The following is a 57,671-nucleotide window of genomic DNA, read 5'->3' as shown; positions in this document are numbered from 1 at the left end:
AATCTGCTTTAGTGGAACCGTACGATTACGTTCTAAAAGGGCCCTTATGACGATTGCTCCTAAATCATCCGGTCGAATATGCTTTAGTGCTCCTTTGTATCGCCCAATCGGAGTACGAACTGCATCAACAATCACAACCTCATTCATACATTCACCTCCGCCGAGTAATCATAAACACCTTTCCCGGTCTTTCTCCCAAGTCTCCCCGCCTTAACATACTGTTCTAGCAAAGGAGCAGGACGATATTTCTCACCTAGCTTTTCATGCAGGTAACGTAAATTATTTAAGCGCGTATCTAAACCAACAAGATCTCCCAGTTCAAATGGTCCCATTGGATAATTCAAGCCAAGCTTAATTGCTTTATCAATTTCTTCTGGTGAACCAAGCCCTTCTTGAAGCATATAGAAAGCCTCATTACCGACAAGTGCACTAATACGACTTGTAACGAAGCCAGGAAATTCATTCACAACGACGGTTTCTTTTCCCATTTGCTGAGCAACCTCTTTCGTCACTTCCGTCGTTTCATTACTTGTCTCTAACCCTTTAATAATTTCGACAAGCGGCATTTTATGAACAGGATTAAAAAAGTGCATCGCAATCACTTTACTTGGTCGATTTGTAAACGAAGCAATTTCAGTTGGACTCATAGTAGACGTGTTCGTAGCAAAAAAACAAGATTCCTTTGCAAACTTATCTATCGTTTCAAAGACCCTTTGCTTAATTGAGACTTTTTCTGGGACAGCTTCTATAATAAAATCGGCATCTTGCACAGCTTCTTCTATATGCGTTGAAAAAGATAACCGATCCCAGCTTTGAACTTTTTCCTCAATGGATAGTTTTCCTCGCTGCACTCCTTTTTGAAAAAGAGCGGTAAGATTAGCTTCTGCAGCTGTTAACACCTCTTCATTGACGTCCACTACCGTCGTTTGAAACCCTTTGACCGCTGCAACGTAAGCAATCCCTCTTCCCATGACTCCTGAACCAATGACAACAATCGATTCAATCACTTATCCCACTCCTCATGAATTAATAAATAGTTTACTATATGTAGAAAAACCCCACTGGTATAACAGTGGGGTAATAGAATAATAACCGACTGTTAGAGTCCAAATGGGTTTAATGGACGACTGCCAAAATAGGAAATGATACTCTTCGTCTCCGTATACAAATCTAGCGTTTCAATACACAACTCTCGCCCAAATCCAGACTGTTTATAACCACCGAACGGTGTACCTGGGAAGGCTGAAAATGGACAATTCACCATTACAATTCCTGCCTCAATTTGTTTAGATACTCTGGTTGCTCTTGCATAGTCCTTTGTCCAAAGAGCCGATCCTAACCCGTATTCACTATCATTTGCTAGCTTAACAGCTTCCTTTTCATCCTTAAACGGCATAACTACCACAACAGGTCCAAATATCTCTTCTTTTACGACCTTCATGTCATGATGAACATTTGTAATGACGGTCGGTTCATACCAATATCCAGCTTCGAACCCTTCAATTTCAGCCACTTTTCCACCAGTAACAATGGTTGCGCCTTCTTCTTTGGCTGACTGTACATATCCATCAATGACCTTTAATTGTTCTTCACTAATAACAGCACCTATATGTGTGGTTTTATTGAATGGATCACCTAATTGAAGTTTTTTTGTTTTTTCTACAAACTTCTCCATAAAGGTTTCGTAAATACTTTCATGAATATATAATCGTGAACGAGCTTCACAGGATTGCCCCGTATTATAAAAAATACCAAATAAGGACCCATCAACAGCAGCATCAATATCCGCATCCTCAAACACAATATTTGGTGACTTCCCACCAAGTTCTAACGTCACTCGTTTAAGTGTCTGAGATGCTTTTTCCATAATATTTTTTCCAATTGGTGTTGAGCCTGTAAACGCTACTTTATCTACCTTTTCATGCTCTACTAAGTAGTTCCCAACCGAAGACCCTGCCCCTGGAAGAATGTTCACTACCCCTTCCGGTACACCGGCTTCAATGCATATCTCTCCTAGTACGATCGCTGTTAATGGAGTTAATGTAGCCGGTTTTACAACGATAGAGCAGCCAGTAGCAATGGCAGGAGCAATTTTCCACGCTGCCATCATAAGTGGATAATTCCAAGGAATGATTTGGGCACATACACCAACTGGCTCCTTTTCAGCAACATTTTGAAATTGCCCAGGTACATTGTTTACATTGCCACGATGTCCAACAATCGCCCCTGCATAAAATTCAAAATCTTCAATCGCTTGCATAACTTGACCTTGTGCAGCAGACAGACTTTTTCCGCTATCAAGGATTTCTAATTCTACCAACTCATTGAATCGAGCTCTCATGATGCCAGCAATTTTATTTAATACGCGAGAGCGTTTATTGATAGGAGATTTTTTCCACTTACCATAATCAAACGATTGGCGCGCTGCAAGAATTGCCTTCTCTGCATCCTCAATCGTTGCCTTTGCAACAGTTGCAATCTTTTCACCTGTAGCAGGGTTATACGTCGTAAACGTCTCTGCCCCATCTACTCTTTCACCATTAATAATCATGCTGTAATGCTGTCTTTTCATTTCCAATGTTTCAAACCTGGCTTCTTTGACTTGTGTCATTATATCGTCTCCCTATCTATTTATTTCCCTTGAAAGCTTGGCTTTCTTTTATCTATAAATGCATGAACACCTTCATGATGATCATGAGTTTTACCAGCAATTCGTTGACCTTCCGCTTCTTTTGCCATATACTCATCGAAATCATAAACCCAACTTGCTCGTAAAGAGCGCTTTATTAGACCAATTGCCTTTGTCGGCTTAGCAGCAAGCATTTCCGCAAAGGCTGTCAAATCCTCCTGCCATTTTTCTGAATCAATTACTTTCGTCACAAGTCCTAAGCTTTTCGCTTCTTCTGCAGAGATTTTATCTCCCATTACAGCGAGCTCGAGAGCTTTTGCATGTCCAATCAGGCGAGGAAGATAATATAAATTACCTGAATCAGGGATTAAGCCAACATGAATAAATGCTTGTACTAGACTTGCCTTCTCGTGAATTAAACGAAAGTCACATGCTAACGCTAAGCTTAAGCCTGCACCCGCTGCCACACCATTAATTCCAGCAATAATGGGTTTTTCACAACGAGAAATCTCCTGCATCATAGGTCCGTATCGTTTCCTCAATACCTCCCCATGATCCATTTCTTCACTAACACCACTAAGGTCTTCCCCTGAACAAAAGGCTCTTCCTTGTCCAGTAAGGACAATGCAACGAACATCTCCTGCTTTTGACGATTCTTTAATGGCTTTTTGAATTTCTCTATTAAGTTGTTCTGTAAAAGCATTTAATTTTTCTGGGCGGTGTAACGTTACCCAAGCGACACCGTTCTTTACCTCATATCGAATCGTTTCAAACATTATGTACCTCCTTACCGACCGCGATAGTTTGGTTTTCTTTTTTCCATAAACGCTTGCATTCCCTCTTTTTGATCCTCAGAAGAAAAAAGCAACGAGAAATTTTTACGTTCAAACTTCATTCCTTCAGCTACTGACATATCTACTGCCTTTAATGTAGCTTCCTTGATCATCCGAACCGAAAGCGATGGCTGCTCGGCAATTTTTTGTGTAAATCGAACCGTTTCTTCTAATAGAAGCTCTGGCATGAATGTTTGATTAATAATGCCTAACCTCTCAGCTTCCGTCGCTGACATGCGGTCTCCTGTAAGCAACCATTCCATCGCTCGCGTTTTACCAATCAACTTCGTTAGTCGTTGAGTCCCACCTGCTCCAGGCATAATCCCAAGCTGAACTTCAGGGAATCCGAATTCTGCATTATTTGCTGCAAATAATAGATCACAACAAAGTGCAAGCTCAAACCCTCCTCCTAGAGCGAAGCCTTGGACAGCACCAATGATAGGTTTTTTAATTTCGGCAATATGGTCCCATGAACGGAACTGGTTCTTCAATTCAATATCAACGGCTCCGACTGTCGCCATTTCTTCAATATCTGCTCCAGCAGCAAACGCGCGACCATTTCCAGTTAGGACAATGACCTTCACACTTTCTTCCTCATCATATCGCTCTAAACAATCAAGTATTTCTATGACCATTTTTTGATTAATAGCATTTAAGACGTGAGGCCGATTTAATTCAATAAAGCCAAGTTCACCCTCAACCTTCGTCTGAATGTATTCGAAATCAGTCATTGACTTCCTCACCAATCATTAAGGTAACTAAATCACCTGCAAACGACATCAAATCTTTTCCTGAAGCCTTTGCTTCATCCGTCTTCATCGCTTCCTTTAATGCTTGGTGGCTATCATAATACATCTCACACATTAAATAATATTTTCCTTCGCCACCCATTGGAGAACCAACGATTTTCGTTACCTCCATTTTTCTCAAGCCTGGAATTTTAGCTGTAATAGGTCCATGTGTTCCAAAATAATGTTCATCAAATTTCTCTTGATTCTCCGGATGCTTATATAGCGCGATTAATTTAATCATGTCAATCTCTCCCTATTTATAGTTTTATTTTTTACATATCAATTGATATTGGTTTCATTGCTTCAAAAGGATTTTTGCACTGTTTACAATACAAAATACTCCGACAAGCAGTAGGTCCAAATAAATTTTCTAATGTTGTGTATGTCGAGCCACAGAAGGGGCAATCCACATCCCAGCTTCCTTCGTCTTTACTAAATTTCGGCGGCGGGGCAATTCCAAAATCCTTTAACTTTTCACGTCCAACTTCACTTATTCGATCAGATGTCCATGGGGGTGAGTGCAGAAATTGTACTTTTACAGACTCCACACCCTCTAGCTGCCTCAATACTTTTTCAACATTTTCCTTTATAATGTCTAAAGCTGGGCAGCCCATAAAGGTTGGAAGAAGTTGAATTTGCACTGAGTCTTTGCTTAATTCGATATGCTCGACCATTCCAAGTTCTACAATACTAATTGAATCAATTTCAGGGTCCTTCACCCGATGTAATTCCTTTATGATGAGTTCTTTCATTTTTTCCACCCTTTACCAACTTGCTGTTCGATCAAATCGAAACACTTCACTTAACGTATTCAGAGCTTCATTCAGCTCCGTAGTATGGTGACCACTTCGCCCATTCCCACTCTTTGCGGTAAAATCAGTCGGAACTGGTAGATTGATTGTTTGAAATACTGGCTTAACAAATGATGTCCACTTCTTCAAAAGCTCCTCTTTTGACTCAATCAATTCTAAATCCACCATTCCTGGTCCATACTCACCAAGAGAAATGACATCGGCAAACTCTTCGCATACTCGCCTTAACGCTTCCATCATTCGGTTTCTACTCTCGTCTGTCGCGTTAAATAATTGAATTATCCACGTTTTCCAGTGCATAACATGATAATAGAGTTCCATATTAACTTTTACCGCTACGTCAGCTAGAGGTTGATAGCTTGATTGTTTGAGAGACTCCATTTTGACTTTTTTCCATGTAACATAGAAATAATTTCGAACGACTGTAAAAGCCCAATCATACCTTGGCTCTTCCATATAATGGCCAGGTCCATTCACTAATTCTAGTAATACTGCGTTACGACGAGTCGCTGATTCACGTTCGTGGGCTAGTTCATCAACATTTCCTTCGCCTAATTCTTCCAATAATCCGTACAGCATGGTTGCATGGCCCATAGTATCCTGATTAATGGATGAAAAAGCCACATCTTCTTCTATATGGGGGGCGAGTCCCAGCCATTCAGACCCACGATAGGCGTGAATAAAATCATCATCTGCAAGTTGATATAAAAGCTCTGTTAATACTTTATTTTTTTTATGCTCCGTTATCATGATTTTTTCACTTCCCCTCCCCATGATAAGATCTCTTTCTCATCAAGCATTTCCTGCTCATAATGTCTCCACTTCTTCTTTAAATAGCCGTACCCCTTCGTCGTTCGATAGTCTTTATTATCCAAGCGTTTAAGCGTTTCTCTTTCATCCTGATTCATTTTACGCACATCTTCACGCTTTACGACCCAGATGTCTGCAACAAGTTCACGACGCATAAAGTTCTCCTGAGCCATTATGAGTGCCATATCATGGTTAGGAGCTAACAGACTAAACTGATACTGCATCGGTGCCACATCATTTTTTTTACTAAACACCTCAAACTCTTGATAAAACCCTTTCGTCATCTTCACACCTCGTTTTTTTAACTTAACGCTTCTCTCACCCACTCGTTATTCTCATAGGAAAGCTGCCTTAAGCGAAGACGTTCCTTCGACTTCGGACCATTATTTCGAATGATTTCTTTAAATTTATTCCAATTAGGTTGTTTGTAAATCCATCGTTCTTGTTCTTCGTCATAATGCATCGTCTCATCCGGCAACCGTAGACCGAGAGACAAAATCCTTGGTACATATTTTGAGAAGAAGTCTTGACGTAATTCTTCATTTGATTTCGTCCTAATGTTGTATTTCATCGTTATATCTTGTTTCGAAGAACCTGTCGTTGATGAATCACCTGGACCAAAGAACATTAGCAAGGCTTCCCACCAACGGTCCAATGACTCCTGTACAAGTATTTTCTGTTTTTGTGTTCCTTCCGCTAGAGCCATAATAATCGCTTCTCCATGTTGTGCATGAAAGACCTCTTCTGCACAAATTCGTTTTAGCGCACGTGCATAAGGACCATAAGATGCACTTAACATATTCGTTTGGGTAATAATGGCTGCACCATCAACTAACCATCCTATCAGCCCTGCATCTCCCCACGTTGGCGCTTCCATATGAAACACATTATGAAACTTTAAATCTCCGGAAAACAAATCTTGCATAATCTCTTCTCTCGTTTTGCCATAAGGCTTCATTAAATCCTCTGCCACACGTAACAATAGCTGACCATGTCCCATTTCATCCTGCACCTTTGCCATAATTCCAAGCTTCCTACGTAATGATGGTGCTTTTGGTACCCACTCCTTCTCCGGAAGCGCACCCATAATTTCACTAATACCATGCATCGAAATCAACTTAATCAACGTTTTTCGATATTCTTCAGGCATCCAATCATCTGCCTCAATCTTCTCTCCAGCTTGAATTCTTTGAAGAAATTGATGCTGCTTTTCTTCTTCCGTTAACTCTTCGAATGAAAGGATATTCGTCACGCAAGAGCCCCCTTTGTAAGCGTTCCCATTTCTTAATACAAAAAGAACAAGAAAAAATACATAGAAAACTACATTTCTTTATATAACGTATTTTTCTCGTAAACTAAAAATAATGTAATATCACTCAATAAAAAGATAACTTGAACAGAAAAAAAAGTCAACTAAAATTCAGAAAATTAAAAGAAATGCGGATGAGGCCGTTCAGCGTCGTATAAACTTGAACCGCTCCGTATGAGATAAAGGAAACACGGATTTCGTAGGAATCCGATGTTGACTTATCGTAAGGAGGAGAGGGCAAGTTTACTAGACGCTGGCCGACGGAGCTGGACAACAAGAAATGCGGAACTGCCCGTTCAGCGACGTATGAACTTGCTCCTCTCCGTATGAAATAAAGGAAACACGGATTTCGTAGGAATCCGATGTTGACTTATCGTAAGGAGGAGAGGGCAAGTTTACTAGACGCTGGGCAGTGGAGCTGGACAACAAGAAATGCGGAAGCGCCTGATCAACGTCGTATAAACTTGAACCGCTCCGCACGAGATAAAGGAAACACGAGGAGCGCAGCGAGTCAATGTTGACTTATCGTAAGGAGGAGTGACCAAGTTTACTAGACGTTAGGCGCTGGAGCTAGACAACAAGAAATGCGAAGTCGGGTCGTTCAGCAGCGACAGGCATTTGGCGAAGCACGTAGGAAATCCTGATTTCCGGAGTGATTTGACAAATGACCCCGAGCTGCTACCCGACAAAGCTGGACAACATGAAAAGCGGAGTCGGCTCGTTCTGGGGCGACAGGCAACTGACGCAGCACGCAGGAAATCCTGATTTCCGGAGTGGTGTAGCAGTTGACCCCGAGCCACAAGCCGACGAAACTGGACAACAAGAAATGCGGAGTCGGGTCGTTCAGCAGCGACAGGCATTTGGCGAAGCACGTAGGAAATCCTGATTTCCGGAGTGATTTGACAAATGACCCCGAGCTGCTACCCGACGAAGCTGGACAAAAAGAAATGCGGAGTCGGGTCGTTCTGGGGCGACAGGCAACTGACGCAGCACGCAGAAGGTCCTGACCTTCGGAGTGGGGTGGCAGTTGACCCCGAGCCACAAGCCGACGAAGCTGGACAACATGAAATGCGAAGTCGGCTCGTTCTGGGGCGACAGGCAACTGACGCAACACGTACAAGGTCCTGACCTTCGGAGTGGGGTGGCAGTTGACCCCGAGCCACAAGCCGACGAAGCTGGACAACATGAAATGCGGAGTCGGGTCGTTCAGCAGCGACAGGCATTTGGCGAAGCTCGTAGGAAATCCTGATTTCCGGAGTGATTTGACAAATGACCCCGAGCTGCTACCCGACGAAGCTGGACAACATCAAGGAACGAAGGCTAAATTCACGACGTCCTGTCGTAACGCCTTCATGCCCTACATCCTGTAGGCCTTGCGGAGTCGGCCGTTCAGTAACGTATAAACTTAAGATAAGTAAGAAACGAAGGAGTTAAGGTTTATTTAAGGTACTTATAATCCGTACCCCAACTTTCATCAGTTTAATCACCCATTGGATATTTTGATGGTTTATATAGCTAAAAAAATAATAATAAACAAAAAAATTCCCTCTCAGTTAAGAGAAGGGAAAAGTGAAGTTTCGTTAATTTTTATTATCCAACCGCTACAGTGAGTGATTGTATTTCTTCTTATACAAACCGGTGCTTTGCTGGGCTGAATAAAATCGAATCTGTTTTCCATTTTGATACTAGATTAGTAGCTGTATGCCATGCAATAAGCAACCTTATTTTTTTTCAATCGGTATATAAATATCAAAATGCGAGTCATTCTGATCACGATTAACTGGGTAGTATTCATGTTTAATTGGCATAGGATCATAGTAATCTACACCAGCTTCTTTAAATGTGGTATAGTCACTATCAAATAGCCATTGATGTAAATCTGTATATGTCTTTTCAATATCTTCTCCTTTGTTATGTGTAGTCTTCACATACGTCCATTCAGGAACCTTTATTTCAATCATCCCCTCAGGAATCTCCTGCTCCTCACTCACTTCATACACAGCGTAATGTGCGAACCCATTTTCAACTGTATGATAAGATAAGCCTAATTGAATGCTCGGATTCACCTTATATTCTAATTCATTTGCTCGGTCTTCACTTTGTTGAATAACTTTTTTTAAATTCGGTACGATTTCAGAAAATGTGCCCTCCCATTTTAATCCTACTGCTCGATAGCCTGGTAACGTTATAATTTCATAGCTCACTTTATTTCCTCCTTCTATTCTGTGTTATAAATTCCTTATACAGTTTTCGCTATCTAAGAGGGAAACACCTTCTTCCATTTAACTTCCATTCTTAAAAAACCAATTATTTTATGTTCGTTTAAAATTTTTCAGACCTAAATTGTAAAAATTCTTAATCATAGAAGAACACATTGTAATCATGTTTAAAATTTGCTTCCTTTTATTTAATAAAGCCATGCTTTTTGGTTAACTAGGTATTAACCCTTAAGGTAGTCGAAATAGCTATACTAAATAACTTCTTGTGAAAATTAAGGTTGTTTGAAATAATTGTAATTAATCATAGATACTTACATAGGATACGAAGTAAAACTATTAGACAAGGAGTGAGATCATGTTTCCAAAAATAGAAACAGAAAGGCTAATATTGAGAGAACTAATAGAAAATGATGCACAAGACATTTTAAATTGTTTTTCAAATGAAGATGTTTTACGACACTATGGTCAAAAACCATTAGCAAATCTAGAACAGGTGAAAAATATAATTAAAAATTTTACTATTAATTACAAGGAAAAACGAGGAATTAAATGGGGCATTGAAATAAACGGAACAAAAGGGGTTATTGGAACGATTGGTTTTCATGATTGGTCTTCCGAACATAAGAGAGCTGATATTGCTTATGCACTTTTGCCAGAACATTGGGGAAATGGATATGCAACTGAAGCAATAATGAACGTTATATCCTATGGATTTAACGAGCTTAAGCTTACTCGAATTGGAGCAGTTGTTTTTACAGAAAACAAACAGTCTAATAAATTATTAGCCAAGTTAGGATTTGAAAAAGAAGGGGTTCTCAGAAACTATATGTATCAAAATAATATTCCATATGATACGAATGTCTATTCCTTGCTTTCAGCTAATTAAGCCTTATTAAACTATATCCCCAATAGTAATTTTAAATATATTTCAAATAATCGCCACCCCTCACGAACATGAAAGATAATTCAACATATACTGTAGAAGAGTAGATTTTATTACATTATTCACTATTATATTTCACCATTTTAATCCTACTCTATCAATCTAGGTCATTTTACTAGCTTTTCGAGATTATCATTAAGCCTCTCGTTTTTACCTATTCTTAATTCTTCCTTACTAGGTGAAATATCTCCATGAATATTTGTACAATTTAATTAGAAGTGAGGTGAGATTATGTCAGATGCTCTACAAGTCTATACTTTTGGAAAAGATAATAAGGGAAACCTCATGCCTATTCAAGATATTCAAGTAGTGACTGTGACAGATAATCCATCGGTTTCGATAAATCCGTTTACAACAAACTCTAATGGATTTGGACGAGCTACTGCCAATGGACTTGGTCAAAGTGTGAATACAGTAACTACTTTACCCACATTTCATCCTCCTAGTGGAAGTAGCTTTGCCACAAATGATATGGAAGGTGTTACGGTTACATTGAACTTTACAACACCTATCATTTCAGTACCGCCAAATCTTGATGAAATTCTTAATCAAACTAACACGTCCGAAATAACAGTGTATTCATTAAGTGCGCCCAACAAAATTACAACTGTAGATGAATTGTTGGCACAAAGAAAGCCATTAGAAGGTGCAGATGTACGTCTTGTAAGAAACCAAATACAAAAGGATCAACAATTTACCAATAGTGATGGTATTGCACAACTAGACATGCAGTCTTCAACGACCATGGTTGGTTACAATATTGAAATAGGCGCTAGTGGCTATTTCAAAATCAACCTAACTCCATTTACAGTCGGTGAAAATCTTGGGGTTACGTTTGATGCTTATTTAACAAAAGACATCGTCCCTCAACCTTAGTAAAGATTTACGTGAAATCGTACACAAAAAAAGAGAAGCGCCATTTTGATAAAAGTACATCAAAATGGCTTTTTCTCCTAAAGGTTCAGTATTGATTTATATAAAAAAATCAATCATTTCTATCTGTTTCATTTGCAATTCGCCCAATCACAGGACAAAACAATTTTTTAGCACAAAGACTATTGATTACAACCACACTCATATTCTTTTAATTTTAATTCTTTAGAATCACTTGTACCTGATTCATATAACTTTAGTAAAGGAGCAACCATTCATCTTTGCAAATTCACTTATTTGCTGATCTATATTAATAGACATATCTATTGGGTATTCGTTCATATTTTCGTATAGGTTATTATGTACACAAACGTCATAGGTCACGACTATATAGTATTTCGTCATCATAACCTCCAATATCTAGATAAACTCCAAAAATTACTTCAACTTTTCCTCATTCCACAAAAACTCTATCACCTTTACTTGTAGGTTGGGAAATCACTAAAAACTCAACTTCCTTATTTGACTTGTTAAACATTTGATGTGGTACCAAAGGAGGAACTTCAACTCCCTCTTGTGGATATAAGGTTATCTCATTCCCATCTACCTCAATGGTTGCTATACCTGATAAGATAAAGAAAAATTGGCGCGCTTGTTGATGATAATGTTTTAATTCAGATGTATTCGCTGGCATACATTCATGAATGATACTTAAATCTTGATTCTTCACTAAATGCCACCCATCACTATTATCTCCCCATATGTAATGTTCAGCATTGTTTTTGCTTATTTTCATTTCAATCTCCCCTATCATTAATTCCTTCTCCTATTCATGAAAAAGACATATGTACACATATTTGCTGAAGACTTGAATTGGAAAAGTATGAATAATGGTCATAATAGATTTTAGTAAAACTATTATTGTAATTAGGAGGAATGATTACAACTTCTCTTTTAAATAACTAATTATGTAGACAAGTAAAGAGATGAGAAGGGACAACAATATTATTATTATTGTACTAAATGTATAGATTAGTGTCTCGTATTGAAGATCACTCATAAAAAAACTTGCTAAGCCAATAAAAAATAGTATGTTAAAAAACATGAGCAATATAAATGTCCCCAAAACTTTCCCCATACTTTTCATCCTTTTTTTATTGTCTTCGTATATGTGTTTTCGTAAGACCGTCTTATTTAAATCATTCATACCTGCCACCTCATTCTAACTTTGTTAAAACTTACTCCCAATTATTTCAAAGCTATAGGGCTCTTACAACCATTTTTTAAACAATATAAAAACGCGATTATTCCATCGCGCCTTGTGGATAAGATATGAATGCTTAAGATCCCCATTTATGGTCTTAAGTTAAACCCCTTTATTTGAAGGGAAGATCATTAAAGAGGGCAATGGAAAACATTAAGCAATATTTTTGAGTTCTACCTCTTCTTCAAAGTAGCTTGATTTGCTCGGCATAAGCACCCACCTGATTTGCAGAATACTTAGCAATACCATTAATGTGGAAGCAGCAATAATGCTGTATCTAACCGGAATAATATCACCTGTAAAGCCGATCAATAAAATAAAGATTACCTGAAGAAAGCTTTGAAAAATGCCGTAAATGCTAGAAATTCTCCCCATCATGTTAATAGGAACATTATTTTGGTAAAAAGTCATAAACCCTGTACCGGAAAATGCGTTAAAAAACCCTAATAGCATAAACCCAATAGCTACTGCCCAAAATGAAAAAGAGAACGCATATACTAGATAGCCAACCGATACCATAAAATAGCCTACGGATATTAAAGCTCTTATTGACAAATATTTAGCCACCAGCGAAACAGTAGTTGCTCCTAAAATTGAGCCTACTCCTGTTAAGCTTATGAGCATTCCGTAGTCTGTCTCTGATAAGTTTAGCACCTTTTGAGTAAACACAACCTCTTGAGCATCCATTCCAAGTGCGACAATCATAAAGAATTGAGCTAAAAAGTACACTTTGACAATAAATAGGTTGCTACGACTGAATTTAAATACTTCCTTCCAATCATTTTTCAATATTTCCAAACTAATCTTTCTTACTTTATTAGTAGAATCAGTATTCACGTTTGGTAATAAATACACTAAAATAGCAGAAATAACAAAGGAAAATGCATTAATCCATATTGATATATTAACAGAAGTAATAAGTAGTAATGCTCCAGAAATAGCAGGACCAATTAAAAAGGCACCTGAAGAAATCAAGCTTCTAAATGAATTGAATTGTTTTCTACCTTTCTCAGGAACAATATTCGTTATATAGGTTATAGCTGCAGGTTCAAAGAAAGCTTTTGAAATGGAAAGAAAAAATAGACATGCATATATCAGCCAAATAGAATTGAAGAAAGGAATAAGTGCCACTAAAATTGCACGAATGATGTCTGTTCCAATCATTATTCTTCGAATATTTAAACGGTCTATTATACTCCCAGACCAAAATTTAGTTAACATCGAAGCTATAGGCCCAATAATCCATAGACCAGCAACCGCAGCTGCTGAGCCGGTAAGTTGTAATACTAAAATATTAATGGCAACAAGATAAATAAAGTCTCCTAGATTTGATATACCTAATCCAAACAGTAATAAATATGAATTCTTCTTTTGTGAAAAACTTCGTTGCTTAATACTAACACCTCACTAAATGCATTCCTACTTCATACTTTTCTATAAAAAGTTGGAAATCACCTGTACATACTCTTCATTGTCACAAATTATTCTGAACTTAAAAAAACCTCAATTTTCGTGAAGAGTTATCCATGCTTCAACTGTCATTGTAATGAAAAATCATTATCCTTGTTAAACCAGAAAGATTTGTTTTAGTTCCCAGCACCTTAATATATGGCTACATTAATGTAAGTACAGGCCCGTAATATAACCTTCCTCTTTTTACCATAATATCTTTTTTGTTATTAAACAGGCCGGCTCCGTGCACGAATAGACACGCTATTTAATAAGCACGCCCGGTCGAAAAATAAGGATTAACTAGGACTTTCCTCTAGTAACCACGGTAAAAATGCATTAATATAAGAACTCATTCTTATCGAATCGGTCTCTATAGTTTGAACATTTTCAAATCCAATACTAAAGTAATCTTCATCATTTTCGCGATAGATATCTATTATATTTTCACTTGCTTCATTTAACACCTTCCCAAACACCGTGTAATCTGCAACATACATATTCTTACTGTTTTTTCCCTCGTAAAAGTGGTTCACTTCTGCACCTTTTTTAGGGTTTACTCCCATATCACTTAGTAGTTTTTTTTATAATATTAGGAAAAATAGATGGTGTTAGTCCATAATTCTTACAATATAAGCACTCACAATGGTCTTCTTCACCAATAAGAGGCAAGTTCTGATAGTAGGATAAAGTCTTATCATAGTCGATTTCAAGTTCATATTCTGCAATCCTTACTAGCTTCACTTTGCTTACCTCCATTTCATTTAGTTGTTATCTCAGTTCGTCTATTCAATTTAATCCTAATTTTAGCATTAAAAAGTTAAAACACCTTAAATTAAGTAATTCACTTATTCGGAACAGATAGTAATTCTAAATCACCATTAAAGTTGCCCGAACATTGAACAAGTATATATTTTTTCATCTCATTTCCCTTCTCAATTTCTATTTTTTTACAACTGAATTTTTCTATAAAATTTCCATCTACACTATAAGAAACATTAACCTGCTCACCATCAAAGGTTAGTGTCATCAATCCACGTTGTCCTTCAATTCCATACCGCACATAGTCTATGACATCATTACTTTGATTTTCTACACTCTGAATAAATGAATTTAACCTTTTTAAATTTTCTATTTCACCGTGTGTATTTACTACTTCCTCATTATTTGTTTGACACCCTGTTATAAAAAGCATTATAAAAATTATTCCGATAGTAACTGATCTCATATAGACCTCCTCACTTCTAAATCTAGTAAACATATATCTAAAGTTCTTACTCTGATAACTACCCAATTGCTTTATACCAATTATTTCAAAACAAAACCTTCCATTCAATCATTTTTCCACTAAAAAACGCTTATCTTATTTCAGATAAGCTCCCATATGCTGAAGGCAAACAGAACCATAGAAACGAGATCGCAATACAAGGAAAGAAGATGACAAACTGCGTTATTAACAATATAACCGCACGAATAGACACGCTATTAAATAAGCGCGCCCAATCGATGAGTAAGCATCTAACGTATTCCCATAAATAAAGTGTTTCTTTCGTATCTATCTTATAGGTAGATAGATTTCCACTTCTTCTCCGTTTTCTACAGGATGATAAGTTTCTATAATATATGAATCTTGTTTATTATGATATCCTTGCTCTTTCGCCCATTCTCCTAATTTAGAATGAAGTTTACCAACTTCCATAATACTCCCTCTCGTTACGACAAATTCATCCTTTACTTCAATATATTCCATTTCTGAAGGGGTTTCTGTAATAGAATCAGGCACAATAATTCCTACATAATACTCTCCTTCAAGATGAGCATCTCCCTTTTTAGGCTCAAATAGGGCAATTTCCGTTCCAGTGTGGGTTGATATTTCGTCCACCCTACTCATAAATTTCTGAGCATTCATTGGTACTTCGTTTCCATAGTTTTTGAATTCCCCTTTATGTTTCATTCCGACAAGTTTAAATGTTCTTTCAAGTTTTTTAAATTTCATACTTTCTCCTCCTTGATTAATTGGAATTCATTACAGGTATTAGGTATTGAAATGTTTCGCTTTGTGGTGTTTCATACTTTTCGATTTTTGAGCCTGTTGGTATAAATCCGTATTGCCTAATCAGTTGAATGAAACTGAAACATAGGAACTCATTACCTGTAAAGCAATCCATACTAGCAAATAAAGTGGGTTCCATGGTTTCCATAACAGCATCATCGCTCACTTTTGGAGGTTCCCCAACGACTATAAAACCTACTTCCCCTTTCATTTTTTTCCCTTTTGTCTCAATAATTCTGACAAATGAATCAGCGCCTAACTTGTATCCTGATTCGGTTAATAATTCACGATCTGTTACCATAAATTCATGAAAGGGTTTTAGTTTGCGCTCTACTGTATGTGAAATCCATACAAAGTTTACCTGCTCACCCCAGCGAACTAAATGGAGATGGTTCTCTTTAGGCGTTAATCCTCCCAGGTACTTTTCTGCAATTTTTAAGGCTGATATCTTAGATTTCACATCATCTTTCCACTTCCAAATGAGTTTGTTCTTTAACTCCTCAGTGGCTGATAAAAATGTTTTAATATCTTCTATTTGAATATCTGCGTTGCGCAATGAATTGATCATGAAAGCTTCAAATAGCTGGTCCTCTGAATAAACTCGATAACCATTTTCAAATCTACTTTCAGGTACGAGGAGCATTTTTTTATCATAAAAACGCAATGTACTCGGAGGAATCCCAGTCTTATGAGAGAATTGTTGAATCGTCATAAACACAATCGTCACTCTCCATTTTTACAGTATAGGGTACGACCATACATTTATTCGATTTCCATCAGGATCGAAAAAATGAAATCCACCCCACCCCTCCTTCGGATTTCCAGCAATTTTAGATGGTACAATTTTTTTGTCTAGTAACCTTTGATATGTTTCATCGAAATCTTCCGGTCGGATATCAAAATATGTACGGACAGACGGATTTCCTTTTACTTGTCTATCTATTTTCTCAAGAAAGATATTATTCATAAACGAATTATGAAGGACATGTTTTTCATATGCATCTTCTGTCTGAAGATGAGCATGCTCTTGACCTACAGAGACTTCCAAAAATCCTAAATGAGTGGTATACCAATCGACTGACCTACCGATGTCAGTAACCCCAATGCTAGAATGCACTTCACCAAACCCTAATACTCTTGCATCTGGAAACGAATCTTTTTCTTTAATATTTTCATATAAAGTTAACCTAGCATTCTCAAAACCAAATACATCAAGACTCTTCATGCCATTGATTAGTGGCACTACTTCAGTATATTCAATATTGTGCCGGTTAAAATAATCTACCGTTCTCTTTAAATCACCAACCTCAAAGCACAATTTAAAATTCCCTTCTTCTGCTTCTTCATCATTTTGAAGATGTTCACAATCGGAGTCCAACGCTTTTAAAGTAATAACTCCTTCTTTCGGCATTTTCAAAAATGCTTTTTTACCGACAGGTGTTTGAACTTGATCAAGACATTCCCATCCGAAATGGGTTGTGTACCATTCAATCCCTTCATCAAATTTCTCCCAAGAAACCATTATAAATCCGCCATCCCAACGAAATATTTGTCTGCCATTTCCTTTTCAAGAACTTATTACCATATGTATATCCTAAACCTTGAAGTTAGTTTAATGTCAATTATTTTTTGATATTTTATTTTCCTTAAAAAACAATAAGGTAACTTCTGTTAACGAATTCTGCACATAATCTAACTCAACAGTATGGTCTGTTAATAAAAAGAACACAAATCTTTAGTTTAGATTTGCGCACTTTAATAGAAGCAACTTCATTTGGTCAATGCAAAGTAAAAAAATTAAGTTTCTAACAGTACTTTAGGGATTTGTGGAGTTAAACGTTGATAGGAGTCTCGATACATGGTGTTAAAAGAAGTTTTTAGGGTAACGAAAAAGTTCGATTTCATATTGTGAAATCGAACTTTTTAATATTGCAACTACCATAAAATTGTAAGTACTTATTTATTAACACTACCTGATAAAATATAAGGTTTTTAAATTGTTAAGTAAGATAGCTTAGAAAATGAGGAACAAAAGTAATTACACCTAAATAATAGTCTATAAAAATACAACCAGCCAGTTGCTGACTATATAAGAAAACATCACAGTACTAGAGATATTCCTTGAATACTAGTGTTTTATCAAGAAGAATATCTTTGTACAGAGATTTGTATGTAGCTTTCTGAAACTTCCATCCTTATAAGCCTAAACAAATACTTTTGATAGGAGAAAGCAAAGCGTCTCATTTGATACAATAAGAATCAATTCTTTGCAGTTCATTTTTATCATTAAAAATGTAGACATCACAGGCTGAAACAAAAGATAATTGTTCACCATTGCGAATAAATTCAGCTGTTCCATTTACTGCCACGCAATTTTTTTCGGAAATTACATTCAATGTAGTGAATTTAGTAGTTATAGTTTTGAAATAATTTGAGGTTTGCTTGCATTCTTCTATTACCGCTTCCCTACCTACTAGGGTTTTGTCACCTACGATATTCCATTCAATTATTTTTGCTAGGAATGGAAAAGTAGGCTCAAAATTACCATTAGAAAATAACTCTGCTATTTGACTTTGCGTAAGAACATGGCTTTCTGAAGTCATCGTTCAATTCCTCCTTAGATCAACTTTATTTTATAATATTGATGTCTTACCACAATTTGTTGTTTTTTATTATTCATTGGAAGAAATTATACCTGTAGGACTAATCTCCCTCTATACTAGTTACAATAATTGAATTTTCGGTTACCGTTCTTTATATAAATGGCTAATCCTTGTTTCGGAATTGCGCTCTTTGGCCGTAAAATTAAAAATAACATGTATTTTTCTTTTCCTCTAACCCTTTGTGAACAGAATAAGATATTACTCTTTCATCATTTGGTCAATGTTATAAAGTTCAATTTTACCTTTTTCACTTCGATAATCTCTATAAGTATATTCCTCAACTATCTTTATGAGTCCTTCTTGAAAGTAAGACAATATAAAGAATCAGCAGTTGTTTTTATTTCACTCTCCCGTATAAGCTTTAATAAATTCTCAGGTGAAATAAAACACTAAATCCTTTCTATTCTTTAAACATTATTTTGTGAAATGATATTTGCGATCTAGCCATTTTGAAGTGATAAGTATTGCTACACCAACTATTAGGTATACGAAACCTCCCATTTCAATTGCATATCCGAAGGGAGGAATTATTTTTGTTAGAAACATCATAATTAGAAGTGAGATAGTCACAATCAAAAAAATTAAGAAAAAATCTTTAACTTTATTTGAAACTTTGTAAACAGAAAGTTGCAGCCATTTGAAAATCAATAAAATGTCGAGAAAAATAATAGCAGCAAGAACTAAAAAAGTAACAAATATTGTTCCTATATAAACTGTCTGATCGCTACCTTTAAGATAGTGGATAATAATATCTCCTATTCCATTTACTACAGCTAACAACCCTGCTAGCCTAAGCAACAAAAAGCCTATAAAAAATGATGTACTATTCCATGGTTCTTTAGGTAACTGTTTGATCATTTCATCACAATAAGCTGAGGGATTCTTTCCAAACACATCTTCTGCACGTTTTCCTTCATTCTGTGCATCGATTATATGATCTAAAAGTTCCATTAATAATTCTTCTGATTGTTGTTCCGAAATGACTATACTTGTTCGAATATAGACTAACATTTTGTCATAATACTCTTCATTTTCTTTTGTAAGTACTTTACGTTTTTTGTTATTTAATTGAATTAGCTCTTTAGCGTTCATCACCAACACCCCTATTCAATAATTTATCAACAGGTTTCTGAATATTTTTCCATTCTTCTTGAATCTCAAATAATGCTTTTTCCCCCATATTGGTAAGTTGGTAGTATTTTCGTTTAGGTCCTGACGGGGAAGCTCGCATTTCACCTTTAATTAATCCCTCCTTTTGAAGACGAAGCAAAATTGGATAAATAGATCCTTCACTAACGCCATTTAGGCCAAATTGTTGAAGTTTTTGTGATAATTCATAACCATAAATCGTTTCTATATCAATGATTGATAAAATGCATCCCTCTAAAATTCCTTTTAATAATTGACTTCTCAAAGACATTATTTTTCATCCTTATCGCTATATTGTAATACAAGATACCTTTTCTAAATAAAGCTACCTTGCAAAACAAGATAGCTTAATATTTATTATCATACCCTATTTATGGTAATAAATCAAACCCATTTTAATTGCTCATTTAAATGGCCTTCAAAATGTCCATCTCTGTTTTCTGAGATTAAACTGTTTATATACCCCTATCCTACCCGTTAACTGAATACTAATCTTTCAAAATCCAATAGCTTACTAAGTAAAGACTTTTAACAAAAAAGCTCATCCTGTACTGGATAAGCCCCCGATTTCTGAACAAAACTTTAAGATTCTTCTATTAATATATCTCTATGGCTTGTAATATAAATCCTCCAAAATTCAACATTTATTAAGAAGGAGAATCAACCTAGTTACTTGAATATACTGATAGAGAAAATGACCGTTAGAGGGTGTTTTAAATTACTCGCTTTGATTTATTTCAGCCAACAATTATGCCAAGTCCATATACTAAATATAAGGAATACAAACCTACACCATCACTTCATCCCTATATTTATTGTTATTGGAGTGCCACTCCTTATGAGGAACAAATTACAGAATATACATATGAAATCATTCCTGATGGCTGCACAGATATTTTATATGAATACGATAAAATAAACCAAACCAGTTCAATAAAATATTTTGGCATTTTTGAAAGTCCATTCAAAATAACTGAACAATACAATCCTGGAAAAATTACATTTGGAATACGCTTTTACACTGGAAGCTCTGCTTATTTTATTAGTGAAAGGGCAAAAGACACTGCTGAAAATGCTGTGGATTTAAACCAATTAATCTCACCTGCAATTAAAAATCTTCATCATGAACTTTACCAAGCAAAAAATATAAATAATATGATTGTTGCTTGTGACGAAGTGTTTACACAGGCTATCAAGAAAGGGAAGCTTCTGCATCAAAATTCCCTTCTTAATAATATACTTTATCAAATTGTTACAGGGCGCGGTAATTATTCAATTGAAGAATTAAGCAAAAAAGAAGTCATTGGACAAAGAAGGATGAATCGTCTTTTTGAAGAGCGTATAGGGTTAAGTCCTAAAAAATTTAGCCAAGTTATACGGTTTCAAACTGTTTTGGCAGATTGGTTATATAAGCTCCCTGCTGAATTTTTGGCAGATGAATATTATGATCAATCACACATGATAAAAGATTTTAAGAGGCGAATAGGAAGAAAACCTTCTTCAATTAATGTGTCCGATTTTTACAATACAACCTTTCAACTCCCCGATAAAATGTAATCAGAAAGAAATAAGGAGGAGTTAAAATGAAAAAACATACAGGCGTAACATTCCAGGTTCTCGTTCAGAATTATGAACAAGGGATAAAATGGTATGAGATATTATTTAATCGGGAACCAGACTTCATTCCACATGAAAATTTTGCTGAATGGGAAATTGTAAAAGGAGCTTGGCTGCAAGTAGCAAAAGGGTTGCCCACAAAGGATAACGGTCCGTTAAGACTAGGTGTTGAAGACATCAATTTGGAGCGTAAACGTTTGATAAATGCATTGAATTTAAAGATTGAAGAAGTCAATACTCGCGAGGGCGTACCTGTAGCTTGGTGTTCATTTAAAGACCCAGATGGAAATAGGGTTGGGTTATTTCAGGAATTAGAATAAAGGCTTTTTCTTTTGAATATTACTTATAGATCATAGTAGTGAATAAGGAAATGGGAACTTCCTCATTAAGGAAGTTCCCATCAGCATTTCATTGTTGTGCCCATTAACAGAGGACTTACTCTCAAGATAATATAAGTAATAGTCATTTGCTTTTGCTCCTGTTTAAACGAAGTACCCCGTGAACACAAGAAATGTATTACTTTATCCAGCCACTTCTTCCTTTTAACATTCTTCTTCGGGGTTCAATTTTACCTGTTTCCACTTTTCATTACCTACTTTGCGATATTGAGCAATTTCTATGTCAGTCCCATTTGTTAATGTAAAAAAAATAAAATAATAATCAGCGCCATCGTTACCGTGAAAATAAATATGTTTAACATAACCATTTTTTGTCGTTGGGTACCTTTTCTGAATTAACTTGCACCAATTCCCATATTTCACATCGACAACTGCTTCCGCGTTATGTTGCCAGAGGTGGTAAGGTGCGCATAAAAAATCCTCAGGAAACTGCTGCACATCTGAAATACGATAACCTTTTTGCTCTTGATCAAGCTGAATAAATCCGTAAGAATAACCAAAATACTCCGCTCTCTTGTCCTTAAATCCTTCAATTGTTTCAATTTCATAAAAAAAACGTAATCCTCTTATTCCATCTGGCACCCGACAAAGCTTGATCAAACTCGTATGCCCAACCCCAGCAAACGAATTTAAATAGTCTTCATAGCTTAATTCTTTTTGATACTCCTCAGATAAAAAATTGTAGGCAAGTGGAAAAGGAATTCGAGCAAAACCAACCGTTCCGCAATGACGTCCTCCCATGTTTTCGGCTTCACGCAAAATGCTAAAATAATTGACAAGAGTATCTTCAGGGTTTTTTGTCAGCTCTGTAGGCACCTGGATTTGGTCTTGAGTTTTTTCATAATAAGGATTGAAGAACTCTGAAGTTTCAAATCTCAAATTCAAAGCTGGTAAACTAGATGGACGAAAATATTTTTGGTGATACACAGCTTCGTCCATTTGATTCTGTATTAACACATTCATCACCCCACTTTTAGTTTATGGGCTAATGAAGGATAGGTGAAAAACATTACCACCGTATTATATTCAAGAAATGTGCCAAAAAATTACGATTCTTTTAATATGAAAAATATCTCTTAAATAACCAATTATTAATATGTTAACCTAAATCCACACTATTTTCTCTTCATGATTTTTGCATTATTTAGGAACAAAAATAAAGCTGTTGTAAAGCCAATTAATATATATTTGATTACTCCCTGTGGAAAAAAGTAATCTATCGCTGCTATACATAAGATTAGACCGATTATACTTAATGTTATTCTCAAACCTAAATTCATTTTTTCACCTAACTTGAATTCGAGACATTCTTAATAGAGATTACTAACAGTCTTCAAGATAAAACTGCTTTAATAGAAAAAAGTAAATCATTTAAATTTTTTGTAGACCTTCAGGTGCTTGGCGTTTATTTATTTTTTTCAATTCTTCCCTAAGCTTCTCAACTCTTTTAAATTTTTTCAATGTAAGCATTGAGTAAAGTGCAACAGCTGGTGTTCAAATATTTATTTAAAATCCTGGCCATTGCTTTAATAAGGGGAGATCTAGTCTTCGTTTTGAACGTCAACTCTTGTGCCCGATTTTTGTATTCATAATCCAATTTGATTGTAACTTATATTCCTATACCTTTATTTCATTAATTCTCTTTCAAACACAAAAAAGAACGCTGATTCTTATTCTAAATTAGCGCCCGGCTGCCAAAGGTCTGAATTTGAGATAATCTTAAAAGGGTAAAGTCTTCAAGCCCCTAATGTTTAAGACTCGATTTCACTTAAGTATTATGGTTTCCCATCAGTTATGTAACCTACATAATAGCCAATAAACATCAGAATAAAAAAACTAAACAACATAAGAGTATTAGATATAATTAACCAATAGTTTTTTATCAAGGATGCGAATACTATTCCAACTGGAGCAATAATAAAAGTTATCATCCAAAGAGGACTAGCCACATGAAATATTATATTTGGAACCCAAACACCCACGCAAATAATGAAACTACATTTAGCAAGTACCCTGAAAAGCTTTTCTTTGTTCATAAAAACCCCACTCCATCTATAATGAGCATTAGTTTATTATTTTTTACTAAGTCTTCCAACAGCTGCCCTTTCATTCAGTAACAATCATTTTAAAAAAACTCAAACCTTACAAAAACTTTTTCAAACATAATAAAAGCGCGATGTTAGATTAGCGCACCCAATTGCTTAAAAAGGACTTTCATTAGTCAATCTGTATCCACTCCATTAAGTTTAGGTCATCATTAAGTTCTTTAATTCTTTTAAAGCCGCACTTCTCGTAGCACGAGATGGCTCTAGTATTATTATTTTTCACCTCCAATACAACCCTTGAGGCACTTTTATTTTTACTAAGGTAATTTAGAATCAATAAAATCATTGATGTACCAATTCCTTTACCCCATAATTGAGTTTCGCCAATAAATTGGTCTATTCCAAAGATATTTTTGTTTTCTGAATAACCATATTTCTTCAATTCGGCTTCTTGAATCTCATAGTATTGTATATATCCGATTGGATTATTATTATGTTCTACAATACAAGGTTTAACATAATGCTTCCCTTCAACTCTTGGACCGTATTTTTTTATTACTTTATCTAAGTTTAAAGGAGACTCCTCGTAAAATTCCAAAACCTTTAAATCATTCAACCACCTTACCATCAAGCCAAAGTCATTACTGTTCATATTCCTAATTAATAATTGGTCTTTCAGTATCATATATTTTCCATCCTTATGTATATAAATTCTATCATTTAATCCATGTTCCTTCTTCACCTTTTCATGAGAAGGGGGCTTCTCTATTCCAAAAAAGCGCCCAATCGCTGAATACTCGATTTCAAAGATTTATTATTTTGCTTAACAATCTAAAGCTATTTTTTTAATCTACATTAATATTGGTATTACTTATTCTTACTTTTAAATACCTAGAGTCCGAATGAATATCCAAATAAGAAATATACAGCTACAGTAATAACCAAAATACTGAATAAAGGCACAGTAATAGGAAGGGTTTTACCTACACCTTTTTTTAGTTCTAATATTGTGAATAAAATTCCTAATAACGCTGATATTGGTGTCAGATAGAGAAATACAACAATTGCTATTAGCCCATGAAATGGAGCTATTGTAATAAAAAGAAGGCATTGAAGTAAAAAAAATATATTACTAGTTTCCCTAACTTCGATTCCAAAATAACACCCCTAAATTATATAAAAGTTTATCTAATTCCTAATTTTAACATAAACACGTAAATAAGTTATTCAACCATTTTAACTGTTTGCTCAATAAAAAATGTATGCGCATATTAAATGTTATTACAACTACTCAGTTTCTTTGTAAATCGAAAAAAACCACAGCTAATATCATACCTGCGGTTTTTCGTTCTAATTTATACAGATTAGAGTTGCGCTTTTCTTGAAAAGTTAATACGGTTTAATTAATTTCGACACTTTGCCCATTGTTAGGAATACTCGAATTTACTAAATTGACCCCAAAAACCACCTTCCATTGTCCATTTTCTTTATAAACTATTTGAGTCGAAGTTGTTTGAAAATGGCTATATTTCGCTTGCAATTGAACGATGGCAACGGAATCATTGATCATATTAATTTCAAGTGGTGTCACCTCTGGTGCTTGCTCCTTATTAAGTGCTTGAAGATGGTTCGTAAGGTGTTCCATTCCAATTTGTGGTGGGATCAGTAAATGTTCTTTCACTTTATTTTTATTCCCATCCTTTAATGCCTTAGCATATTCCATTAAGTCATTTTCAACTTCTGCTTCTGTATGATCTCTTTGGCCAGAAGATTCAATGTATTCTGGTCCGGAAATCCCATTTATTATTTTCCATTCCCCATTTTTTTGTATAACAGGCTTTGTATTAATCGATATCCTATCCTTATACGTCGACTCAATCGACACAGCGGCCACTTCGTTATTAATTACCTTTAAATCTGTAATTTTAGCTTGTTGCAAAGGGAATTCTTCACAAATTTTTGTATAGAATTCCTTTACATTCATGACATTATGATAATAATGAGAGAATTTCATCATTTCATCAATATTGCATGACTTCGTAGCTTCTAAAAAGTGAGTAACATCCGCCAGCACTTCTTCCTTCGTATCTGCCTTAACACTAGTAACATAAATTGTGCTAAAAAAAAGCAAAGAAACACCAAGAATCAAATATCTAATGAAAATATCTATTTTATAACTATTTGGTTTATTCAAGACCCTATACCCCTTTCAATTGGAGAAATTTTTATTTCTATTACTATTTGTTAAAAAGATAATCGTTATTCTATGAACACGAGGTCGAAAACCGTAAATAAATTCATTTAAATAACAGACATTATAGGGGCTTAAATTAAAACACATTAGTATAAAAGCTACATCATTCACTTAAATTTGGTGTCCAAGTCGAAAATTCCTTCATATCATATTTTTGAATCCACTTAAAAAACTCATCTATACTCTGAATATCATGTTCAAGAACAGCCTGATAAACATAAATAGAGGATAAATCAATTTTACGTTTCATTAAATCTTCCTTAATAGATAAAATCCATATTCGTGAGAAAATAGATAAACCTGCGCATAAAATCTAATGGGATTAAATAGAAAAGGAACATTCCTAATAAGGGATGTCCTTTTTTTAATAAATAAATTGAATTCTTAAAAAAGTGTAAGGAATATATTGTAAATTCTTTATAAATTTAAACTGGTATGTACCCGGTCCCTTTATTCATGAAAAAGCCTAACTCTTTTATAGTCTTAGTCTTCCTAGAGAAATCTGTATTAATTTTTTTTACTCTAACCTTTTTAATTGTTTAAATGGCTTTACAGTCCAGGCTTCATAAGGCAGGGTTCCGGTTCCTTTTAAAGCGTCTAACGCTCTTGATGCCATATGTGGGCGTGTAATATAAAAAGAAAGGTTTTCTTCCGTTAATGGAATAAATTTCGCTTCTTTTATCTCTTCCTCTTGTAGCGATAGGTTCCCCCCGATATATTTCCCTCTGAAAACAAGTGATAAAAGCTCGTTCGTCACATTATAATAAACACCTGTGACAGATTCTACCTTCATTTCAATTCCTGTTTCTTCAAAGAATTCTCTTTCTGCTGCTAGGTGGGGTGGCTCACCTTCTTCTACTTGTCCACCTGGTAGCTCCCACGTATCTGTTCGATTATGAGTTTTTATTAATAATACTTCATCTTTTTCGTTCATGACTAAAGCCGAAACTGCAATAATATGTTTAGGTGATTGATATTCCAACGATCCTCTCCCCTTTCAACAAACATTCCTTTTATCCTACCATAATTTTCAAACTATTTACCACGTGAGAAAACCAACAAAAAAACGCCTCCTACTAATCAAGGAGACAGGCTTCTCTGCATACTCGTTTATCTCTTCTCTTATAAATTCATTTCGTTGAAAGGTTGATTAGTTAGACTGTCGATCACAATATATATACATCGCATCTCTCATAAATTAAGCCAAACCTTTCTGCGTACGATCAATATTCTTCTTGAATCGTTTATCATTTACATATAAATCAGCTAGCCCTCGAAAAATATCAACAGTGCAGTCATAAAAGTTAGCCGTAATATGCTGGCGCCAGGCGGTGACTGCTCGTTGAACTTCTTCATCCTCAGGCCCAAAAGGCATTCGCGCCCCAATTCGCTCAAAAACCTTTTTCTGTTCTTGTTGAATTCGTTCCCAATCAGCTTCAGAATAAGTAGAGGTTTTCTGATTTACACGTTCAACCGTTTCCTTCCCGTATTTCTCTCTTATTTCCTCAGCATATTTGGTTTGATATTCTTGGATATCTCTCATATCAAACCCTTTAAACATTTCGTCTTTATTCATTTTGCTCCCCCTTTCCATAGCATCTAACGTCCGGCTCACCGTTTGAATCATTTCCTCCAAGCGTTTTTTCTTTTTGAACAGTACTTTCCGGTGATATTCCAGTGCTTCTTTCCGATCAAAGCTAGGATTATCTAGAATTTCTCCGATATCTGTTAGCGAAAAGCCCATTTCTTTCAGAAATAAAATTTGCTGTAATCGTTCAAGATCTTTATTCGAGTAGAGGCGATAACCCGCAGAAGAAACCGAATGAGGTGGTAGCAGTTGAATTCGATCATAATAATGAAGGGTCCGTACGCTAACCCCAACAAGGTCCGCCACTTCCTTGACTTTATACATAATATCTCACCTCAATTTCATCATAAAATATGACGTTACGTGAAGGTCAACATTTATTTTAACTTTTATAAAAATCGATTTTTCCACTCCGGCTTTGGAATCATACACGTCTCACTTTTGCCAAACCAATGATACCGATTTTTTGCAACCCATCGATAAACAACGTTACGAAGTGGCTTGGGGACAAGGATAAATATGTAAAGAAGAGACCATAGTCCTCGTAATTCCTTTAGAATTTTTAATACAGCAGTTGATTGATTATATACTTTTCCATGCTCGTAAAGTAAGACAGAATCCATAATCTTTTTTTCTTCGCTCAATAATTCTGCTACCGCATCCGACTCCAAGGAAGCGAAGTGAAATTTCTCCTTATGATCATGCTTCAATATAAACTGAACCGTTCCTTGGCATAACAAGCATACCCCATCAAAAATGACCACTCTTTCTTTCACGATGAATTCCTCCCAATGTTTCAACAAAAATATTAAAACCGACCGAACTATTCTGTTTATTATTCTAACGCTCCTTTTACCTCTATGTTAACGGAACATTACCTTTTTTTCATGATTAGCTGTAGCTTTAGTGACCTAAAAATAAATTAAATTGCATGTTAACTTTCTAACATTTACCTTAATGATTTTGCAATTACTCGCAAACGCTATAACTAACTCAGTTTTAAGACCTTAAGGAGGTGCATGAATGAGAGCTACAAAAATACTGTTCATTTGGATACTTATTTGTATGACCAATTTGCTCGGTTGTCAAAACCTGAACCAATCTACTCCTGAAAGCAAGCAGCCAATCCAAAATTCAACTGGAGAAGATAAAGGTTTCAAAGAAACCTTAAAAGAGAAACCTATTCACTTTCTTGTCTTAGGGGTAGATAAAAGAAAAGGTGAGAAAAAATATAGAACGGATACCATTCTTGTTGTTCGCTACGATTCAAAAAAACATTCCTTGAAGGTTGTATCCATCATGCGGGATAGTTACGTCAAAGTTCCAAACGATAAACATGTCTATAATAAAATAAATACTGCTTTTTTTAATGGCGGACATGAATTGCTTAAACAAACCATTCATCAAAACTTCGGAATTGAGATTGATTATTATGTTACGATTGATTTTGAAGGATTTGTAAATATTGTGGATACATTAGTACCTGAAGGGATAAAGGTAAATGTTGAGCAAAAGATCATTGATGATATGGGCTTAAAATTAAAAGCTGGTGAAAATGTATTACATGGGGAAGAGTTATTAAAATATGCGCGCTTTAGGCATGACGCTTCCAGTGATTTTGGTCGTGTTGGCCGTCAACAAGAAATTCTCGTTGAAGTAATGAATCAACTGCTCAACAAATTAAATTCCACTGTTGGAATCGTAAAAGCACCAGCTCTAGTAGAAAGTACACTTAAATATGTTACAACCGATTTATCAGTGGAACAAATACTTACGTTAAGTTCTGATGTTTTATTACATCCACTAGAATCCGTTGATACGATGCGAATTCCTGTTGGAAACAATTATAGGAATAAAAGAACTGGTCATGCAGGAGCTGTATTAGAACTGAATTTTTCTAAAAGTATAGAAGCATTGGATAAATTTTTTACGGAGCCAACGCCTGTTGACGAATCGGTAGAATAAAGAGGTTTACACAAACATAGACCATCCTCTTAAGAAAAGTTAAGAAAAGAACAGACACACAGTGGTCGGTTCTTTTCTTCCTGTTGTTTAAATACACCTTGCAATATCCAATAGCATATAGTACTGTCAATCCAAATGACCTTCTTAGTCATATGGTCATAATCACAGTGAGGTGATGTTATGTATATTAACCGAAAACAATTAATTATTGATGCAGCGGAAAGAACTTTTTCATCATTTGGTTATAAAGCAACGACTATGGAACAAGTAGCAAAATTAGCTAACGTAGGAAAAGGCACCATTTACACTTTTTTTAAAAATAAAGAAGAATTATTCGATGAAATAATCTCTTCAATGATAACAGAAATGAAAAAAGAAGCAGAGGATGTTTTTGACTCAAATTTATCCTTTTATGAAAATGCTCATCAATCTCTTTACAAAATATTAGAGTTTAGAAAGAAACACCAACTAATGATTAAGCTCGTAGAAGAGGAAAAACAAATTGGTACCCTTGCCGTCCAAGAGGTAATGATTCGAGTTGAGGATGCCATTATTTTATTTATTGAACAAAAAGTAATCACCGCCATTGACAAAAAAGAAATTCGACCTTGCGATCCTAAATTAACAGCCTTTCTCTTGTTAAAACTGTATAAGGCCTTAATATTTGATTGGGAAAAGAGGAATGAATCTTTAAATAAAGAAGAAATTGCCCAATTATTTGAGCTCTATTTTTTCCAAGGGTTATCAATTAAAGAAAACTAACTAAACTATTTGTTTAGTTCATCCTGCTAAAACCTTTCAAAGTGTAATTTTTTCACACAAAGTTCATTAACTGTGGTACATTTTGCTTAATAGGTCATTTAAGTAAGGAGCTGTTCATATGCCAAACATTTGGACTCATATTGTGTTTGCTGAACGACTATTAGAGGAAGTCCCCTTAATCACTTTCAATAATAAAGAGAAATCCTATTATCGTTATGGATCACAGGGCCCAGACCCCTTTTTCTATCATCGGTTCTGGCCATGGAAAAAATCCGAAGTACCACAAATTGGACTAAATATTCATTATCAGCATTGTGGTCCGTTTTTAATGGATATGATTAAAGAAGGAAGGGAAACTAACGACCTCAACGTTAGAGCCTATATACTCGGTTTCATTACCCATCATATTCTAGACCGTAAAACACACCCTTACATCATTTTTCGATCAGGGGAAGAAGGCTATAAACATCAACTATTAGAAACGACCATTGATACCTTAATGGTGAAAAGAGAACGAAACCTTGATACATGGAATCATCCAGCCTATGAACAAATTGAGGTTGGGGAAAACATTCTTTTCCCAATAGAAGATCTTTTAACCCGACTAATTCAGAAATATTTTCCTGATAGCATAAAACTTGCGCCAACTCGCTTCGTAAATGAGTCTTACCAAGATATGATTAAAGCCTTTAAATTTTTCCATGACCCTTCTGGCTTAAAAAATAAACTTCTATTCGGAAAGATAAAACCTTTTTCACACAGAAAACGTTTTCCGAATAAAGACTATTTAAATGAAAAAAAACAAGAATGGCTACACCCAACTAATGAGCAAGAAAAAAAATCCTCTTCATTTATTGAGCTTTATGAGGATGCTTTACATGAGGGCAAGGAGATTTTTCACTTACTAGAGGAATATTGGATTCAGAATGATCCACATGTATTTTCACTCATAAAACAAAAAATCGGGAATTTTTCTTATGATACAGGAAAAGACAGTACTACACGAGAAGAGCTTCAATTCTTTGACCCCATTGTATAACACGATATGAAAAGAAAATAGTCTATTAGAGAAAGTAGTCTTTTACTCTAACTATCCCAGAAAGAAAGTTGTACAAAAAGGGGAAGTTCAATAAATGCCGACTTTATAAGAAAACCTCACAAACTTGAAATAAAAAAGACGAAGAATGTTCTTCGTCTTTTTTGACGGGTAAATAACTACTACCAACAGTTTAGACAGGTAAATATAATGATGTTATCGTCTGTGGCGCTCTTCTACTCTTTGATTCTTTACGGTAATCTAGAGTCTACTTGTTGACATATTTCATCCGCACTTAAGCCACTTGCTTCAATAACAGAGCCTTTCGTTGTCGCACTTTGAATTCCCATTACATTGGAGTCAAGACCTGTTACAACACAACAATCACAACTTGCTGCATCTGTCGATTGGTTTAATTCCACGACTTGATGACCTTGTTGCCGAAGCGCATCCATTACGTTAGTAAGGGACTGCTCTACGCCAATCTTTGCCATATATTCCACCTCCTCAACATCCACTATTTTTTGAAAAAGGGGTGAAATTTATACATGTATTAAATGGCTCAATAATTCATTTAAAAACAAATGCTGCTATTGAAAATGTGCTAAGACAGGGACTCCACATCATTGATTGAGTCGATTAACAAATCACTTTACTGTGAAGTTGTTTAATGGCAGTGTAACGGTTACATCTGTACCTTTGCCTAAAACACTATTATACTTTATTTTCCCTTCCATTTTTTCAATAATCCTGATCGTGACCATCGTCCCGAGTCCAGTCCCTTTATCTTTCGTCGTGTAAAATAATGTCCCAATTCTCGACAGTTGTTCTTTATCCATCCCTTTTCCTGTATCACTTATAGAGATTTTCGCCATACCATTTTGATTTTGCAGGGTGACGGATACTTGTCCTCCAGTATCTGTTGCTTCAATGGCATTTTTCAAAATATTCACAAGTGCTTGTTTTAACTGGCCTTTATCTGTAACCAATTCACAATGGTGATCAAGTTTGTTCATTAAGCTTACACCTTGCTTTGTTGCCATTGGCTGTAATAATAAAACAACCTCTTGACAAATAACCGATAAATCGTGTTTTTCAAGTTTCTCAAATTGCGGTTTTGCAAAGTTCAAGTAATCATTAATTATCGCTTCCGCTCGAGCTAATTCTGTTAAAACAATGGATAAATATTCAGCATTTTCATTCCGTTCCTTTTTCTCCATTAATTGTAAAAAACCTTTAATAACAGTTAGCGGGTTGCGTACTTCATGAGCAATGGAAGCTGCCAGTTCTCCTAATGTGTTTAATTTTTCTGCTCGTCGCATTTCTTTTTTCATATAATTTCTTTCTAAAATCGTTTCATATACAATGGACACTAGTCCAACAGCGATAACTTGAATGATAAAAAAGATGAAAAGATCCTTTAATGGACCGATCATACTTTGGACTGAAAGCTGTTCAATCAATATGTAACTTATAAATATACCTAACATGACAATGGTTGGCCACCACCCAACAAACATCGCTGCAATCATTCGACTTTTAGGCGATCGCTTCATAAATCCTTTCGAAAATAGGAGTGGTCCAATCAAGGCAATTACTGCGCTAATATATCCAAAAATAAGTGCGTCTCCACCATTAACCGTTCTTGCTAATAAAATTGAACTAAATACAATCCCTCCTGCAACAGGCCCTCCATATAAAAAGGCAAAAACTAGGGGAACATACCGTAAATCCCAATACAACCCATAATGATAGTAAGGGAAGATCATACATAAAAAAGCTGCGATCCCTTGCATAAAACCATGAAGGTACGGTGTTTCACGAATTGATTTTTTCTCAAAGAACACACTAATTAGTAAAGTAGGAACTAATATAATTAAGACATGAAGAAACAACTTTTCTGCCAACATGATTAAAACTCCTATCATATGATGTATAGTAGATTCTTTTCGACAAAATCCTCTTATTCCCTTCATCATTCTATTTTTTATTCATCAAACTCTTACAACTCAACAAAAAATTACAAAACAAAAAAGCGAGAATGAAATTTTCACCCTCACCAATTTCCATCATAATAGTTTAAAGTCACTTTTTCTTTCCTTCCGTCCATTTAATCCATACTGTAAGACAATTGACAACCCCCTTACGACCAACCACTTCTCCTAAGGTCATAAAGTTGTCTTACCTGTCCCTACTTCGAGCAATTCAATGATTTCATCATCAGGTCCTTCATAAAATACGACTTTCCACCCATTATTTAAATCATAGGGCCCTTCAATGGGTTGGAGATTATGATTATTCAACCGTTTCATCCACTTTTCTACACAATCCACTTCTAAGCAAAAATGATGAGTATTTTTAGCCATGCTTCCTTTAATGAGTTCAAGTACGACCTCCTCCCTTTGAATAAAAAGAATATCTTCCTCTAAAAATTGAAGGAGCTGCTTTACTTTAAAACCAAAATGTTCTCGATAAAAAGAATGAGACGCTTCTAGATTATTTACCATTATCCCTATATGATGCACCTTCATTCGACATCCCTCCCTATGGTAAAATCAAATTCATATCACCAAATTCATGCCAGAGATATCCGTGCCCTAAGGCTTCTTGATATGCCAAAATGAGGGACGATTCTTCTACAAACGAAGTAAGTAAGTGCAAATGACTAGCTTGTGGCTCATGAAAACCTGTTATTAATCCATCTACTATTTTTCGTTCATAATCTTGTTGAATATATAAAGTTGTTAACCCTTTTCCCGGGCACACTTTTCCATAGTCATTAACGGCTGATTCAACTGCTCTTACCACGGTTGTTCCAACAGCCACAATGCGTCCACCATTAGCCTTTGTTTCATTGATTCTCTGCGCTGTTAAGCGTGGAATTTGAAATGCTTCGGGATGGTGCTTTGGATTTGGCCACTGATTATTTTCATAATAGCTTAGCCCCGCATGTAGCTGAAGAAATTCTGTTTGAACTCCTTTTTCCTTTAAACCTTTCAACATTTCCCACGAAAAGGCTCTACCAGCTGAAGGCATTTCAACCGACCCTGGTGCTGAAGCAAATACCGTTTGATAATAGTCTAATGGCCATGGTGAATCTATATATTCGTAACGAATGGGTTGACCAAACCTATATAAATGGTCGAAAAAGTCCCCTCCTTCTTTAGAGAAAGATAAGACTTGAAGAGGCTCTTCGCTCCCTTTTCCGACAATTTTACAATGAAGATTCCCTTCAAGCACAAAGTCTTGATGGCCCTCCTCTTTGTTTGTTAAAAGAATGGCTTCCCATAATTCGTCTTCTCGTTTCCTCGATAAGCGAATTTCTACATCTGCTCCTTTTAATACAGCTGGAATGGTACGACTATTATTGAAGAGTAGTAAATCACCTGATTGTAAAAAATCAGCTAGCTGTCGAAATTGAGTATGAATGGTCTTTCCACTCCGAGCATGAAGCACCATCATCCCCACTTGATCACGTCTTCCACGTGTCCATTCAATTGGCATTTTGGCATTTAAATGTGAAGGGATTTCAAATGAATTAGCTAACGCCCCCATTATTCACTCCCCTCCCTATTAAAATTTTGCGCTTCAAACCGCTTTCCTGTTACACCGTTTGATTCATCTGATACTAAAAATTGAAACACATCTAGAACCTCTTCAGGCTTTGCTAGATCATAATCACAATTAGGTACTGCCCTATCATGCATGCTAGTGTCCATTTCTCCAGGGTCGACGAGATTCATGGAAATATTTGTCCCTTCAAGTTCATCCATCCAAATTTTCGTTAATCCCTCCAAAGCAAATTTTGATACCCCATATGCTCCCCATTCAGCAAAACCCGTCTTTCCTGCTTCTGAAGTAATATTGATAATCCTGCCAGAATTTCTAGACATCATGCCTGGTAAAACCCTCTTTGTCATAAAGAATGGATTCATTGCGTTTACTAGGAGCACCTCTTGAAATGCTTGATTTCCGTAATCAGCCAATAAAGTAGGTCCAGGTCCAAAAATGGAGGCGTTGTTAATTAACACATCAATTGTTTCAATTTGTTCTTCCACAACGGAGACAAATCTTTCTACCTCATTCGGATTGGCAATATCAGCTTGAATCGCAATCACCTTCGCCGCTCCAAGCTCCTCAGCTTCTCGCTTAACGATACGTAATTCGGCTTCACCTCTTGCACAAATGGCTAACGTATGACCTTGTTTTGCGAAAGCTAACGTCAATGCTCTCCCTAAACCTTTTGATGCACCCGTAATCATAATATTTTTCATTTCTTTTTCCCCTCTCGACTTTTTCTTACTTCAATTGTAGAAGATATGAAAAAGACTGAAATCGGCAAGAAGGGTAGAATTTCTCTCTTTCATTTGGCTAGTCCTATCTACGACTTTTGTAGGATGATTTCGATGCTTTTTTAATTGAATATGTGATTACTTAATAAAAGGCTGATTCATTCTAAATATGGTGGACTTCAATCTTATACCAGATAGATTTCCAATTTTTCTTCATAATTCTTTCTTCATAAATTGCATGATGTTTTTGTGAATTTCTAAAATAAGCTGTTGGCTTTACTTTTAAATGAATTACATCCTCCATTCCACAAGGTGCCGTAAGAACAATATTGTTTTCTTCGTCTAATTTCACACCAAGAGACGTTGCCGTTTCTGGGAATTTAGAAATAGCATCCTCCGAAGAAGAATAAGGTGGAACTTGATTGACAACATGCATTCTCGCCTCATTCTTAACAGACCAAGGTACATTCGGTAAGATGCCTCTCAATGTATTTTCTAAGTTTTTTTCCGTTAATTCATCCGTATTTTCTTTATCAAAATAGATCACGTCAACATCTTCTATTTCAGTCCGTTTATTAAATCCGTGCAACGTATCCCAAATTTTTGAACGTACAAATCCTGCGCATATCCACCAATCAGGTAAGTTTAACGCCTTGGCTGCACTCAAAATATTCATCATTTCATCATCATCTTGAATTAATTTAATAACATCTTCTTTTGTTGTTACCATAGCCATTTCTCCCCTAACACAGAACATATATTCGTATTGTATCATAATAAGAGGATGTTCCGCATACTTTCTAGGATAAGAAACTTTTATACATTAATTGTCGTATACCCAACATATAGAGGAGGGATCACTTTTGAAAAAGATTCTTTTATTATTAATAACGATTCCAATTTTTGTAATAGGATGCAGTAGTGAAGCTAATTTAGTTACATATGATAACGAGGAACTTACAAGGATATTCAAGAATGAATTCGTTCAACCGAAACATTCAGAAGAATTAAATGAAGAAAGCTCTCTGCCAAAACTACCTACAAAATTACCATTTAAGCCAGATCAGGTTGATTTTTCTCAGCCTCCTCCACATTATGAAGAAGGCTCTCTTTTCCTAATCTTCGATTTTTTAAGTAAGGGTGAAAGTTATGCTCATCTACAACTGCAAGTAGTAAATATGGAAACAGAGTATGATACGGATTTTGAAGCTATAAAAATAGGAGATATCGAAGGCTTTTATTATTCAGAAAGTCCCGACCTTATGTTATTGAATTGGGTGGAAGAAGAGATTCATTATGATTTAAAATATGTTGCATCGAGTTCTGATAAATATATTTCAAAAGAAGAATTCATTACGATAGCTGAGTCATTTAAGTAATAATAAGCGGCGTGTTTCTTTCATAAGAGATGCGTCTTTGTTTTGTGATCAATGAATTGATTTTATAGTGGTGAGACTTGAGAGAACGTTCAAGATGATAATGGAATGATATTTTATGAGCATTTCGAATATAATGTCCTATTAAGCTTTCCAAATGGAGCCAAACCCTCACTTTTATCTTGTATATTTCTATGTGATTAACGTTGAACCATTTATATAAGAGAACGAAATACCTCTATAATGTGTAATTACGAAAAGCTTTGTTAGGCACGACTTCATAATGATGACCTTTACATTAATTTTAGTTTAACTCCTTTTTTATCTAGACTTTTTCTAAATGGTTTGTTTTTTGAATAAACAAGGATATTATTTATTATGATATCATTCTGATAAATAGCGAGGAGAAATGTTATGGGATATATTGAGTCAATCGACCCTTTTCTCATGCAGTTGTTTATTGTTCCACTTATAGTGATAGGATTAGGGCTTTTAGCATCTATTATTGTTAAAAAGGCATTGGTTGCACCTTTAATAACACTGTTATTAAATTTATTATATGAAACTTGGTATATGAAACACTTTTTCTCTGAAATTAACTACACATCTTGGAATATTATTTTCCCCGTAATCTCATTTGGGATTTCTTGGGCAGCACTTTCCAGTTTGAAGCAGCAAAACAAACAAAATTAGACCACCTTATTATTGGTTACCATGCCGACGTAAGTATTTCCTCAACTTGATTTTCAACTACTAAATTCAAGCCAATGGAACTACTTTATAACATGTCAATGGTTTACTTTAAATTTAACAGCTGGATATTTCTCTCCTAAATGTTGGAGTGTCGGTTCACCCGTACCTTTAACATACTGATCAAAAAATGCAAGCGTAAATTCCCTTACTAGTCGGTGAACCTTTTTTGGATTTTCTCCTTTTGCACGATTCAATGGGCTAAGTAGACTTACATCTGTGAAACTAGCATGAGTAGAATTTGGGATTAGTAAAGACAAGCCGCCCCCAACGATACTTTTTTCATTTTTTGACAAATAGTCATAGTATTCTTTCTCTATGGACTCCCGCGTTTTACCTAATTGGTCTGCTGACTTCAACCATTCGTCCAAACTCCAAGTAGTGTTCATCAAGAAATACGGCTTTTCTCCTCCTTCTTCAGGGACTGTTCCTCCGATTAGCCCACCGTCCATGTTGATGGCAGCTTTTACTCGCTTGTCTTGCTGTAACATCCAGTATGAGGTAGCACCTCCGAACGAATGTCCAAACATACCGATTTTCCCCAAATCTAACTTACCCTTAAACCGATCGTTTTCTCCTCCATTGTTCAACTCTTCAAGTTGGTCAAGCACAAAAGTTGCATCTGCTTTCCAGGTTGACATCAAATCATTAAGGTATGAGTTAGATGGATATTTTTTTGAGTTTATCACCGTTCTACCATCAGGAAATACCGTTGCGAGAGCACTATACGTATGCTCCATACCGACTACGATGTAGCCATGACTCACTAGTTCTTCGATTTGAAACGTTGCGGAATTACGTGGACTACCATAACCGTGTGAGTATATTAACACTGGGTATCGCTCCTGCTCTGATGACAGACTCGCTTCAGACAAAGAGTGAGTCCTGACCTGGTCTAAATGACTTAAGGGTATCCCCACTGTTCTCGTTATTTCTGGTGTAAAGTATGGCTCAGGTTCCTTCTCGCTTTCTTCGGTAGCCGGGTACCAAATTTGTATCATAAGCTCTCGATTTCCTTGTGTACCTTTCTCAAGGGTTTCTAATCTTTTCTCATCTGTCCAATGATACGTTACCGTTCCTACAGAATAAGCTCCAGTTGGATTCGGTAAGGAGAAGATTGGAAAGAAGGTTGGGAGAAGAATGGCGCTGGCCAAATAAACGGTCAACATTGTTATTTGAATCGTTACTGTATACCATTTTCTCTTGTTCTTCTTCTTTCTCCCAACATAGAGATACGCCGCTATAAGGACTATCGTCAAGTATGCGGGAATCATCCGCCAAGTTATCCCCTCAAATACCACTTGACCCATCACCGCTAAAATCCCCACGATTAAAGGCCAGTGCGATTTACTAGTAGAGGTAGCCTTTATTCTCTTCGAGAACACCCAGTACAATAACCCAAAATTAACGCCTACAAGTAAAATCTCCCAAAATCTCATGTGATTTCAACACTCCTATCCATTTTTCCTGTCATAGATGAAGGGTCTGTTTTTGAAAAATAAAGCATCCTAAAAAATGACAATGTAACTCAAAATTACTTTATTTATAAAACATAAACTGTTTTTACACGTTAAAAATAGTTTATCAAATCAAAATATTCAATCAATATTAAAGATAAGGCAAATTATTGACTATTGGCCTATTCTCCTATTTTAATCTTATGTTAATAGGTAATAAGGGTAGAGTTCCGATGGATTTTCCAGTTTTTTTTGAACTCTAAAATTATTATGTTCGCCCCTTTAAAAATATGTAGAGTACCTATACTCCTCAAGAAAAATTCATTCTGTGATTCTTATAATTCTCATAGTAATCATTACAATCGGTGCATTTCATATTTTCTAAATGAAAATTAATGAAAAGAGTTTGAAGAGAGGTGAAGATAAGTGAGAGATAACCTTATATAAACTAGTCATTAGATACTAAAGAGTAATTATATTTACTAAAATCTATTTTATGTTTTATTTTCTTTTGAAAAAAGTTAACATATTCTTGTTTAATAGGAAAAGATCCTATTACAGGATGGATGTTAGAAAGCTGAAGTACACCTCTATATTCCTCTAAAGTAATACCCTTCAGTAATTCTGATCCTTCAATAATTTCTTCATCAATACGAATCCATTCTATACCTCTTGTTACATTACTTTCAGGAATATAATATGGAGAGATCATTTCCTCTACAAAAAGGCTATTATTAATAGTAAAATCTAAGGAACCACTTTGAACATTGTTTGACCCAATGTACATATAATAATCATAACCAAAATGTACAAAGAAATCTTTAGATATTAATTGACAGTAAATAAGCTCTCTTAAGACCATTTTAGAAACTATAGGTACATTATCTATACTCAGTTCTATATCCTCTTCTAAATGCAGTAGGTGGAAGGCGGGGTCATACAAAGGTGACGTTTTATCGGTAGAATTCAGATTATCTTTCTCAAGATCAACCAATCTTACACTTTTTATATTATTTAGTTGAATAAAATTCATAATCGTATTTATATATGCTTTCTCTACGTCTAAATATTCACTTAACGTGAGAGAATTGCCATTTACCATTTTTCCTATATCATACGCACTTGTCCATTCATCTGTTATAGTATAATGACCTTCATCATTTCTAAAATCTGGATTATATTTTGTTATTCTATACTGATATTTAATTTCTCTACTCAAGTTAATCTCCCATCCCAATATTCTCTAAAGTCACGAGTGTTCTCGGCTAATTCATAAAAATTACGAATCGCTTTGCATAAATTGAATTTTAAAAATAACACATAATATTTACCTATGACAGAAAAATCATATAAATTTAAGATATAATTAAGAGCGGAAGGGAAAAATTGTAATTTAAATTACAGGTTTACCCGAACGAAAAGACACACTCCTCATTAGTGTTAGGAGTGTCAACTCCGTTAGATTAAGTGCATTTGAGTGAACACCTTAAAAATGTAGTTGGCAAACTGCCAGAAATGCCTATAAATTTTACCTTCCAAAAAGTGGTAGTAGACTATTTTAATCGTTGAATCTTATTGAATTCTTTTACTAAATAATGATACTTATTATCTCAAATGCAAGCCCTTTAACAAAAATCTTATATGTATATCCCCTTCTCCTTATAGGGAGGTAGAAGAATATCAGATTAACATTCTAGTTGGTAGAGGTGAAGATAAAGTGAACGTAGAAAACATAGACTATAAAGTGATGGGGTCCGGAGAGAAAATTCTTCTTATAGAAACAGGTATAGGCTGCTCCTTTTATCAATGGCTTCCTTTTGTAAAGAAGATAATGAAAGAGTTTACTATTATTATGTACCATCGAGCTGGTTATGGGAATAGTGAGGTTTCGAAGAATCCAAGAACAACTGAAGGTATTGCATACGAACTAAATGACCTAATTGAGTCATTAGGTATAAAAGAAAAGATCTTTGTTATGGGGCATTCTTTTGGTGGGCTATGTGCATTGCATTATGTAATGCTATTTCCGGACAAAGTTAATAGATTAGTTTTATTGGATTCAACCTCACCAAATTTCAACCGATTATATGACTTAGATCTCCCGGTAATGAATTCCCTTATATCGATAGACCAAATGGTAGAAAGTAATTTAGGTCATTCAAACAAATCAAGAGAAGCACTTAAAGAGCTATATGGTGAAATGATTGAGGGATTCTACAAGAAGTATTCTGACTATGAAGCGGAAAAACTTGAAGCGTTTATAACGAATCCAACATTATTCAAGACTGTCGCTGATGAATATAACCACTGGGAGTTAAATAGTGAGAAGATAAAAGAGCTTAGTGAATTTCCCAACATTCCACTAACCGTCATAGCAAGAGATATAGAGGCTTCAGTAAGTGCCTTTATTCAATACAATATTCCGGAGGAAGAGGCACGTGAATACGAAGAAGTTTGGCGTGAACTACAATTAGAGTTGGCTACGTTATCAAATCAAGGTGAATTGATCATAGCAGATCGTAGTGACCACGAAATTCATATTGATAGACCTGATATTATCATTGAGAGCTTAAATAAATGGTTATAGGTTTCTTAATGAAAGAGCATTATTAATGATGTCAAAGTTAATTATTTCATCAGTCTTCAAAGCTTTTTTATGTGTATAGTAGTAAATTGAACAGGATGAAAAAACCCTTTCAGTGGGTGCTTTTGATGTTATAATCACTTTTAATCCAATAGATGAATTACCATATTTTTATGTTTAGACTAATTATCAGTTCAGATAAATCAAAAGGTGTTCCTTGAATAAATTTTCATATGGGGATTTCTAAATAAATGGAAGAGGACAAAAAGCAATCCCGAAATAGAATGTATTTCGGGTTACATGACGATAGGTAAGCTTGATACCACCTTTTATCAGAAATGATATTTTATACACCATCGACTTTGTTTTATTTCTCTAAAATATGAGCATAGATCCACTCATACGATAATGAATTCAACAGTATTTTCTAGGTGCGAAATTTGCGTAATACTGAATAATTTTTGCTATATTTATATAGGTTATATGGTTTGGAAAATCATTGTGCAAGGCACAAGCTGCAAGCTTATAACGATAATCAAAGTCATATGTTTTTACGTATAAGTTTTCAGACAAAGGATTTTCAAACTTTACTTGAATATCTTCATTAGAAAATTTTGTGTGAAAACTTTTTAAAGAAAGGCTTAGTCCCTTACCGATGTTTTTTAACACACTTTCTTTTACAGTCCATAAGCTATAGAAAAAATCTTGCTTATTCTCTGCATATTCCATTTGTTCCATTTCAACAGGATGGAACATTGATATTAAATTTTCATAATCAATAGCTTTAATTTGCTCAATATCAATCCCAACGCGAGTTTGGTCAACAATACAAATGACCCAGTTTCCTGAATGGGATAGATTAAAGAGAAAATTATTTGATGTTACATACGGTTTCCCGTATTGATTACGTCTTATGACAGGGATAGTACCATATCCCTCTACTTTTTCGTATAAATAGTTTATAAGTAATTCTCCCACCATTGTTCGTAATGTGTCTTTTCTATTTCTAAATTTCCTTGCTCTATTTAAGGTGTCATTAGACACGATACGAGAGTAAAGGTGGTCATTAACATTTGAATGATCCAAATCTGATAAATTAACTGCGAATATTTTCACACTCTGCACTCCTTTTAATCATACTATTCTCTTTAAAAGGGAGTTTCTACTACATAATAGTCAACAAAATTTCAGTATCGTACTTTTAGCATAACAAATGCTGTAAAAAACACATCCATCATTTATCCTTTTTCATCATTGATTATGAAGAATGATGAAGATGACACGCTTATTTCGGACATTTGAAGGTAGATTGAGTCGCCCTCCTATCAGTTGTAAAGCTGCAATTGTTTTAGATTTAAGAAACCACTCTTCCTCTCTATACTATTTCCTGAGTACTAGAGTGGTTTCCATGTATCATCTATTTACTCTCTAATAAAGTATGTTGCCATGACAGTCTTTCTTTTATCCTATTAACAAGATTAGAAACATTTGGTTGTTCAAGTACACTTTCATGATGTCCTTCCACCCTCGTAATCGATAGTTGACCATTCGTTCTATTCCTCCATTTCTCTGGTTCTATTAAAGAAAATGGTCGATGTGGATTCACCTCGGTCACATGAAAAACATGGATATCAGCCTCCACGATACCTCTAGTTGTATAATGACTAAAAGCTTCCTCATTAGCCGCTAATACTTCTATTTTTCGTTTCATCACTTCGTTCGAAGTGTCTTGATGGAAAAATTCTAATGCCTTCAACTTCTTAGCCACTTGATTGAGTAATTGATCTTCATCTAAATCTTGATTCATATTTATCTCTACTTCATTACAGATTCCTAGATTCAATGAAATCAACTGAAGGCTAGACCGGTTTTTATTGTAAGTTTCAACAGCTTTCACTTCTGCTTCTGAATCTATGATAACGATAAACTCTACTTCTTCTCCCAATAACTCTAGTCTTTTAGCGATTTCAAAGACAAGGTTCCCTCCAAACGACCATCCGGCTAATCGATAGGGTCCTTTCTCCTGCACTTGCTGAATCTCAGATAAATACAGGTCTGCCATCTCATGCATATCCGTTAATGGTTGATGATCTGACTCATAGCCCATAGCTTGCAATCCATAAATTGTTTCTTCTTTAAGTTCTTTTGCAAGCTGGATATAACTCATGATTCCTCCGCCGACTGGGTGGGCGAAAAATAGAGGAGCTCCATCCTTTTCTCCCTCTTGTATCTTGACGAGGATTTGATCTTTAATGGTCCTCTCTGGCTTTAACTCTTGACATAACTCTTCTACTGTTTGTTTTTCATACAAGGTGGATAAAGGTACCCTTTGTTGAAATTCTTCTTCTATACGATCCATTAAAACAATGGCCTTAAGGGAATGACCTCCCATTTCAAAAAAGTTATCTTTTACACTGATTTTATTAATATTTAAAACGTTTCGCCAAATATTCTGCATAATTTTCTCTGTGTCATTTCTTGGTGCAACATAATCTTCACTTGATGTCATTTCAGGAGTAGGTAAGGCTTTACGATCCACTTTCCCGTTATTATTTAATGGAAAAGATTCAAGCGTTACAACAAAAGATGGTACCATGTGACCTGGTAGCTTCGCCTTAAGATACTCCCTTAATTCCATACTAGAAGATGGTTGTGTAGAATAACAAACAGCATAGCCAACTAGTTTTTTCTCACCTACGTGATCCTCTTTAATTACAACTACGGCTTCCTTTACGGATGAATGCTGGGCGAGCGTATGTTCAATTTCGCCTAATTCTATTCTCATACCTCTTATTTTTACTTGGTTGTCTGCCCTTCCTAAAAATTGAATATTTCCTACTAAATCAAACGTCCCTCTATCTCCTGTACGATACATCCGTTCACCTTCTATAAACGGATTAGAAATAAAAGACTCTTTTGTTTTTAGAGAATTTTTATAATACCCTCTTGCAAGTCCTATACCTCCAATATAAATATCTCCAGGTACTCCTATTGGGACAGGTTGTAAATTTTCATTCAATACATATAAATAATGGTTATCGATTGGTTTTCCAATACTCACATTCCCGTCCTTCACCACATCTGTTATTGTGCAGCGATGAAATGACGAACCAATGGACACCTCAGTAGCTCCCCATGTATTGTATAACTCTGACTCAAACCGCTCCATAAACTTTCGCACGGTTTCTGAATGAAGTGCTTCACCACCCGATACAACGACTCTTAAATCCGTTAGCTGTAACCTTTCTTCTAATGAAATTCGGTCGATTATTAAGTTGAGCATGCTTGGAACAAAAAAGCTTACTGCCACATTATATTGTATCATTGCTTGAATAATGGCATGTGGATCTCTATGTGCCCCAGGCTCCAAAATAGCTACCCTAGCTCCTACCATGAAGGTCCAAAAGAATTCTATTCCTGAATCGTCAAAGGTAAGGGTGGTTTTATGTAACACTGTTTCGTTACAAGTTAATTTAAGTTCATTTTGATTCCAGGTCATATGGTTGACCCACCCTTTATGAACGTTTTCAACCCCTTTTGGCTTTCCAGTTGAACCCGACGTATAATAAATAGAAACGAGGTCATCTGATGTCACTTCTGAGATTGGTCTTGAAGTTGGATAAGTAGAGAACTTGTCGACTTCATGAATATCCACAAGAGAAACAACATCGTTAGGAATGTTCTTTAAGTGACTATGAACTAAACATAGGAGCGGTTCTGCACCTTTCAGCACTTGGCTAATTCTCTTTGAAGGAGCATCTAAATCGAGTGGCAAGAAAGCTCCTCCAGCCTTTAATACGGCTAATAAGGAAATCGGAAGTTCTAAAGAGCGCTCAATACCTATTGCTACACAAACGCCAGGTCCCACACCTCTCTCCTGTAAATAATGGGCCAATTGGTTTGCCTTCTGATCGAGTTCTCGGTAAGTTAACGTCTTCTCTTTAAAAACAACAGCAACGTGATTTGGCATCTTATCTACTGAATCCTCAAATAGTTGATGAATACATTTCTTATCAGGAAATGGAATATTAGTGGCGTTCCAATCATATACCATCTGCTGTTTTTCCTCTTCATCTAAAATCATTACATCGGAAACATTCTGTTCCTTATCTTTGAGAATAGAATGAATAAGTACTTCCAAATGATTAGCCATTTTCTCAATTGTACTTTGACTAAATAAATCTGTACTATATTCAAAAGCTCCAGTAATACCTTCTTCTGTATCGGTCATATCTAAAGACAAGTCAAACTTAGCTGTCTCAGGTTGACAATTAATATAATCCACTTCTAATTTATCCATTGTAAATGTTGTCTGAGTACTGTTCTGAAGGGAGAACATCACTTGGAATAAAGGAGAGTAACTAACGTCCCGATCTACTCTCAGTTTATCTACCACTTTTTCAAACGGTAAGTCTTGATGTGCAAACCCATCTGTTACCGTATTTTTAACAGTCTCAAGCAGCTCGACAAATGACATATCTTCTTGCATTTGCGTTCGAATAACAAGGGTGTTAACAAAGTACCCAATGAGACCTTCAACATGCGGATGCGTCCGATTAGCAATCGGAGTTCCTACGAGTATATCTTTCTCACCGGTATACCCCTTCAATAGAAGGTTAAATAGTGTTAATAGTGTCATATATAATGTCGTGTTATGTTCATTACTTAACTCTTTTAGCTTCTTACTCGTTTCTTTTGATAGCTTAAGTTGGTAAACGGCTCCCTTACCTGTTAGCTGTTTTGGTCGTGGATAATCTACAGGTAATTTTAGTACATAAGAATGACCCTTTAGCTGTTCAGACCAATAGGCCATTTGTTCTTCCATCACTTCCTTTTCAAATACCTCTTTTTGCCAGACGCTGTAATCTAAATACTGTGTTGGCAATGAAGGAAGTGGTGATGGCTGTTGCTTTAAGAAAGCTTCATATAAGATGTGTAATTCCCTTTGAATAACTTCAAGCGACCATCCATCAGATATAATATGATGCATCTCTAGAAGCAGTACATGTTCTTGTTCGTGCTTTTTCATTAGCGTTGCTTTAAATAGCGGTCCTTTTTCTAAATCATATGGTTGACTGAGGGCTTGATTGCAATACTGATCTACTAACTGATCAAAATGACCTTCTGCTGAAACCAAGCTATAATCAATGTGAGTTAATACTGAATCTAGGTGTTGTGAAATCACCTGATACGGTTCCCCATTGCGTATATGAAAAGTCGTTCTTAGCGATTCATGCCTTTTCACCATTTCAGCGAGTGCCTGTTCAAGAGCTTTAAGGTCTAATTTTCCTTTTAGTTTCATTGGTACAAGCATGTTATAAGCTGGATTATTAGGTTCTAATTGATGCAAAACCCACAACCTTTGTTGGGCAAATGATAATGGATGTTCCTTTTGACGTGTTACTTTAGGAATGCTTGCCCATTTAGTTCCATGCTGATTTCGTTTCATTTCTTGACGTACAACATTTGCAAGCTTCCTTACGGTAGGGAATTCAAACACCGTATTTATTGATAATTCTATATTAAAGATTTTCCCTAATTTAAAGGTCATTCTAGCTGCTAGTAACGAGTGGCCCCCACATCGAAAGAAATTGCTATCAACACCAATGGCTTCATTGTTCAGTGTATCTGACCAAATGGCGAGCATTTGCTCCTCTATTGCGTCTTTAGGCTCTATCCTTTCAAGCGATTTTTCCTGACTTTTAGTTGGGTTAGGTAACGCTTTACGATCAATCTTTCCATTCTGTGTAAGGGGTAGTACATCCATAGGTGTAATATAGGTTGGAATCATATAAGTAGGTAATGTTTGTTGAAGTTCTTGCTGAAGTTGCTCAGTACTTATTTTTTGACCTTTATTCCAAACGATATAAGCAAGTAAGAGCTTCTCTCCACCCTCCTCCTTATCGATGACTACTACATCTTGTATAGCTTTATGAGCTAGTATGGTTGACTCCACTTCCCCTAGTTCAATACGAAATCCTCTTATCTTCACTTGTCGGTCTATTCTTCCAATAAAATCGATAACTCCATCCTCTAAATATCGAACTAAGTCACCGCTTCGATATAAAATTTCTCCTGTATTAAACGGGCTTGAAATGAACCTTTCTTTTGTTAATTCTGGCTGGTTATAGTACCCCTTAGATAAACCGTCTCCTGCGATATATAATTCCCCCGGGATTCCGACAGGGACAGGCATTAGATTTTTATCCAAAATATAGACCTTAGTATTAGAAATAGGACGGCCAATCGGAACAGATGTATAATCGCCATGTTCTAAAGAGAGTTCATGGAAACAAGTAAAAGTTGTATTCTCTGTTGGTCCATATCCATTAATGAGACGACAATCAGGTAATTGCTGGAGGACTTTATTAACCGATTGAACATTCAGTTTATCTCCCCCTGCCAATAACTGTCGGATAGGTTGTAACCCTTGAAGATTATGTTGAACCATTTCATGGAATAGTCCTGCTGTTAACCAAAGGGTCGTAACGCCAAATTCGTGAATAACCTCTCCTATCGTTTCGAGTGAAGGTGTTTCTGGTGGAAAAATGACTAATTCTTGCCCGTTTAACAAACTACCCCATATTTCAAACGTTGCAGCATCAAAAGAGATTGGAGCAAGTTGAAGAAATACCTCTTTAGTAGATAGGGTAAAATAATTTGAATCTTTTACTAATCGAATGATATTCCGTTGATTGACACATACTCCTTTTGGTCGACCAGTAGATCCTGATGTATACATAATATAAGCAAGAGCCTGACTATCAGTACACTGGTTGAGGTTAGCTGTTCCCATCGTCGACAGGAAGTGGTCAAGCTGATCAATGAAAAGAAGTTCTGTAGATTCCTGTGGCAGTTGACTAGACAATGACTCCCGAGTAATAATTGTTTGCACTTCTGCATCTATCACCATATAGCCAATTCTTTCAACTGGGTAAGAACGATCAAATGGAACATAGGCTTTATTTGCTTTAAGAATGCCGATGATTGAAATAATCATTTCTGGAGAACGTTCCAATAAAATACCGATTTTTTCTTCATTATGGTAGTTTCGATTTAGGTAATGAGCAAGTCGATTGGCCTTTTCATTTAACTCACGATAGGATACAGTTGAATTCCCATCATGAATGGCGATGGCTTCTGGATTTTTATCCACAATAGCTTCAAATAATTGAACAATCGTTTGATCTTTAGGATAATCCGTGATTGTCTCATTCCATTCCTTCACTATCGTTGCTCTCTCTTTTACAGTTAACAAATCATACTCAGCTATTTTTCCAGCTGGATTTAAAACGATTTGATTTAAAAGCTGAAGGAAATGACCGCTCATTCTCTTAATAGTTGATTGGTGAAAAAGGTCCGTATTGTATTCTATAATTGCCTCAATTCCGTCTTCTGTATCTTTTGTCGTTAGCATAAGGTCAAATTTAGATGTGTGACGATCAAATTCAATTGGTTCTAAAGAGAAATCTGATGCATTTAGCTTCTCTGAATCTTGATTCAAAGCAAACATCACTTGAAATAATGGAGAATAGCTTGCATCTCTCTCTTCAACGACTTCTTCAACGATTTTCTCAAAAGGGACATCCTGATTCATAAATGCTTCTAAAGTTGTTTCACGAACTTCATTTAATATTTGCTGAAAGGTTTTATTCCCTTCTACTCTTGCTCGTAAGGCAAGAGTGTTGACGAAGAAGCCTAATAGATGTTGTACTTCCTTTTGCTTTCGATTCGCTATAGGTGTCCCAACAATGACATCTTCCTGGTTTGAATAACGAGAAAGTAGAATTTGAAACGCTGTTAATAATGTCATGAACAACGTGGACTGATGCTCTTGACTGACCCTTTTTAATTCATTTGCCAGTTGATGAGGAATGTGAAAAGGGAGCGTTTTCCCGTGAAAGGTCTGTCTTTTTGGACGAGAATAATCAGTTGGCAAATCTAATTTCTTAGCATGGTCCTTCAGTTTTCCCTTCCAATAGTCGGTTTGCTTTTGAAAGTCTCCCTTTTCCATCAGCTTTCTCTGCCACGAGGCATAATCAGCATATTGAACGGTCATCTCAGGCAATTCATGAGGTTTGCCCGACAGAAATGAAAGATAAATAGCTTGCAGTTCTTGAAATAATAGATCGATAGACCATCCATCAGAAATAATATGATGTTGCGTAATAATGCAAACATGCTCTACGTCTGATTGCTTGAAGATACGGACTCTAAATAACTCCTCATGACTTAAATCAAAGACATAGTCAATTTCTTCTCTTAAAGCATTGTTTATATATGTTTGACTGTCTTGAACGGGATGTGAAGATAAATCCACATAATGAATCGACTGAGCTTTGTGCTCATGAATTAGCTGATAAGCCTTTCCCTCTTGTTCAAGAAAATTTGTTCGCAATGCTTCATGTCTTTGAACGATAGTATGAATACTGTTCTTAAAATGTTCTAAATGAAAGGCTCCGTTAATCTTAAATGGCAAGCAAATATTGTATGCAGATGATCCTTGTTGCAACTTGTCTATAAACCAAAGGCGTTGTTGAGCAAAAGAGAGAGGGGGAAATCTCTCTTTTGCTGATCGTTTGACGATTTGTTTCTTTTTCCCCTCTAACTTTTCCTTTAATTTCTGTTGTAACAGTGATGATGAACGACTAGAAGTTGAATCTGAATGGCGCACGAATGGTCACCCCTTTATTTAATCAATAGTTAACTAGATAAAATGCTTTTATTTATGCTTCCTGTAATAACAGTTGCTCTATCTTCAAAGATAGCTGGCGAATGGTAGGTGCCTCAAATATACTACGTAAGGATAAATCAATATCTAGGTCATTACATATTTCAGAAATAAGTTGTGTCGCAATTAATGAGTGCCCACCCAGTTCAAAGAAATTATCATTCACTCCGATTCTGTCTTTATTTAACAACTCACACCATATTGGGTGAAGGTATTGTTCCACTTCACTTTCTGCTTCCACATAAGCCTCACTAGATCCTTTATTTAGATCAACCTCAGGTAGACTAGCGTAATCTACTTTTCCATTTGGAAGCAATGGCAGTTTGTCCATAACAATGAATGTTGCTGGAACCATATAATCCGGAAGTATATCTAGTAGGAAAGAACGGATTTCTTGCTGATCTATCTCCCTATTCTCATGGTTTTGTACATATCCAACTATCATTTGTTCTGATTCCTGTAGATGGACCTTGACTGCAGCAAGCTCAACCTCCATATGTTGATGTAATGCCGATTCAATTTCTCCTAACTCAATTCTGTATCCTCGTAACTTCACCTGTCTATCTATTCGATCGATGAATTCCAAACGACCGTCTGACATGTAACGTACACAGTCTCCTGTTTTATACAAGATACGTTCTGTTTCGAATGGATGAGGGACAAATCGTTCCTTTGTCTGCTCATCATTCATATAACCAAGTGCCAGACCCATTCCACCAATCAATAACTCTCCTTTTACTCCAGGAGGTACAAGTTGACCGTTCTCATCCATCACCACTACATGTACATTAGATAGTGGTCTTCCTATACTTTCACTAAGATTCTCCCTGTCACAGACATCGTAGGTAGTATCGATACAAGCTTCAGTAGGGCCATAAAGATTAATTAAAGTAGCAGAGGAAACTTCATAGAATTTCTTTTGTAATGATAGACTTAGTTTCTCTCCACCGCAGAATACACGTTTTAAAGGAGATTCATTGAACAATGGAATTTGAATAAGAGCTTGAAGCAATGAAGGCACCACCTGTAAAGTGCTGATATTATACTGCTTGATGACCTTCATCATATATTCAACATCTGCTTGCTTTTTCGGTTCAGCCACTACTAAACGAGCTCCTGATAGAAGTGGAGCATAAAACTCCCAAACAGAAGCATCAAAGCTAAATGATGTTTTCTGTAGAACAGCATCCTTTTCAGATAGAGGAAACTTTTGATTCATCCACATCATATGGTTCATAATAGCTCGATGAGGTAGCAGCACTCCTTTCGGGTTACCGGTTGAACCAGACGTATAAATCACATAAGCAGGATCTTCTGGTTGATTCTCTACTTTAAGATTCTCCACTTTTTCTTGATCGACCGTATTCCAAATGTTATCCACTTCTACAAGGTTTTTATAGGAAGTATGAAGATGCTTCATTACCCCAGATTGTGTGAGGATCCATTTCGCATTAGAATCACTCATCATATATTCAATACGTGCCTTCGGATATTCTGGATCAATAGGAAGGTAGGCATTACCAGTCTTAAGGACTGCTAACAAACTAATGACCATTTCCATAGATCGTTCCATACATATCCCAATGACCTGATTTCGTCCTACATCCATTTGATCAATCAAATAATGGGCTAGTTGATTTGCTTTACTGTTTAATTCTTTGTATGTCAATTCTTGATTTTGAAATTGAACAGCTATATGATCGGGTGTTTTGTCTACCTGATCCTCAAATAACTGCTGTAAACCAGTTGCAGATGGCGGCTCTACGTTCTCTCCTGTTAATAAGTGAAGCAAGTTCTTGCTCATCTCATCAGGAATTAATTGTAGCGTTTGAATCGCTTGCTTTTGGTTTGATAATGCTTCACCTAATAGATTAACTAAGCAGTTGATCATAAAATCTAACTGTTCATTCGTATATACATTTTCGTTCCCTATTAAAGTAAACGTAAGGGAGCTCTCTTCATTTTCACTGAACAACAACAGATCAAAAGGTTCAACTTCATTTGTTTGAGTTTGTAAAGAAAACTGAACGCCATTACTTTGAGTCAGATTCGCTCCTTCTCTCCCCTTATAGCCATAAGAAAAATGTGGGAGACGCCCGGACTCTTTCTTCCGTTGGTTCATATCAAAGTAAGGGCTCCATTCTGTAGATTTTTCTAGGCTTACATTCACTTCTTTGACAAAGGATAGAAAATCAGCATTCTTATCATATTGAGATGCGACGGGCACATATTTGTTTAATAGACCCAGCATTCCTTCTAACTCTTCATCCATTCTTCCATTCATATATACACCAATGTTTACACCATCACGTTCAATGAAGCGATGAATACAAAGCAGCCATGATGAAAGCACAGTAGCATCCATTGTTACATTATGCTCTACTACAAAATCATTTAATTGCTTCTTCAACTCTTCGTTTAACTTCTTCGATAAGGAAAGAGCAGTGCTAAAATGGGTATGCTCATCTTTGTTGCCAAAAGCAGGTGGAGCCTGTAATTTGTCAAACGTCTTTTGTTGCCAAAAGTCTCTCCCTTCCACACCTTCTTCATCCTCTAGTAATATTGAATTAAACCATTCTGAGACAGCTACATAAGGGATTTCTTCATTATCCTCTTTCTTCTCTTCTTGATTACAGACACTATGATAGCAATCGGCTACTTCTTTTAACATTAAGTCAGGGACAATATCCGTAGTGATATAAGGAAACTTCATTAAAAGAAGTGACTTCTCCTTACTCAATGAAATGAAAGTGGCATGTAATATTGGACCTTTCTGTACATCAATATCCACACTTTTATCCTTTATTCTACGAATCTCTTTTTCTAACGAACTAGGGTCAATTTGTTGAAGGTCAAGATAATCAAAGGCAATGGCCATCTCTTCCCTAACCACTTGTACTGGATAAGTTAAACCAGGAACACTTTGATAGATTGTTCTAAATACATCATGACGCAAAACCAATTGCTGTAATGCTTGGCGTAACAAATCTATACTTACTTGTCCTTCAAGTGAAAAGCTCAGATGATTTCCATTTGATGAAACCTCCCTTTCCATCATGAGATCCCAAATTCTTTTCTGCTGTGGTGATAATGAGTACCCTTCCATTATTCGTTGTCCTCCTTTTTCATTTCGTTTCTAGTGGTTGGTTCTCCCATTGCAACTAGTGTTTTTCTTTCACCCTTATACGGATTTCTTCCATGCGCCACCAACATATTATCCAATACTAGTACATCACCTTCGACCCAAGGAAATGCAACAGTTGCTTTATCATAAGCTTGACGTAATGCCGCTACTACTTCATCTTCTATCGGGGTTCCATCACCATAATAAGTATTGTATGGAAGTCCCTCTTCACCAAATTCTTTCAGTAACATCTCTCTCACAGATTGTTTCAAACTAGACTTATGCCAAAAAGCAATATGGTTAAACCAAAGCTTCTCTTCAGTATCAGGGTGAACCGTTACGGCTGGTCTAACTTGACGTGTTCTAAGCATGCCATTTTCTTTCCATTCACATTCCATTCCATTTTCTTTACAATATTTCTCTACTTCTTCTTGACTCTCTGTATGGAAGACATATTGCCACGGTTGTCCAAAACCATCCCCGTAATTGCGAACAAGCATCCAACCCTTTTCTTCAAACTTCTCTCTAATGCTAGGCTCAAGGAATTGATACACTTTTCTGACATCTGCGATTGGAGTTTCTCCACCTTCCTTCGCACCGATAATGGAAGAAAACCAAATTTTCTTTGGCCACGTCAGGACATAGGAAAGCTCATTGTGAAGAGCAATATGTTCTTCTGGTGGAAATTCAGTAGACGTATACACTTTCCCTTTTACTGCGGACCTTGGTGTTGCCCCCTCTTTATAACTTAGTGGTTGTGTACAAATTGAATTGATAAAATCATAGAAATCATCAGATGTTTTAATATTGAACCCTCTAAAAAGGACCCCACCATATTTCAACACATTTTCCTCTATTCGATCTTTATTCTCTAAATACCAAGTCTTTAGATCTACATCTGACACATTTGGTTGTATTAATAACGGCAGCATTTCTCCAGTTTGAAGTTGTCCCTCCCTTACGATTTCTCGTTGCGAGATATCGATTGCTTTCGGTTTTACAAACTTTCTTTTATTCGTTGTTTTAAACATTGTTTTAACCTCCATTTAATAAGTAGTTAATTATTTTTTTACTTTGTTTTCATTTTTAATTTAAATTGTTTAAAAGCGGATTTGCGGTCATGACTTCGCTTCTTTTTCTGTTCTTCCATATAGCGTTGCTCTTCCTTCTCAATTTCTTCCTTTAACTGAGATAGGAGAATAGTAGGTTCCGCCAACACACGTTCCACTATAAAGAGATAACTGCGAAGGATGGTTTGAATGGTTGTTTTGTTAAATAAATCTGGTTTATATTCAATGATGACTTGCATCCCTCCCTCTACTTCTGTTAGGCCTAAGGTCAAATCCCATTTTGACCTTCCACTATGTGCTCCAAGCAACGGGAATTTCATTGTTAGGCTAGGCAACTGAGAATCTTCTTTTTTATGATCCATCACAAACCAAACTTGGAAGAAAGGAGAAATATATTTGTCTCTCTTTGGATTTATTTTTTCTATCATTTTCCCGTAAGGAACATCTTGATAAGCAGAGGATGTTAGAACCACATCACGAACTTGAGCAATCAAATCATGAAATGTACCGTCCTCATCTAACTTTGTTCGCAACACTAAATTGTTGTTAAAATAGCCAATTACGTTCTGAGTCTCTCTCATGGTTCGATTCGCAACAGGAGAACCTACCAAAATATCATTTTGATTAGAGTAAGTGTATAGCAACATCTTATACGCAGCCAGAAAGCTCATAAATAATGTGGCTCCTTCTTGTTGACCAATCTCTTTCATTTGATGAACGGTTTCTTGCGTTATATGCTCTGTCTCAATTGCCCCACGATCCGTTACCTCCTCTGAACGTGGTCGATCTAAAGGCAACTTAAGTTCTGGTGGATGTCCTCTCAACTTTTCTTTCCAATAATCAATGCGCTTTTCAAATCTAGTACTAGATATTTGTTCCCGTTGCCAATAGGCATAATCCTCATATTGAATAGGTAATTCTTCAAGTGGCTCAAAAGTCTCCCCAAGATACTTTAAATAGTTTGCCTCTAATTCTCGTCCTATGATGTCAAGAGACCATCCATCTGTAATCATATGGTGTATATTAATGGTTAAAATGTGCTTCTGCTTTTCTATTTTGTAAATGGTAAAACGATAGAGTGGGTCTTTTTCTAAATCAAATACATAGGTTGCTTCGTTCTTCATTGCTGACTGTATCGCTTCAATCTCTGGTCTCCCTTTCATGTCTAATAAATGAATCTCGATGTCAATTGGCTGGTAAGCATGAATAATAGGGTGTGGCTTCCCTCTTTTATTAATGAAGTTTGTTCGAAGTCCATCATGGCGCTTCACGATCTCATTAATGCTGTAAGTAAGGGCCTCTACATCTAGTTTCCCTTCAAAAATTAAATAGATTGGGACATTATATTTCGATGATGCTTGATCCATTTGTTGAGAAAGCCATAACCCCTCTTGGTTAAGAGAGAGTGTTGCTTGTGCATCTTCAGGCTTTTTTCGGATTTTCTCAGGCTTCGTTTTCTTCCGATTTTGTAACCTCTTTTTAAGAAAATCCTCTTTATTAATTGTTGTCACCTCAGAAGGTTGGAATGAAACCTTTTCTTCTTGGCGCAATTGTTCTATTCTCTCTGCTAATGCTTCCACCGTTGGATACGTAAATATCTCTCGTAACGGAAGGTCGAGTAGAAACGTTTCTTGCAAACAGGAAACGACTTGAGTAGCCAATAAAGAGTGGCCTCCTAATTCGAAGAATGAATCCCCGACTCCAATCTTCTCTATCCTCAGCACTTGTTCCCAAATGGTCACTATTTGTTCCTCTAATGGTGTACGAGGAGCGATGTAATGCCCCCCTACATGCTCTTGGCTAGAAGCAGGGAATGCTTTACGGTCCACTTTTCCATTCGGGGTCAGCGGAAAGGATTCCATCGAAACAAAGTGTGCAGGCACCATATAGCTTGGCAATTGTTTCTTTAGATGTTCCTTCCATTCTGCCACGCTCCCTTCTCCCACTATATAAGCGACCAGTGCTCTGTTTCCTGGGTGATCTTCTCGAACAAGGACAATTGCCTCATTCACCGAAGGAAATTCGCATAAAGCTCCTTCTATTTCTCCAAGCTCAATTCGAAAGCCACGAATTTTGACTTGATGATCCTCCCTACCTAAGAAATCAATATTTCCATCTGGAAGGTATTTAACTAAGTCTCCTGTTCGGTACAAACGCTCCCCCTCTTTGAATGGATGAGAAATAAATCGCTCTTCTGTTAAATCAGGTCGGTTGAGGTACCCACGAGCCAACCCTTCCCCACCAATATACAGCTCTCCTGTTACTCCAATCGGTACAGGCTGGTGAGATGGGTCCAGGATATAAGCTTCCGTGTTGTTTAGAGGTCTTCCAATCGGCACTGTTCCCATGTCTTTCACTCGATTATCAATCGAATAGGTAGTGGCAAATACCGTCGTCTCGGTTGGTCCGTATACATGGAACATCCGGTGCTCTCCTAAATAAGCTAAAGCCTTTTCTACATGGTTAATCGATACTTTCTCCCCACCAAACAACACCTTTCGGACTTCCTGGAGGCAGGTGAGATCGTAATCAACAATCGTATTAAATAACGCGGTCGTCATAAAGGAAATAGAGATATTTTCTTTTCGAATGATGTTTGATAGTTCTTTTACATCAAGTGCTGCCTCTTTAGAAATGACGACCAATGTAGCTCCATTCAACAAGGCCGTGTAGATATCAAAGGTTGACCCATCAAAGGCATAGTTGGAAAGCTGTAGCACTCGATCATGTTCACTTACTTCTAAATATCCATTATTGCAGATGGTCTTTACGACGTTCTGGTGAACAGTTAAGTTCCCTTTCGGGTTTCCTGTTGAACCAGAGGT

The 57,671-nt window shown here is 36.0% G+C and carries 54 protein-coding genes (1 of these 54 running past the window's edge); 12 read left to right on the top strand and 42 right to left on the bottom strand.

Features of this window, described 5'->3' with window-relative positions; translation table 11 throughout:
* The 10 genes from WAK64_RS18280 to paaA form a co-directional block, all read right to left on the bottom strand.
* Positions 1-147, bottom strand: partial view of a thiolase family protein gene (locus WAK64_RS18280; RefSeq protein ID WP_336588444.1) — the start only. It extends 1,056 nt beyond the left edge of the window; the window shows 147 of its 1,203 coding nt (coding positions 1-147); its start codon is at positions 145-147; the stop codon falls past the left edge of the window.
* Complete coding sequence (locus WAK64_RS18275) at positions 144-1,007, bottom strand: 3-hydroxyacyl-CoA dehydrogenase (protein WP_336588443.1); 864 nt, start codon at positions 1,005-1,007, stop codon at positions 144-146. Before WAK64_RS18275 ends, WAK64_RS18280 begins: the two co-directional genes overlap by 4 nt.
* 92 nt (positions 1,008-1,099) lie before the next feature.
* The gene (locus WAK64_RS18270; protein ID WP_336588442.1) at positions 1,100-2,611 is read right to left on the bottom strand and encodes an aldehyde dehydrogenase family protein; all 1,512 of its coding nucleotides are present in this window, start codon (positions 2,609-2,611) and stop codon (positions 1,100-1,102) included.
* 20 nt (positions 2,612-2,631) lie between these two features.
* Complete coding sequence (locus tag WAK64_RS18265; protein ID WP_336588441.1) at positions 2,632-3,405, bottom strand: enoyl-CoA hydratase-related protein; 774 nt, start codon at positions 3,403-3,405, stop codon at positions 2,632-2,634.
* 11 nt (positions 3,406-3,416) lie between these two features.
* Positions 3,417-4,193: an enoyl-CoA hydratase-related protein gene (locus tag WAK64_RS18260; RefSeq protein ID WP_336588440.1), complete on the bottom strand. Its 777-nt coding sequence runs from the start codon at positions 4,191-4,193 to the stop codon at positions 3,417-3,419.
* Entirely contained in the window at positions 4,186-4,494 is a 309-nt protein-coding gene (locus tag WAK64_RS18255; RefSeq protein WP_336588439.1) for an EthD family reductase, read from the bottom strand. Before WAK64_RS18255 ends, WAK64_RS18260 begins: the two co-directional genes overlap by 8 nt.
* Before the next feature lie 31 nt (positions 4,495-4,525).
* The gene (paaD, locus tag WAK64_RS18250; RefSeq protein WP_336588438.1) at positions 4,526-5,005 is read right to left on the bottom strand and encodes a 1,2-phenylacetyl-CoA epoxidase subunit PaaD; all 480 of its coding nucleotides are present in this window, start codon (positions 5,003-5,005) and stop codon (positions 4,526-4,528) included.
* 12 nt (positions 5,006-5,017) lie between these two features.
* Positions 5,018-5,839, bottom strand: a complete 822-nt coding sequence (gene paaC / locus WAK64_RS18245; protein WP_336588437.1) for a 1,2-phenylacetyl-CoA epoxidase subunit PaaC — start codon at positions 5,837-5,839, stop codon at positions 5,018-5,020.
* Positions 5,812-6,159, bottom strand: a complete 348-nt coding sequence (gene paaB / locus WAK64_RS18240; RefSeq protein WP_336588436.1) for a 1,2-phenylacetyl-CoA epoxidase subunit PaaB — start codon at positions 6,157-6,159, stop codon at positions 5,812-5,814. The genes paaC and paaB overlap by 28 nt, the downstream gene beginning before the upstream one ends.
* 17 nt (positions 6,160-6,176) lie before the next feature.
* Entirely contained in the window at positions 6,177-7,127 is a 951-nt protein-coding gene (gene paaA, locus WAK64_RS18235) for a 1,2-phenylacetyl-CoA epoxidase subunit PaaA (protein WP_336588435.1), read from the bottom strand.
* Between the two features lie 419 nt (positions 7,128-7,546).
* On the opposite strand from paaA, the gene WAK64_RS18230 reads away from it, so the two are divergent.
* Positions 7,547-7,705 (top strand): hypothetical protein, encoded by a 159-nt coding sequence (locus WAK64_RS18230; RefSeq protein WP_336588434.1) that lies wholly within the window; start codon positions 7,547-7,549, stop codon positions 7,703-7,705.
* Between the two features lie 339 nt (positions 7,706-8,044).
* The gene (locus tag WAK64_RS18225; protein WP_336588433.1) at positions 8,045-8,191 is read left to right on the top strand and encodes a hypothetical protein; all 147 of its coding nucleotides are present in this window, start codon (positions 8,045-8,047) and stop codon (positions 8,189-8,191) included.
* Positions 8,192-8,905: 714 nt separating this feature from the next.
* Here the strand turns inward: WAK64_RS18225 and WAK64_RS18220 are convergent.
* Entirely contained in the window at positions 8,906-9,388 is a 483-nt protein-coding gene (locus WAK64_RS18220; RefSeq protein ID WP_336588432.1) for a GyrI-like domain-containing protein, read from the bottom strand.
* Between the two features lie 370 nt (positions 9,389-9,758).
* On the opposite strand from WAK64_RS18220, the gene WAK64_RS18215 reads away from it, so the two are divergent.
* Both WAK64_RS18215 and WAK64_RS18210 read left to right on the top strand, forming a co-directional pair.
* Positions 9,759-10,289: a GNAT family N-acetyltransferase gene (locus tag WAK64_RS18215; RefSeq protein ID WP_336588431.1), complete on the top strand. Its 531-nt coding sequence runs from the start codon at positions 9,759-9,761 to the stop codon at positions 10,287-10,289.
* A gap of 288 nt (positions 10,290-10,577) precedes the next feature.
* Positions 10,578-11,222: a hypothetical protein gene (locus WAK64_RS18210; protein WP_336588430.1), complete on the top strand. Its 645-nt coding sequence runs from the start codon at positions 10,578-10,580 to the stop codon at positions 11,220-11,222.
* Between the two features lie 451 nt (positions 11,223-11,673).
* Here the strand turns inward: WAK64_RS18210 and WAK64_RS18205 are convergent, their stop codons facing one another.
* The 11 genes from WAK64_RS18205 to WAK64_RS18155 form a co-directional block, all read right to left on the bottom strand.
* Positions 11,674-12,015 carry a cupin domain-containing protein gene (locus WAK64_RS18205; protein WP_336588429.1) on the bottom strand — a complete coding sequence of 114 codons (342 nt, stop codon included), beginning with the start codon at positions 12,013-12,015 and terminating at the stop codon, positions 11,674-11,676.
* 621 nt (positions 12,016-12,636) lie between these two features.
* Positions 12,637-13,833, bottom strand: coding sequence for an MFS transporter (locus WAK64_RS18200; protein WP_336588478.1), 1,197 nt, complete (start codon positions 13,831-13,833; stop codon positions 12,637-12,639).
* Between the two features lie 398 nt (positions 13,834-14,231).
* Positions 14,232-14,468: a hypothetical protein gene (locus WAK64_RS18195; RefSeq protein ID WP_336588428.1), complete on the bottom strand. Its 237-nt coding sequence runs from the start codon at positions 14,466-14,468 to the stop codon at positions 14,232-14,234.
* Positions 14,469-14,499: 31 nt separating this feature from the next.
* Positions 14,500-14,676 (bottom strand): hypothetical protein, encoded by a 177-nt coding sequence (locus tag WAK64_RS18190; protein WP_336588427.1) that lies wholly within the window; start codon positions 14,674-14,676, stop codon positions 14,500-14,502.
* Between the two features lie 100 nt (positions 14,677-14,776).
* Positions 14,777-15,160 (bottom strand): DUF4362 domain-containing protein, encoded by a 384-nt coding sequence (locus WAK64_RS18185; protein ID WP_336588426.1) that lies wholly within the window; start codon positions 15,158-15,160, stop codon positions 14,777-14,779.
* 327 nt (positions 15,161-15,487) lie between these two features.
* Positions 15,488-15,928, bottom strand: a complete 441-nt coding sequence (locus tag WAK64_RS18180) for a GyrI-like domain-containing protein (RefSeq protein WP_336588425.1) — start codon at positions 15,926-15,928, stop codon at positions 15,488-15,490.
* 16 nt (positions 15,929-15,944) lie between these two features.
* Positions 15,945-16,697: a MerR family transcriptional regulator gene (locus tag WAK64_RS18175; protein ID WP_336588477.1), complete on the bottom strand. Its 753-nt coding sequence runs from the start codon at positions 16,695-16,697 to the stop codon at positions 15,945-15,947.
* A gap of 24 nt (positions 16,698-16,721) precedes the next feature.
* Positions 16,722-17,507: a VOC family protein gene (locus WAK64_RS18170; RefSeq protein WP_336588424.1), complete on the bottom strand. Its 786-nt coding sequence runs from the start codon at positions 17,505-17,507 to the stop codon at positions 16,722-16,724.
* 718 nt (positions 17,508-18,225) lie between these two features.
* On the bottom strand, positions 18,226-18,588 hold the full coding sequence (locus WAK64_RS18165) for a hypothetical protein (protein WP_336588423.1): 363 nt from the start codon (positions 18,586-18,588) through the stop codon (positions 18,226-18,228).
* Between the two features lie 474 nt (positions 18,589-19,062).
* Positions 19,063-19,740 (bottom strand): DUF1129 family protein, encoded by a 678-nt coding sequence (locus WAK64_RS18160; RefSeq protein WP_336588422.1) that lies wholly within the window; start codon positions 19,738-19,740, stop codon positions 19,063-19,065.
* Entirely contained in the window at positions 19,730-20,068 is a 339-nt protein-coding gene (locus tag WAK64_RS18155) for a PadR family transcriptional regulator (RefSeq protein WP_336588421.1), read from the bottom strand. The genes WAK64_RS18160 and WAK64_RS18155 overlap by 11 nt, the downstream gene beginning before the upstream one ends.
* A gap of 479 nt (positions 20,069-20,547) precedes the next feature.
* Here WAK64_RS18155 and WAK64_RS18150 point away from each other — a divergent pair, with 479 nt between their 5' ends.
* Positions 20,548-21,354, top strand: a complete 807-nt coding sequence (locus WAK64_RS18150; RefSeq protein ID WP_336588420.1) for a helix-turn-helix domain-containing protein — start codon at positions 20,548-20,550, stop codon at positions 21,352-21,354.
* A 26-nt stretch (positions 21,355-21,380) separates the two neighbouring features.
* Positions 21,381-21,734, top strand: a complete 354-nt coding sequence (locus tag WAK64_RS18145) for a VOC family protein (protein ID WP_336588419.1) — start codon at positions 21,381-21,383, stop codon at positions 21,732-21,734.
* Positions 21,735-21,956: 222 nt separating this feature from the next.
* On the opposite strand, the gene WAK64_RS18140 is transcribed toward WAK64_RS18145, so the two are convergent.
* From WAK64_RS18140 to WAK64_RS18110, 7 genes are all read right to left on the bottom strand, one after another.
* Positions 21,957-22,769: a hypothetical protein gene (locus WAK64_RS18140; protein ID WP_336588418.1), complete on the bottom strand. Its 813-nt coding sequence runs from the start codon at positions 22,767-22,769 to the stop codon at positions 21,957-21,959.
* 1,260 nt (positions 22,770-24,029) lie between these two features.
* Positions 24,030-24,542: a GNAT family N-acetyltransferase gene (locus WAK64_RS18135; RefSeq protein WP_336588417.1), complete on the bottom strand. Its 513-nt coding sequence runs from the start codon at positions 24,540-24,542 to the stop codon at positions 24,030-24,032.
* A gap of 714 nt (positions 24,543-25,256) precedes the next feature.
* Complete coding sequence (locus WAK64_RS18130; protein WP_336588416.1) at positions 25,257-26,051, bottom strand: LYR motif-containing protein; 795 nt, start codon at positions 26,049-26,051, stop codon at positions 25,257-25,259.
* 163 nt (positions 26,052-26,214) lie between these two features.
* A complete protein-coding gene (locus tag WAK64_RS18125) occupies positions 26,215-26,361 on the bottom strand; it encodes a hypothetical protein (RefSeq protein WP_336588415.1) in 147 nt (48 codons plus the stop codon).
* A gap of 267 nt (positions 26,362-26,628) precedes the next feature.
* Positions 26,629-27,093, bottom strand: a complete 465-nt coding sequence (locus WAK64_RS18120; protein WP_336588414.1) for an NUDIX hydrolase — start codon at positions 27,091-27,093, stop codon at positions 26,629-26,631.
* A gap of 216 nt (positions 27,094-27,309) precedes the next feature.
* Entirely contained in the window at positions 27,310-28,026 is a 717-nt protein-coding gene (locus WAK64_RS18115) for a MerR family transcriptional regulator (RefSeq protein WP_336588476.1), read from the bottom strand.
* Positions 28,027-28,088: 62 nt separating this feature from the next.
* Positions 28,089-28,475 (bottom strand): thiol-disulfide oxidoreductase DCC family protein, encoded by a 387-nt coding sequence (locus WAK64_RS18110; RefSeq protein ID WP_336588413.1) that lies wholly within the window; start codon positions 28,473-28,475, stop codon positions 28,089-28,091.
* Between the two features lie 247 nt (positions 28,476-28,722).
* On the opposite strand from WAK64_RS18110, the gene WAK64_RS18105 reads away from it, so the two are divergent.
* The 3 genes from WAK64_RS18105 (at position 28,723) to WAK64_RS18095 (ending at position 31,465) form a co-directional block, all read left to right on the top strand.
* Entirely contained in the window at positions 28,723-29,664 is a 942-nt protein-coding gene (locus tag WAK64_RS18105) for an LCP family protein (RefSeq protein ID WP_336588412.1), read from the top strand.
* A gap of 180 nt (positions 29,665-29,844) precedes the next feature.
* Complete coding sequence (locus WAK64_RS18100) at positions 29,845-30,426, top strand: TetR/AcrR family transcriptional regulator (protein ID WP_336588411.1); 582 nt, start codon at positions 29,845-29,847, stop codon at positions 30,424-30,426.
* 118 nt (positions 30,427-30,544) lie between these two features.
* Positions 30,545-31,465 carry a zinc dependent phospholipase C family protein gene (locus WAK64_RS18095; protein WP_336588410.1) on the top strand — a complete coding sequence of 307 codons (921 nt, stop codon included), beginning with the start codon at positions 30,545-30,547 and terminating at the stop codon, positions 31,463-31,465.
* Positions 31,466-31,713: 248 nt separating this feature from the next.
* Here WAK64_RS18095 and WAK64_RS18090 read toward each other — a convergent pair whose 3' ends face one another.
* The 6 genes from WAK64_RS18090 to WAK64_RS18065 all read right to left on the bottom strand — a co-directional run bounded on the left by WAK64_RS18090 (position 31,714) and on the right by WAK64_RS18065 (position 36,484).
* Positions 31,714-31,956: a YkuS family protein gene (locus WAK64_RS18090; RefSeq protein WP_336588409.1), complete on the bottom strand. Its 243-nt coding sequence runs from the start codon at positions 31,954-31,956 to the stop codon at positions 31,714-31,716.
* Positions 31,957-32,109: 153 nt separating this feature from the next.
* Positions 32,110-33,372 carry an ATP-binding protein gene (locus WAK64_RS18085; protein WP_336588408.1) on the bottom strand — a complete coding sequence of 421 codons (1,263 nt, stop codon included), beginning with the start codon at positions 33,370-33,372 and terminating at the stop codon, positions 32,110-32,112.
* Positions 33,373-33,630: 258 nt separating this feature from the next.
* The gene (locus WAK64_RS18080) at positions 33,631-33,993 is read right to left on the bottom strand and encodes a VOC family protein (RefSeq protein ID WP_336588407.1); all 363 of its coding nucleotides are present in this window, start codon (positions 33,991-33,993) and stop codon (positions 33,631-33,633) included.
* A gap of 13 nt (positions 33,994-34,006) precedes the next feature.
* Positions 34,007-35,017, bottom strand: coding sequence for an S-adenosylmethionine:tRNA ribosyltransferase-isomerase (locus WAK64_RS18075; RefSeq protein ID WP_336588406.1), 1,011 nt, complete (start codon positions 35,015-35,017; stop codon positions 34,007-34,009).
* Entirely contained in the window at positions 35,017-35,736 is a 720-nt protein-coding gene (locus WAK64_RS18070; RefSeq protein ID WP_336588405.1) for an SDR family NAD(P)-dependent oxidoreductase, read from the bottom strand. The genes WAK64_RS18075 and WAK64_RS18070 overlap by 1 nt, the downstream gene beginning before the upstream one ends.
* A 181-nt stretch (positions 35,737-35,917) precedes the next feature.
* Positions 35,918-36,484 carry a nucleotidyltransferase family protein gene (locus WAK64_RS18065; protein WP_419465970.1) on the bottom strand — a complete coding sequence of 189 codons (567 nt, stop codon included), beginning with the start codon at positions 36,482-36,484 and terminating at the stop codon, positions 35,918-35,920.
* A gap of 133 nt (positions 36,485-36,617) precedes the next feature.
* On the opposite strand from WAK64_RS18065, the gene WAK64_RS18060 reads away from it, so the two are divergent.
* Together WAK64_RS18060 and WAK64_RS18055 are read left to right on the top strand one after the other, a co-directional pair.
* Positions 36,618-37,133, top strand: coding sequence for a DUF4367 domain-containing protein (locus tag WAK64_RS18060; RefSeq protein ID WP_336588403.1), 516 nt, complete (start codon positions 36,618-36,620; stop codon positions 37,131-37,133).
* A gap of 411 nt (positions 37,134-37,544) precedes the next feature.
* Entirely contained in the window at positions 37,545-37,823 is a 279-nt protein-coding gene (locus tag WAK64_RS18055; RefSeq protein WP_336588402.1) for a DUF2651 family protein, read from the top strand.
* Positions 37,824-37,918: 95 nt separating this feature from the next.
* Here the strand turns inward: WAK64_RS18055 and WAK64_RS18050 are convergent, their stop codons facing one another.
* The gene (locus tag WAK64_RS18050) at positions 37,919-39,319 is read right to left on the bottom strand and encodes an alpha/beta hydrolase family protein (RefSeq protein ID WP_336588401.1); all 1,401 of its coding nucleotides are present in this window, start codon (positions 39,317-39,319) and stop codon (positions 37,919-37,921) included.
* Between the two features lie 466 nt (positions 39,320-39,785).
* A complete protein-coding gene (locus WAK64_RS18045; protein ID WP_336588400.1) occupies positions 39,786-40,556 on the bottom strand; it encodes a DUF7683 domain-containing protein in 771 nt (256 codons plus the stop codon).
* Between the two features lie 498 nt (positions 40,557-41,054).
* Between WAK64_RS18045 and WAK64_RS18040 the strand changes: the two genes are divergently transcribed.
* Entirely contained in the window at positions 41,055-41,924 is an 870-nt protein-coding gene (locus tag WAK64_RS18040) for an alpha/beta hydrolase (protein WP_336588399.1), read from the top strand.
* Between the two features lie 411 nt (positions 41,925-42,335).
* Here the strand turns inward: WAK64_RS18040 and WAK64_RS18035 are convergent, their stop codons facing one another.
* From WAK64_RS18035 to WAK64_RS18015, 5 genes are all read right to left on the bottom strand, one after another.
* On the bottom strand, positions 42,336-43,037 hold the full coding sequence (locus WAK64_RS18035) for a 4'-phosphopantetheinyl transferase family protein (protein ID WP_336588398.1): 702 nt from the start codon (positions 43,035-43,037) through the stop codon (positions 42,336-42,338).
* A 301-nt stretch (positions 43,038-43,338) separates the two neighbouring features.
* Complete coding sequence (locus tag WAK64_RS18030) at positions 43,339-50,595, bottom strand: amino acid adenylation domain-containing protein (protein WP_336588397.1); 7,257 nt, start codon at positions 50,593-50,595, stop codon at positions 43,339-43,341.
* A gap of 52 nt (positions 50,596-50,647) precedes the next feature.
* Positions 50,648-53,758, bottom strand: a complete 3,111-nt coding sequence (locus WAK64_RS18025; RefSeq protein ID WP_336588396.1) for a non-ribosomal peptide synthetase — start codon at positions 53,756-53,758, stop codon at positions 50,648-50,650.
* Positions 53,758-54,807, bottom strand: a complete 1,050-nt coding sequence (locus WAK64_RS18020; protein WP_336588395.1) for a TauD/TfdA family dioxygenase — start codon at positions 54,805-54,807, stop codon at positions 53,758-53,760. Before WAK64_RS18020 ends, WAK64_RS18025 begins: the two co-directional genes overlap by 1 nt.
* Positions 54,808-54,845: 38 nt before the next feature.
* A partial coding sequence (locus tag WAK64_RS18015; protein ID WP_336588394.1) for an amino acid adenylation domain-containing protein occupies positions 54,846-57,671 on the bottom strand: 2,826 nt, incomplete at its 5' end.

Source organism: Bacillus spongiae (assembly GCF_037120725.1).
GTDB classification, from domain to species: domain Bacteria; phylum Bacillota; class Bacilli; order Bacillales; family Bacillaceae_K; genus Bacillus_CI; species Bacillus_CI spongiae.
Note: the sequence above shows the minus strand (reverse complement) of the source record. Positions and strands in the feature narration are given on the sequence as shown.

Excerpts from the sequence above, each read along its gene's own strand:
- WAK64_RS18270 (WP_336588442.1), bottom strand. The coding sequence starts at position 2,611 with ATGACACAAGTCAAAGAAGCCAGGTTTGAAACATTGGAAATGAAAAGA.
- WAK64_RS18265 (WP_336588441.1), bottom strand. The coding sequence starts at position 3,405 with ATGTTTGAAACGATTCGATATGAGGTAAAGAACGGTGTCGCTTGGGTA.
- WAK64_RS18260 (WP_336588440.1), bottom strand. The coding sequence starts at position 4,193 with ATGACTGATTTCGAATACATTCAGACGAAGGTTGAGGGTGAACTTGGC.
- WAK64_RS18255 (WP_336588439.1), bottom strand. The coding sequence starts at position 4,494 with ATGATTAAATTAATCGCGCTATATAAGCATCCGGAGAATCAAGAGAAA.
- paaD (WP_336588438.1), bottom strand. The coding sequence starts at position 5,005 with ATGAAAGAACTCATCATAAAGGAATTACATCGGGTGAAGGACCCTGAA.
- paaC (WP_336588437.1), bottom strand. The coding sequence starts at position 5,839 with ATGGGGAGGGGAAGTGAAAAAATCATGATAACGGAGCATAAAAAAAAT.
- paaB (WP_336588436.1), bottom strand. The coding sequence starts at position 6,159 with ATGACGAAAGGGTTTTATCAAGAGTTTGAGGTGTTTAGTAAAAAAAAT.
- WAK64_RS18230 (WP_336588434.1), top strand. The coding sequence starts at position 7,547 with ATGTTGACTTATCGTAAGGAGGAGAGGGCAAGTTTACTAGACGCTGGG.
- WAK64_RS18215 (WP_336588431.1), top strand. The coding sequence starts at position 9,759 with ATGTTTCCAAAAATAGAAACAGAAAGGCTAATATTGAGAGAACTAATA.
- WAK64_RS18210 (WP_336588430.1), top strand. The coding sequence starts at position 10,578 with ATGTCAGATGCTCTACAAGTCTATACTTTTGGAAAAGATAATAAGGGA.
- WAK64_RS18205 (WP_336588429.1), bottom strand. The coding sequence starts at position 12,015 with ATGAAAATAAGCAAAAACAATGCTGAACATTACATATGGGGAGATAAT.
- WAK64_RS18185 (WP_336588426.1), bottom strand. The coding sequence starts at position 15,160 with ATGAGATCAGTTACTATCGGAATAATTTTTATAATGCTTTTTATAACA.
- WAK64_RS18180 (WP_336588425.1), bottom strand. The coding sequence starts at position 15,928 with ATGAAATTTAAAAAACTTGAAAGAACATTTAAACTTGTCGGAATGAAA.
- WAK64_RS18175 (WP_336588477.1), bottom strand. The coding sequence starts at position 16,697 with ATGACGATTCAACAATTCTCTCATAAGACTGGGATTCCTCCGAGTACA.
- WAK64_RS18170 (WP_336588424.1), bottom strand. The coding sequence starts at position 17,507 with ATGGTTTCTTGGGAGAAATTTGATGAAGGGATTGAATGGTACACAACC.
- WAK64_RS18165 (WP_336588423.1), bottom strand. The coding sequence starts at position 18,588 with ATGACTTCAGAAAGCCATGTTCTTACGCAAAGTCAAATAGCAGAGTTA.
- WAK64_RS18160 (WP_336588422.1), bottom strand. The coding sequence starts at position 19,740 with ATGAACGCTAAAGAGCTAATTCAATTAAATAACAAAAAACGTAAAGTA.
- WAK64_RS18155 (WP_336588421.1), bottom strand. The coding sequence starts at position 20,068 with ATGTCTTTGAGAAGTCAATTATTAAAAGGAATTTTAGAGGGATGCATT.
- WAK64_RS18150 (WP_336588420.1), top strand. The coding sequence starts at position 20,548 with ATGCCAAGTCCATATACTAAATATAAGGAATACAAACCTACACCATCA.
- WAK64_RS18145 (WP_336588419.1), top strand. The coding sequence starts at position 21,381 with ATGAAAAAACATACAGGCGTAACATTCCAGGTTCTCGTTCAGAATTAT.
- WAK64_RS18135 (WP_336588417.1), bottom strand. The coding sequence starts at position 24,542 with ATGATACTGAAAGACCAATTATTAATTAGGAATATGAACAGTAATGAC.
- WAK64_RS18125 (WP_336588415.1), bottom strand. The coding sequence starts at position 26,361 with ATGAAACGTAAAATTGATTTATCCTCTATTTATGTTTATCAGGCTGTT.
- WAK64_RS18105 (WP_336588412.1), top strand. The coding sequence starts at position 28,723 with ATGAGAGCTACAAAAATACTGTTCATTTGGATACTTATTTGTATGACC.
- WAK64_RS18100 (WP_336588411.1), top strand. The coding sequence starts at position 29,845 with ATGTATATTAACCGAAAACAATTAATTATTGATGCAGCGGAAAGAACT.
- WAK64_RS18095 (WP_336588410.1), top strand. The coding sequence starts at position 30,545 with ATGCCAAACATTTGGACTCATATTGTGTTTGCTGAACGACTATTAGAG.
- WAK64_RS18090 (WP_336588409.1), bottom strand. The coding sequence starts at position 31,956 with ATGGCAAAGATTGGCGTAGAGCAGTCCCTTACTAACGTAATGGATGCG.
- WAK64_RS18085 (WP_336588408.1), bottom strand. The coding sequence starts at position 33,372 with ATGTTGGCAGAAAAGTTGTTTCTTCATGTCTTAATTATATTAGTTCCT.
- WAK64_RS18080 (WP_336588407.1), bottom strand. The coding sequence starts at position 33,993 with ATGAAGGTGCATCATATAGGGATAATGGTAAATAATCTAGAAGCGTCT.
- WAK64_RS18075 (WP_336588406.1), bottom strand. The coding sequence starts at position 35,017 with ATGGGGGCGTTAGCTAATTCATTTGAAATCCCTTCACATTTAAATGCC.
- WAK64_RS18070 (WP_336588405.1), bottom strand. The coding sequence starts at position 35,736 with ATGAAAAATATTATGATTACGGGTGCATCAAAAGGTTTAGGGAGAGCA.
- WAK64_RS18065 (WP_419465970.1), bottom strand. The coding sequence starts at position 36,484 with ATGGTAACAACAAAAGAAGATGTTATTAAATTAATTCAAGATGATGAT.
- WAK64_RS18055 (WP_336588402.1), top strand. The coding sequence starts at position 37,545 with ATGGGATATATTGAGTCAATCGACCCTTTTCTCATGCAGTTGTTTATT.
- WAK64_RS18050 (WP_336588401.1), bottom strand. The coding sequence starts at position 39,319 with ATGAGATTTTGGGAGATTTTACTTGTAGGCGTTAATTTTGGGTTATTG.
- WAK64_RS18025 (WP_336588396.1), bottom strand. The coding sequence starts at position 53,758 with ATGGAAGGGTACTCATTATCACCACAGCAGAAAAGAATTTGGGATCTC.
- WAK64_RS18020 (WP_336588395.1), bottom strand. The coding sequence starts at position 54,807 with ATGTTTAAAACAACGAATAAAAGAAAGTTTGTAAAACCGAAAGCAATC.